Here is a 55987-nt window from a genome sequence, read left to right as displayed (position 1 = left end):
CGGGCCGGAAACGCCGATCATCTATATCGACCCGATCGACGGCACCACCAATTACGCCTGGGGCCTCCCGCATTTCGGCATGACGATCGCGATCGCCGAAGGCGGCAGGCTCGTCGCCGGCGTCGTCTATGACGCCATGCAGGACGAACTGTTCAGCGCCGAGATCGGCGGCGGCGCCTACCTCAACGGCGAACGCATCGGCTGCGCCGATGTCGGCGATATCGAGAACGTGCTCGTCGGCGCCGGCCTGCCGATCCCCGGCCAGGTCAAAGCGGTTGCGGAAGAAACCTATTTCGACGCCATCAAACGCCTGATGGCCAACACGGCAGGCGTGCGCCGCCTCGGCTCGGCGGCGCTGTCGATCGCCTATGTCGCCTGCGGCCGGCTGGACGGCTTTTTCGAGGACGGGCTTTCGATCCATGATTTCGGCGCCTCGGCACTGATGGTCGAAGAGGCGGGCGGCATCGTCAGCCGTTTTTCCGGCGCCGACGTCGACGGCCGGGGCGATATCCTGGCCGCCAGCAAGGCGCTGCATCCCTGGCTGCTGGAAGGTTTTCAGAGCAAGGCGTGAACCGGCGCATTCCGGCGGTTCAAACCCGCTGGAGCGCTTCGATCTCGGCTTTGCCGGCGGCCGGCATCGACTGATGGACGAGTTCGTTGTCGCGGAAGACGAAAAAGCTGGTGAGGCTCGGTTCGACCCTCATCCCGGCCCGGATTCGATTGTCCGGCGCCACCATCGCCTTCAGGCGCGTGCCGTCGGCAAGATCGACATCGACCATCTTATGGGTGCCGAAATCGACGATGCGATGGACCGTCGCCGCACCCGGCCGGTCCGAGGGATGGATCGTCAGCGCTTCCGGGCGCGCGGCCAGCGTCACCGGTCCGTCCTCGACGGGAACGGCAAGCGGGAAGAGCGGATGTTCGCAGACGCCGTTTCTGCTGCGGCTCTCAACAAAATTCATCGAGCCGATGAAACCGGCGACGAAGGCCGTCTGCGGTTGCCGGTAGATGGTGCTCGGCGGCGCGATCTGTTCGGTGCGTCCGTCGCGCATGACGACGATGCGGTCAGCGAGCGCCAAGGCCTCGTCCTGGCCGTGGGTGACGAAGAGCGTGGTAATGCCGAGGCGCTGCTGGATATCGCGCACCTCATCCCGCAGCCTCTCGCGTAAGTGCTGGTCGAGGCTGGCGAAGGGCTCGTCGAGCAGCAGGATCTTCGGCTCGAGCACCAGCGAGCGGGCAAGCGCGACGCGCTGCTGCTGCCCGCCTGAAAGTTGCGTCGTCATCCGCCTGGAGTACTCGGCAAGACCGACCAGCGTCAAAGCGTTCTCGACGCGTTCACGGATCTCCGCTTTCGGCAGCCGGCGGAGCTTCAGGCCGAAGGCGATGTTGTTGAAGACATCCATATGCGTCCAGAGCGCATGGCTCTGGAACACCATGCCGGTCGGGCGCCGCTCGGGCGGCAGCGTCGTCACATCTTTCGCATCGATGCGGATCATTCCGCCGCTCGGGCGCTCGAAGCCGCCGATCATCCTGAGCAGCGTCGACTTGCCGGAACCGGATGGGCCAAGCAGGCAGACGAGTTCGCCGTCGCCGACTTCGAGCGAGAAGTCGCGAACAGCAAAGCTGGTCCCGAACAGCTTCGAAACGCCCTCGATCGCCAGATGTGCCATTCTCAAAGCCTTGCTTGAATTGATGGACGGCAGCTCACGCGCCAAAACCTCTCGCAAAGGCGCCGGTGCCGACCACCCGGCGGGCAAACATCAGCGCGATGAAGGACGGCACCCACAGCATGACTGACAGTACGGCGCCGTATTGCACGACGATCTGGTTGTTGATGAAGCTGATCATCAGCACCGGCATGGTGCGGACCTGGGGCGCGCCGATCAGCCAGGCGCCTTCGGTTTCGTAGAAGGTGCCGACGAAGGTCAAGAGCAGGGCGGCTGATATCGTCGGGGCCGCCTGCGGCAGCGTGATCGACCAGAAGACGCGCAGCGGTGTGGCGCCGGCATCGCGGGCCGCCTCTTCCATGCGCCGGTCGACATTCTGGAAGGCTGCGACCGGGATCCAGACCATCAGCATCAGCGTGCCGACCAGCTGGATCAGCACGACGCCCCAGAAGGTGCTGATCAAGCCGAGCTGCAGAAAGATGCCGGCGATGGCGACGAGCAGGCCGAATTTCGGAAAGGCGTGCGATGCCAGGAACGACAGGAACAGGATGTTTCGGCCCGGAAAACGCATGCGGGCGAAGGCGTAAGCCGCGGGCAGGCAGATGACGGCGGACAGAAGGGTCACCGTCGTCGTCAGCCGCAGGCTGAGGAAGAGGGCCTCCCAGACATCCCCTCGTGCCAGCGTCTGGCCCCAGAAACGCAGACCGAATTGCTGCGGGATGACTGAGGGATAACGCCAGACCTCGGTGAAAGCCCATGTGCCGACGACAACAAGCGGCAGCGCGATGAACAGCGTCAGCAAGCACGCGAAGAGCAGGCCGATCCAGTCGAAGCGGAGGCCGATGCTCGCTCTCGCCGCCCTCATGGCTGCGCCTCGCGGCTGCGGGCGATCGACCGGATGTAGAAGATGCCGAAGACTAGGCAGAAGCCGAATGTGATGACCGCCTGGGTCATGGCATTCAGCGGGTCGTTCATATCGGCGAAGGTGCGCTGCATGAACGGCCCCATCATTTCAGGCGATGCCGAGCCGAGCACATAGGGCAGGGTGAAGGCGGAGAAGATGCCGAGCACCGCAAAGGAGGCCGTCACCAGCAGCGAATTGCCCATGCGCGGCAGGATGATCGAGAGGAAGACACGAAGCGGCCTTGCGCCGACGTCGCGGGCAGCCTCGATCGCGCTGTTCGAGACCGAGGAGAGCCCGGCCGTCAGCATCAGCACCGTCAGCGGAAGATTATCCCAAACGAGACCGATGACCGGTCCCCATGGCGTGAGGTAGGGCGTGCGCAGCTTGGGCAGGCCGACCGAATTCAGCAGCAGGTCGACGGTGCCGTTCGGCCCGATTGTCCGGATCAGCGCATAGGCGAGGATGATCGACGGCACGAACATCGGAAAGATTGCCAGGCCCTGCACATAAGCCGCAAGGCGCCCCTGCGAGAAGCGGAGATAAAGCGCGATCGGAAAGCCGATCGCCAGCAGCAGGATGCCGCAGATGGCGGTGGTCCAAAGCGTCAGCCAGAGGTTGCCGAGGCTGTAGCCGTCGGTGAAGAAGAAGCGGTAGGAGGCGAGCGAGAATTCCCTCGCTCCGTCAGGACCGCGAACGAGGATGGTGCCGACAACAGCCGAAAAGATCGGAAAGACGATCAGCCATGCAAGCAGGAAGACCGGCAGGGCGACGAGGAGGAGCCCGATCGAGCTCCCCCTGTCGATGGAGTGGTGACGGCTGGGAAACGCCGGCGCGATATCGGCGGTCATCAGGTGCGGCTGATGCCCGGAGCGACGTTGCGATACCAGCCGTCATTGATCGCCTTTTCCCAATCGCCGCTCGGGAAGGTCGGGATGGTCGATGGAATGACGTCGGCATATTTCTTGCGCAGATCGTCGGAGATATGATCCCAGGAGATCGCGGGGAAGCCGCCGATCTGGGTCATGATCGCTTCCTGCATTTCCTTCGTCAGCATGAAGGCGGCAAGCTTCAGCGCCGCATCCTTGTTGGCGCCGTTCGAGAACACGGTGATGCTGGAGAAACCGCCGCAAAGGGCGAGATCGCCAAGCTGCACCAGGCCGGTCGTCTCCGGCAGCACACCTTGGGCGATCGCCTGCAGCACCTGGTCCGACCAGACCGGAACCATGGTGACGACACCCTGGGCGAGCAGCTGGATCGACTGGGTGTTGCCCGATGTGTAAGCGCCCTTGTCGTAAAGCGAAGGGGCGAGATCGTTGAGGATCTTCCAGGCCGGCGTCAGCGCCTCGGTGGCGAAGTCAGCGGTGAAATTATCGACCTTGAATTTCTTCGGATCGCGACCGTTGACCTCGTGAATGGCACGGCGAACGAAGTTGCTGCCCGAACCGCCTTTGTCGGGTCTGTTGTAGATGAACTGGCCGGGATGGGCCTTGATCCAGGCGGTGAGTTGCTCCCAGCTCTTCGGCGCATCCTTCGGGTCGAGCTTGGTCGTGTCGTAGGCGAGCAACACCTGCGAGCCGCGATAGGGAAGCGAGTAGGGGGTATCGAAGGCCAGCGGATTGATATGGTCGTAGCCGTCGATATTCTCGGCGGAGAATTTGACCCAGAGGCCGGCATCGATGCCGCCGGACGGCAGGCGCGGATCGAACTGCTCGAACAGGTCGGCCTGCGGGTCGGTCTTCGTTTTCAGCGCTGCGAGCGCACGGTCGGCGATGGCACGCAGGCCGTTATTGTCGCCGGCATCAGTGACCTTCAGGGCAGTACCCGGATTCGCCTTTTCGAAGGCGGGGCGGATGATGTTGTTCCAGAGATCGACGATGTTGGCATCCGAACCGCTGTAGAGGTCGATCGTGCCGACGGCCGCCGATGCGAAACGCGGAAGAGCCAGAAGACCGGCAGCAGCCGACGATGTGATCAGAAATTCACGCCTGTTCATAACCCATCTCCATCAATGTCGAGGCGCTGCCTCCACGGGATTGTCCAGTCTTTGCTAGCGCCGGCGCGTAACATCGACATGACAGGATCAAGGGTGGTTGCCGGAAATTGCACAGCTGTGCTGATTTCCGCCGTATGGAAATCTTCGGCGGGAAACACTATCTCTCGGCAAACAAGGAGATATCCAATGACCGAAGAACGTGCAGTCCTCGCCGGCGGTTGCTTCTGGGGCATGCAGGACCTGATCCGCCGCTACAAGGGCGTGATTTCGACCCGCGTCGGCTATACCGGCGGCGATGTCGCCAATGCCACCTACCGCAACCACGGAACCCATGCCGAGGCGATCGAGATCATCTTCGATCCCTCAAGGATCAGCTATCGGGAAATCCTCGAATTCTTCTTCCAGATCCATGACCCGAGCACGCGCAACCGCCAGGGCAATGACGTCGGCTTGAGCTATCGCTCGGCAATCTTTTACGTCGGCCCCGAGCAGGAGCGCGTCGCCAAGGATACGATCGCCGATGTCGACGCCTCAGGCCTGTGGCCCGGTAAGGTCGTCACCGAAGTCGTGCCGGTCAGCGATTTCTGGGAGGCCGAGCCTGAGCACCAGGATTATCTGGAGCGGATTCCGAACGGCTATACCTGCCACTTCATCCGGCCCGGCTGGAAACTGCCGGTCCGCCAGAAGATCGCCTGAGCCGATCAGGCTTCTATCGCCGCACGGCTGGTCTCCAGAAGTGCGGCGACGAGGTTTGCCCGTGGCGAAGCGCGCGTCACGACGATGCCGACCGTACGTACGGCAGAGGCGCGGGGAAGCGGCAGCTTGACGATGTCGAGCCCGGCCGGCCATGGCGGCGCCCAATCTGGCACGATCGAGATCCCGAGACCGCGATTGACCATCACGGCGATCGCCTCCAGCGCATCGAGTTCATAACGCTCAACTGGTCTGATGCCGATCTCGCGCAGATATTCGTCGGCGATGTGGCCGCCCCACTGGTTGCGGTCGTAGCGGATGAAAGGCAAGGCCTTTAGCAGCTCAAGCGGATCTGAACCCTCACAGTCCCGCGGCGCGATCAGCACGAGCGGCTCCCTGCGCAGCGTGTTGAAGGTCAGCGTCTTCTGCATCGGAAATCGCGGCTCGATGATGAAGGCTGCGTCCAGCATGCCGTTCAGAACCTCGGTATAGAGGTCCATCGAAGCGCCCGGCTTGATAAAGATCTCGATCAGCGGGTAATCCTGGGCGAGACGGTGGAGAATGTCGGGAACGAGACCCGTCAGAGCCGTATTGATCGCCCCGATCCGCATCTCGCCGGAGATCGTCGCGGTGCCGGCCATCGCCTTCAGGTCGCGTGTATCGCGCACCAGATCTCTGCAGCGGTCGAGAATGGCAAAGCCGGCCTCCGTCGGCCGCATGACGCGGCCGGAGCGCATCAACAGCCGCGCTCCAAGCTCGGCTTCCAAGGCACGAATGCGCTGGGCAACGGCCGCGGGCGTGAGGTTCAGCCGCTGAGCGGCCTCCGCCAGCGAGTGCCGCTCGGCAACCATGAGCAAGGTCTCGAGAAAACGTGTGTCCATCGATAGTTTTTCTATCTCTTGAACGAAGAAGAAGCCATATTTTATTTACGATCCATTGCTCCGAAAGATGGCCCGACCATATGAGGAGATGAAATGGATTTCGGCCTGAAGGACAAGACGGCCCTGGTGCTTGGCGCCGGCGGCGGACTGGGCAGAGCGATTGCCGTCAATCTTGCGCGCGAAGGCGCCAGAATTGCCGCAGCGGATATCGATCTCGCCGCCGCTGAGAAGACCACAGCTGCGATCGAATCCGAAGGCGGCAAGGCGCTGGCACTACAATGGGATCTTTCCGATCTCGGTTCGATCGATGCGCATGTCGCTGCAATCAAACGGCAGTTCGGGCCGGTCGACATCCTCGTCAACAATACCGGCGGCCCGCCGCCGACCACCGTCTCCGGCCAGGACCCGACGGTCTGGAGCCAATATTTCCAGAGCATGGTGCTTTCTGTCATCGCCATTACCGATCGCGTGCTGCCTGAGATGCGGGCGCGCAAATGGGGGCGCATCGTCACCTCGACCTCGTCGGGCGTGGTCGCGCCGATCCCCAATCTCGGCATCTCCAACGCGCTGCGCCTGTCATTGGTCGGCTGGTCGAAAACGCTGGCGCGCGAGGTCGGGCGCGATGGCATCACCGTCAACATCGTCCTGCCGGGACGGATCGCCACCGGCCGCATCACCTTCCTCGATGAGCAGAAGGCCAAACGCGAAAACCGCTCCATCGATGACGTCGTCACCGAAAGCACCGGCAGCATTCCGCTCGGCCGCTATGGCCGGCCAGAAGAATATGGCAATGTTGTCACCTTCCTGGCAAGCGAGCCTGCCTCCTATCTCACCGGATCGGTGATCCGCGTCGATGGCGGCATGATCCAGAGCATCTGACAGAAAACCGAATTGGAACCGAATACCGATGGCCCTCAGCGCTGAAGCGATAGCAACCCTCAAGACCGTCTCGACGGCGACCCTGACGACCGTTCTTCTGAAGAAGGGCCTGCGGAACGTCTGGATCCGCGGCGCCGTTCCCCTGAAGCCTGGCCAGCCGCGCATCGTCGGCCCGGCTTTCACCCTGCGCTTCGTGCCGGCCCGCGAGGATCTGGCGACGCCGGCATCCTGGGCCTCGCCGATCTCGACCCGCGCCGCGATCGAGGCGATGCCGGAAGGCTGTGTCGCCGTCGTCGACGCGATGGGCGTCACCGATGCCGGCATCTTTGGCGATATCCTCTGCGCCCGCATGCAGAAGAGAGGCGTTGCAGCCCTCGTCACCGACGGCGTCATCCGCGACCTTGCCGGCGTGCTCGATACCAACCTGCCGGTCTGGTGCCGCGGCGTCGCAGCGCCCCCCTCGGTCGCCGGCCTCACTTTCGTCGCCTGGCAGCAGCCGATCGGCTGCGGCGGTGTGGCGGTCTTTCCGAATGATATCATCGTCGTCGACCAGGATGGCGCGGTGCTGATCCCGGCCGATCTGCTCGGCGCCGTGCTTGATGAAGCGCCGGAACAGGAGCGCATGGAAGCCTGGATCATGACCAGGATCGATGAAGGCGTGCCGTTGCCCGGCCTCTATCCGATGAACGCCGAAACCAAGGCGCTTTACGAGGCTTCGAAGAAGTAATCACTGAGGGGAGATTGCCGCGACCTGCCCCTCATCCGGCTACCGCCACCTTCTCCCCGCTCGCGGGGCGAAGGGGGATAGCCGCAACCTCTCGGTTCCTCGCTCACCTCTCGCGGGGCACGTCCCCTCGCCCCGCGAGCAGTGGCAGCCGCCGGCTCTAACCGACACCTCAATAGCGAGGCACGTAGTCCAGGCCACCATCGATCCGTGCCGGGCGCCCGTCCAGGAAAAGCTCGCCGATGCGGGGCGCCGAGCGGGCGATGACCTTGCCGCGGCGGATCACCGCCAGGCGGTTCGGCTTCAGCCGCAGTGCTTCCAGCGTGTCGCTCGCCTGGAGGATGACGAGATCGGCATTGCATCCCTTTTCGAGGCCATATCCATCAAGCCCCATCGTCTTCGCCGAATTGACGGTCAGCGCGTCGAAGATCCTCTTCTTATCGTCGATGCCGGCCATCTGCGCGACGTGGATCGCCATATGGCCGACCTCCAGCATGTCGCCCGATCCCATCGAATACCAGGGATCCATGACGCAATCGTGCCCGAAGGAGACATTGAGCCCGGCATCCATCAATTCCCGAACACGGGTCATGCCGCGGCGTTTCGGATAGGTGTCGTGCCGGCCCTGCAGCATGGTGTTGATCAGCGGATTGGGGATGACATTGATCTCGGCCTCCGCCATCAGCGGGATCAGCTTGGAGACGTAGTAATTGTCCATCGAATGCATCGAGGTCAGATGCGAGCCGGCGACACGCCTCTGCAGGCCGAAGCGGATGGTTTCCGCAGCCAGCGTCTCGATATGGCGCGAGAGCGGATCGTCGGTTTCGTCGCAATGCATATCGACCGGCAGGCCGCGATCGGCGGCGATGCGGCAGAGCGCCTCGACCGACGCCGTGCCTTCGCCCATCGTCCGTTCGAAATGCGGAATGCCGCCGACGATATCGACGCCCATGTCGAGGGCGCGGTTGAGCGCATCGATTGCGCCCGGCGAGCGGTAATAACCGTCCTGGGGAAAAGCGACCAGCTGCAGATCGATATAGGGCGCGACCTTCTCGCGAACCTCGATCATCGCCTCGACGGTCACCAACCTGGGATCGCTGGTATCGACATGGCTGCGGATGAAGAGTAGGCCCTGCGTGACCGCCAGATCGCAATAGCGCAGCGCGCGATCGACCAGTTCTTCCCTCGTCACGATCGGGCGCAGCTCCCCCCAGAGCGCGATGCCTTCGAGCAAGGTGCCGGAGACGTTCATCCGCGGCAGGCCGAGCGACAGCGTGGCGTCCATGTGGAAATGCGGATCGACGAAAGGTGGGCTGACCAGCCGGCCTGACGCGTCGATTTCTTCTCCCGCCTGCGCCTGGAGATTGCGCTCGACAGCGATGATCTTGCCGCCCTGGATGCCGATATCGATATTCTTTCGGCCATCGGCGAGATTTGCATTTCTGACGATCAGATCGAACATCGGAGCCTCATTGGATAGAAGTGGTTCAGCGTTCGCCGCGGCGATAGGGCTGCATCAGTGCCTGAGGGACGCGGGCGCGGCGGGCCATGACGGCAAGGGCGGCAATGGAAAGGATATAGGGCGTCATCAGGAAGAGCTGATAGGGCACGAGCCCGCTGAGTGCGGTTTGCAGCCGAAGCTGGAAGGCATCGAAGAAGGCAAAGAGCAGAGCACCGAACAGCGCGCGTCCCGGCCGCCACGAGGCGAAGACGACGAGCGCGATGCAGATCCAGCCACGCCCCTGCACCATGGTCGGGAAGAAGCTGTTGAATGCCGACAAAGTCAGGAAAGCGCCGCCCATGCCCATCAGCGCGCTTCCAGCAATCACCGCGCCGTAACGCACCTTCATCGGATTGACGCCCTGGGCTTCCGCCGCATGCGGGTTTTCGCCGGTCATGCGGATCGCAAGCCCGACGGGCGTGCGGAAGATGATGTAGGCCATCAGCAGAGCGATAACGATCGCAAGATAGGTCGGTGCCGTCTGCGTGAAGAAGGCCGGCCCGATGAAAGGCAGCGTCGAAAGACCGGTAATGGCGATCGGCTGGAATGGCACGATGGTGGGCGGCGTATTGGCAAGCGGCACGATCAGCCGGAAGACATAATAGCTGAAGCTGGAGGCAAACAGCGTGACGCCGAGACCGGAGACATGCTGGGAGAGGCCGAGCGTCACCGTCAGGCCCGCATGCAGCAGGCCGAAGACGCCGCCGGCCACTCCAGCGATCAGCAGGCCGGTCCAGAGGTCGGCGCCGTGATAGACGGAAAGCCAGCCGATCATCGCGCCGAAGGTCATGATGCCTTCGATGCCGAGATTGAGCACGCCGGCCCGTTCGCAGAGCAAGGCACCAAGCGTCCCGAAAATCAGCGGCGTGGCGATCCGCAGGATTGCCGCCCAGAGCCCCGCGGAACCGATGATGTCGAACAATTGCGTCATCGCCTGATCCTGTATTGGGTGAAGAACAATGCGATCAGCATCGTCAGCAGCGACAGGGCCACCGTGACATCGGCGATATAGGTCGGGATGCCGAGGCCCCGGCTCATGCCGTCGGCGCCCACGAACATGGTGGCGGTGAAAATGGCGGCGAAGACGACGCCCAGCGGATTGAGGTTGGCGAGCATGGCGACGACGATGCCGGCATAGCCGAAACCGGGCGACAGGTCGGTCGTCACATAGCCTTTGACGCCCATCACCTCGATCGATCCCGAAAGCCCCGCAAGCCCGCCGGAGAGACAGGCAACCTTCACCAGCGTCCTGCCGAGGGGGACGCCGGCAAAGACCGCGCCAGCGGGATTGAGGCCGGCGGCGCGGGACTGCATGCCGAATACGGTGCGGGACTGGACGAAATGGACGACGACAGCAAGGGCGATCGCGATCGCAAAGCCGATATGCAGGCGCGAGCGGGCGATCAGCTTCGGCAGCATGGCGTGATCGCTGACAGATTGCGACTGCGGCCAGCCGAAGGCAAGCGGATCCTTGAGAACGCCATCGATCAGCATCGAGACGAAGAGCACGGCGATGAAATTCAGGAGCAGGCTGGTGACGACCTCATCGACCGAGAAGCGCAGCCTGAGCCAGAGCGGGATCAGGATCAGCACCATGCCGGCAATGGCGCCGATCAGCAGCAGCAGCGGAATGAGAATGGGGGCGGGAAGATTGCCGAGCAGCTTCGAACTTGCCGCCGCAACGGCGATGGCACCGAGATAGAACTGGCCCTCGGCGCCGATATTCCAGAGCCGCGCCCGGAAGGCGACGGCGGCGGCAAGCCCGGTCAGCATCAGCGGCGTTGCCCGCGTCAGCGTTTCGGTCGCCGACAGGCGCGAGCCGAAGGCGCCGGTCAGGATGCGCCAATAGGCATCGAGCACGGGCGCGCCGGCGATTGATATCAGGATACCGGCCAGCGCCAGGGCTGCGATCACCGCGATCACAGGCGTGACGATCAGCAGGTGAAGCGGACGGTGTTCGCGGCGCTCAAATCGCATGGCCGGCCTCTGGGTTTTCCTGCCATTCGCCGGCCATCATCAACCCCAGCCTGCGAGCATCGGCGCTCTCGGCCTCGACGGGCGGTGACAGGCGGCCCCCGACGATCGCCTGGATGCGATCGGCAAGCGCGATCACCTCGTCGAGGTCCTCCGAGATCAGCAGCACGGCGCTACCCTGCCGGCGGGCCTCGAGCAGGCGGGCGTGGACAGCGGCCACTGCCCCTTCATCGAGGCCACGCGCGGGCTGCGCGGCGATCAGGATGCGCGGCCGCCGATGCAGGTTGCGGCCGAGAATGAGCTTTTGCATATTGCCGCCGGAGAGCAGCCGGGTGCGGATCGCTGGCTCGCCGCCGCGGACATCGAACCCGTCGATAATCTCCCTGGCGAAGGCCATGCCCGCCTTGCGGTTGACGAGACCACGGCGCGAAAAGGCCGGTGAGGCGATGCGCTCCAGCACGGCGTTTTCCCAAATTGCCATTTCCCCGATCACGCCCTCCTCATTGCGGTCCTCGGGAATGCGGCCGATGCCGGCGTCGACGACATCGGCGACACCGAGATTACCGATGGCTTCGCCAAACAGCAGAAGGTCGCCGGCGTTCCGCGTCAGCATCCCGGAGAGAAGATGTGCCAACGTCGCCTGGCCATTGCCCGAAACGCCGATGATGCCGAGGATCTCGCCCTGGTGCAGCCGGAAGCTGATCGATTTCAACCGATCGATGCCGCCGGCGCGCACCGTCACATCGGCCGCTTCGAGGGCAACGGCGCCGGGTGTCGACGCCTCGCGCACGGGCCGCGTCACGCGACGCCCGACCATCAGTTCGGCAAGTTCCGCCTTGCTGGTTTCCGACGCCTTGCGTTCGGCGACCATCTTGCCGCCGCGCAGGACGACGATGCGGTCGGCCGCAGCCATCACCTCGTCGAGCTTGTGCGAGATGAATATCAAGGACAGGCCTTGGCGAGCCATTTCCCTCAGCGTCGTGAACAGCCGTTCGGCCTCGATATTGGTCAGTACTGCGGTCGGCTCGTCGAGGATCAGGATGCGGGCGTCGTTATAGAGCGCCTTGAGGATCTCGACACGCTGCTGTTCGCCGACCGACAGGTCGCCAAGGCGCACGTCCGGATCGACCTTGAGGCCGAAGCGCTCGGAAATTGCCAGCAGTTTCTTCCGCGCCGCTGTTGTTCCCGAGCGCCAGGACCATAGTTTTTCCGTGCCGGTCATGACATTTTCGAGAACGGTCAGATTGGGCGCCAGCGAGAAATGCTGATGCACCATGCCGACGCCGGCGCGGATCGCCGCGCGCGGCTTGCCCTGCGGCACCTCCGTGCCTTCGATCAGAATGCGGCCGGCATCCGGCATGTAATGGCCGAAAAGGATGCTCATCAGCGTGGTCTTGCCCGCACCGTTCTCGCCGAGCAGCGCCACGACCTCACCCCTGGTAAGCGTCATGGAAATATCGTCATTGGCGAGATTGGTGCCAAAACGCTTGCTGACGCCGACAATCTCCAGCACCGGCCCGGTCATGACGGCAGTCCTGCGACGGGAAAACGGTGCTGCCACCGCCCCTCGGCCTCCAGGCGTGCGGCAAGCGACAGGAGACGCGGTTCGTGACCCATCGGCGCCATGATCTGCACCGGCAGCGGCAGGGCGTGCTCATCCTGTCCGAAAGGCAGCGTCAAAGCAGGAAAACCCGAAATATTGGCGAGGCAGGCAAGCGGCGCAAATGCCGTCATCCGCTCGAGATGCAGATCCGTGTCGGCATGATCGGACGGAAAGGAGCCGATCGCAAGAGGCGCGGAAGACAGCATCGGCATGAGGATGCAATCGATCCTGTCGAACAGCGTCCAGAGCTTATGGCTCACCAGGACGGCCTCGTTCAGCGTGTTCCACAGCGATGTGACCGCAAGCCCTCGTCCGCGCGCAGCAAAAGCCTGCGTCAGAGGCTCGGCCCTGCTTTCATCAAGAGCCGCCGCCTCGATGAGCGCCGCGAGATTGACGGAGATGATATCGGCAAAGGCGCGGCCGCTGGCGGCGACGCTCCATTCAAACTCGGCCCAGGCCAGCGGAACGATCTCGTGTCCGTCGCTTTCGAGCGCACGCGCCGCATCCTCGACGGCCGCGAGCCGATCCGCCTCGGTCGGATAGGCCGGACCGGTATCGGTCAAGAAGCCGATCCGCAAACGGCCGTTGTCGATATCGACAGGGTAGGGATCCGCAAAGGGACCTCGTGAATTGCCGCTCAGGCTACCGAATATCAGCGCCGTATCCCGCACCGACCGGCAGACCGCCAGTTCGCTCGCGATCCCGGCGAGGTGGTTGCCGAAGGATGGCCCACCCGGGATGGCGCCGCGCGTCGGCTTCATTCCGACGAGGCCGCAGCAGGCGGCGGGCACACGGATCGAACCGCCGGCATCGGTGGCATGCGCAATGGCGACGATCCCGGCGGCAACTGCTGCCGCCGCACCGCCGGAGGAGCCGCCAGCGGTCCGCGCCGGATCGAGCGGATTGCGACAGAGCGGCCCGATCGCCGGTTCGCTGGCGAGCGACAGGCCGAATTCCGGGCTCGTCGTCAGGCCGAACAGACAGAAGCCGGCATCGCGGAAACGGGAAGCGAGATCGGAATCCGCTGCGCCACCTTTTCTCTCGAGCAGGCAGGAACCGGCCGTCACCGGCAGCCCGGCGAAGGGGCCGCCAAGATCCTTCGCCAAGGTCGGCACACCGGCAAAGGCCCGCGTGGCAAAGCGATCAGGTTCGCTCCGCCGTTCTCTGTCACTGTCGTCCGCCGAAGCAAGACCCATCGCTGCATCGAGATAGGCGATGGCGCCGAGCGGCTCCTGCCGCGCAGCCGCATCGATGGAAGCCTGCATCGCCTCCGCAGCGCTCAGGCTGCCATGCCTGATCGCCGCCGCCAGATCCGTCGCATCACCTTGCATGAGCCGGATTACTTCGGCTCGTCCATCATCTTCGGAACTTCGAAGGTGCCGGCCTTGATCTCCGCCCGCTTGGCTTCCATCGCAGCCTCAGCCTCGGCGGGCGCCACGCCCTTCACGAAGACGATATCGCTGCCACCTTCCTTCATCAGGCCGTAGGACGTGTAGTTCCTGCCGACCGGCTTTCCGGCAGCGACATCCGCGATCGCAGCGTCCAGGATTGGGCGGAAGTACCACATGGCGTTGGCAAACACCGTATCGGGATAACGTGGCGTATAGTCGATCAGCGAGCCGACCGACTTGATGCCGCGCTCCTTGGCGGCATCGGCCGTGCCGATGCGCTCGCCGAACAGGATGTCGGCGCCGGCGTCGATCTGAGCAAGACCGGCTTCACGGGCCTTCGGCGGATCGAAGAAGGTGCCGATGAAGGAGACGAGGTGTTTTGCATCGGGATTGACCGCCTTGACGCCGGCTGCGAACGCATTGATCAGCATGTTGACCTCGGGGATCGGAATGGCGCCGACCGAACCGACGACATTCGACTTGGTCATCTTGCCCGCCAGCATGCCGGCGAGATAGGCGCCGTCATGGTTCCAGGTGCCGAAGACGCCGAAATTGTCGCCGGTCTGCTCGCCGCTCGAACCCAGCACGAAAGCGGTGTCAGGATAGTCAGCCGCGACCTGCCGGGCCTCTTTCTCCACCGCATAGGCCTCGCCGATGATCAGCTTATTGCCCTGTTCGGCATATTCGCGCATGGCGCGCGGATAATCGGTGCCGGAGACGCCTTCGGAGAAGACATATTCGATCACGCCTTCCTTGGCCGCGTCCTGCAAGGCCTTGTGCAGACAGGAGTTCCAGGCATTCTCGACCGGCGACGCATGAATGCCGGCAACCTTCAGCGGCGCAGCCGCCCTTGCCAGCGGGGCGAAGCTGCTGACGCCCAACGCAATGCCCGACGCGATCACTGTCCGGCGTGAAATCAGGATGTCTTTGGTCATCGATTGTTCCCCCTTTTTTACCATTTGGTTCAAAAATCATAGTAGCGCCTAAAAATGTGTCAAGCGGCGAACGGGCTTGAAAATCAGGCTGCACGGTCCATTGCGCCCGGTCTTCTTCAGCCGATTTTTCCAATCTCGTATAGCGTCACGGCTTGGATGAAAGGACGCGGCATGGCGCGCTACGCCGCCGGTTTCTGCTGCGGTCGAGGCTCGATTTCAAAAAGCGCTCTTTGCGCGTCAGCGCGACAGATCCTGGGCCGAATATACAGGGCGTTACGGCTTGGCGCGACGACATTGGCAGGCTATGCAAGGAGGATAGGGGTTGGGGAAACGGAAATGGGTGAAGAAGAGGACGCCTCGCGGCGACCGATCGCGAGCCGGTCGTCGTCCTGGGCGATCGGCTTGAGTGCGTGGCTGGCGCGCACCGGCGTCACGCCAAACAGCATTTCCCTTTTCTCGATCCTGTTTGCCGGCATCGGCGCGGCACTCATCCTGCTCACGGCACATCCGATCGCGATGGTCTGCGCCGCGATATCAGTGCAGTTGCGGCTCGTCTGCAATCTGCTGGACGGGATGGTCGCGATCGAAGGCGGCAAGAAAACCAAGAGCGGACCGATCTACAATGAATTCCCCGACCGGCTCGCCGATAGCCTGCTTCTTGTCGCGGCCGGCTATGGCTGCGGCCTTGCCTGGCTCGGCTGGCTGGGTGCGCTGCTCGCCGCGCTCACCGCCTATATCAGGGTCTTCGGCGGAGCGGTCGGTCTTCCCCAGGACTTCAGCGGCATCATGGCCAAGCAGCGCCGCATGGCAGTGTTGACGGCAGGCCTTCTCGCCCAGAGCTTGGAGACGTTGATATCGGCCAGCCGTTGGTCTCTGCTGCTTGCCTCCGCCATCATCGCGGCCGGCAGCCTCGTCACCTGCACCACGCGCACGATAAGACTTGCCCGCTCGCTGGAGAGATTATGATCGCGCTCATCCGTCGCCTTCTCGTGCTCATCGTCCGCATCCTGGTCGGCGCCCGAAGCGAGTGGCGGGGCTGTGCGCCCGACCCCCGCCGGCGCATCTATTTCGCCAATCACAACAGCCATGTCGATACCGTCGCTGTGATGGCCGCCCTGCCGTGGCCGGTGCGGCGGCTGACCCATCCGGTTGCGGCGCGCGACTATTGGGGAACGAGCGCCTTGCGCCGTTTCATCGCCGAAAAAGGCCTGCGCGCCGTCCTGATAGACCGCAAGCCTCTGCCCGACAGCAATCCGCTGGCGCCGGTCGAGCGCCTGCTCGAGGAGGGGCGCTCCGTCCTGATCTTCCCGGAAGGGACGAGAAGCGCCAACGATGAGATCGCCCCGTTCCGCAGCGGCATCTATCGCCTTGCCTGTCGTTTCCCCGACGTGGATCTCGTGCCGATCCATCTCGACAACCTCCAGCGCATCCTGCCGAAGGGAAGCTGGCTCATCGTCCCGATCACCTGCACGGCGCGGTTCGGCAAGCCGCTGCGGGTCGAACCGGGCGAGGAAAAGGGCGCGTTCCTGGCCCGCGCCCGGGCCGCTGTCATCGAGCTCGCCGATGGAGGGCCAGTCGCATGACCAGTCTTTTCTCCATCGTGCTTGCCGCGATCCTCGGCCTGCTGGCCGTCGCCTCGGCCATCGGCTTCATCCTTCAGCGGCGCGCAACCGAGCCCGGCTCCGTCGCTACCGTGCACAACCTCAACGCCCGTATCCGCTCCTGGTGGATCATGGTCGCGGTATTCGGCGGCGCGCTCCTGCTCGGCGATACGGCGACGGTCATCCTGTTCGCGTTCCTATCGTTCATGGCGCTTCGCGAGTTCTGGACGCTGACACCATCGCGGCGCGGCGATCATCTGGCACTGTTTCTGTCCTTCTTCGCGGTCCTGCCGCTTCACTACCTGTTGCTCGGGACGGCGTGGTACGGCCTCTTTGCGATCTTCATCCCTGTCTATGCCTTCCTGATCCTGCCGGCGGTGGCGACCCTGACGGGCGATGTCAACGAATTCCTGGCGCGCAGCGCCAGGGTGCAATGGGGCTTGATGCTGACGGTCTATTCGATCAGCCATGCCCCCGCACTGCTCATGCTGCAGACAGGCACGCCCTCGGCACTTCTTCTCGTCTATCTGGTCATCGTCGTGCAGCTCAGCGACGTCTTCCAGTATGTCTGGGGCAAGCTCCTGGGAAAACACCGCTTCTCGCCGAACATCAGCCCCTCGAAAACACTCGAAGGCCTGTTCGGCGGCGGCGCCTCGGCCATCCTCGTGGGAACGCTGCTCTATCGCCTGACGCCGTTCTCGCCGCTGCAGGCGGCGGCCATCAGCACGGTCATCGTCGTCGCGGGCTTCTTCGGCGGCTTCGTGCTCTCGGCGATCAAACGCGATCTCAACGCCAAGGATTGGGGCTATGTGATCGAGGGACATGGCGGCGTGCTCGACCGCCTGGATTCCATCACCTTCGCCGCGCCGCTGTTCTTCCACATCGTCCGCTACTGGTTCACCACCTGAGGCGAATATCCGAAGGCATCCGGCCGATCGTTTAGTCTAATGCCGGTTGATGTCTTCGAGGCTCTCGAACAGCCGGCGCTGAACATCCTGCTCCTGCCTGCCGATGGCGGTCATCAACTTGCCCATCGTTCCCCGCAGGCCGTGCAACTCGTCCACCAGCTCCATGACGATATCGACGCCGGCTTCGTTGACGCCCATGTTTCCCATGAGGTCCAGGATCAGCCGGGCACGGGCGACATCGGCGTCGCGAAACTGCCGTTGCCCGCCTGACGTCTCGGGGATCAGCCAGCCCTGTTCGATCCAGCGGTCGAGCTGGGCGACATCGATTTTCAGATAAAGACGGAATTCGAGATCATCCATGATCAGGTCTCCATGTTCTTCCTCGGATCGTGTGAATTTGCCGTCGCCCATTCCTTCACCAGGGACGTCAGCCGGTCGTCGGGATTGTCGGGCAGCACGATCTTCAAAGAGACATAGACGTCGCCGCACCCGCCGCCGCGTTTGGCAGCACCCTTGCCCTTGAGACGCAGGACCTTTCCCGTATTCGAGTGCGGGGGCAGTGTCAGGTTGACCGGTCCCGAAGGTGTCGGCGCCCGAACCTTGCCGCCGAGCACGGCTTCGCTGAGCGAAATCGGCAGTTCCAAGCGGATGTCGTCGCCGTCGCGGGTGAAGAAGCGATGAGGGCTCACGCGGATTTCGATGAGCGCATCGCCCGGCGGCCCGCCGCCGATGCCCGGCTCGCCCTTGCCGCGCAGCCGCAGGGTCTGGCCGTCGCGAGTTCCGGGCGGGATCTGCACATCGAGCTGCGGCCCGCCCGGCAGCTTGATCTCGGTCCTGGTGCCGTTGACGGCCTCGAGAAAGTCGACCTCCAACGAGAAGCGCCGGTCCTGGCCGGGACTGCGCATCCTGCCGCTGCCGGCGCGGCGCGAAAAGAAATTCGCAAAGGAATCGCCGGCACCGCCGAAATCGGCAAATCCGGAACTGTTGTGGTAAGGACTATCGGCACCGCTCGCCGAGGCATAGTCGCGATAGTAGCTGCGCTGCGCCCGTTCGGCGCCTGTCATGTCGATCTCGCCGCGATCGAAGCGGCCGCGTTTTTCCTCATCGCTCAAGATCTCGTAGGCGGTCGAAATTTCCTTGAACCGTTCCTCGGCGTGTCTGTCGCCGGGGTTGAGGTCGGGGTGCAGTTTCTTGGCAAGTTTACGGAAGGCGCTTTGAATATCCTTTGGCGACGCGTCCCGTTTCACGCCCAGAAGCTCATAGGGATCCTGGCTCATGCATATCTCCGGTCAAGGCAGTCGATACTGCCGGTTGGCTTGGGAAAGATATAGGTTCTCAGGCCGCCGCCGGGGAGGGGAGGCGGCGGAAGGTCAGAGCGGCGCCGTGTCTTCCGCCTGGGGTGCTGCGTCTTTGTCGGCGTGATCGGGTCGCCGGTCGATGAGAACCGAGCATCCGGCGTGACGTACGACCTTCTCGACGATCGAGGAAAAGACATAATCGGTGATATCGCTCACATGCGATGACAGCAGGATGAGATCGGCCGACGTCTCCCTGGCGATTGCGACGAGCGCGGAGGCGGCGACGCCGATACGGACCTCGATCCTCGCCGGAACCCCGAGTTCCTTGCAGAGGGCTGCCAGTTTCTTTTCGGCGTCGACGATGGCGGTCGTTTCGAATACCTCGGGAAGCTCCGTCAGGTGACGATGCGGGATATTCTCGATGACGTGCGTGACGACTATGCTTCCGCCCTCGTCCACAAGTGCTGCAGCCCGGCGCAGAAGACGGTTTGCCGTTTGCCGGGAACCCATGCCGATCCCGCAGATGATCGTCCGATACATTGAATTCAATATCCCCGAATACGAAGGGTCGTACCGATTGTACCCGCCGTCGCCCGTCCACGCTTTGACCGATATCAAGCAGAAATGCCGTGACTTCGCAACGCCGGCGCGCAGGAAGCAGCCATCTCAGGAAAGCCTCGAGGCGGATCGTCGCAGTTGACGGCATGGCCGTCGGCAATAGCTTTAACGGGACGTCGTCAATCCTCGAGGTTCAGATGCCGAATATTGCAATTATTGGATCGGGCGCGATGGGAAGCGCTGTCGCCAGACGGCTGATCGATCATGGCGCCACGGTGCTGACCAATCTCGACGGCAGGAGCGAGCGGACGATTACGCGGGCAAAGGCGGCCGGTATGGTGCCGGTTGGCCGCCAGGAACTGGCGAAGGCCGAGCTGATCCTGTCGATCGTTCCGCCGGCGGAAGCGATCAACGTCGCCCAACTCGTCGCGGACATATCGTCCATGATGCCGGCGCCGCCGCCCTTCGTCGACCTCAATGCGATTGCGCCGAAAACCATGCAGGCTTTGGCGGCACGCTTCGAAGGCAGCGGCGTCGAGGTGCTCGATGGTGCGATTATCGGCGGGCCGCCGGTCCCCGGCAAATCAGGTCCGACCATTTACGTCAGTGGCGATAGCGCGGAGCGGAGCAGGCTGCTCGAAAATCACGGCTTGCGGGTCCGCCGGCTCGATGGGCCGCTCGGCGCGGCCTCGGCGCTGAAGATGTGTTATGCCGGCATCAACAAGGGAATTATCGGCCTCGGCACCGCCATGCTGCTTGCGGCATCGCGGTCAGGTGCCGCCCAAAGCTTGAAGGCCGAACTCTCCGAAAGCCTTCCGGACGTCGACCGCAAACTGTCGAAATCCATTCCCGACATGTACCCGAAAGCCTATCGATGGGTCGCCGAAATGCAGGAGATTGCCGATTTTCTTGGAGAAGATGATCCGGCCGCGACCATCTTCCGCGGCATGGCGGAGGTCTTCTCCAAGATGGCTGATGACGTGGAGGGCAGCCGTGTGCTCGTCGGCCAGTTGGACGAGATCCTCGCGGAAACCGGCGGCTAACCGTGATGGTCCAACAATCGTGGCGGCAACCGAATATGGGGATAGAGCATAGGCTTAGCTAACACTCTGACGATTGCGTGAAACCGCGCCGACACCTGTGACAAAACCTCATCGCCTCTGCTATGTCAGGAAAAATGCGGCAACCCCAACCTGCGCCGCACTCTGTCTGACCAATCCCAGGAGTTTGAAAGATGAGCGGTTCTCCCGATTATACACCCCCGAAGGTCTGGACCTGGAACAAGGCAAATGGCGGCCAATTCGCCAGCATCAACCGTCCGATATCAGGACCGACGCATGACAAGGAGCTTCCGATCGGCCGCCATCCGCTGCAGCTCTATTCGCTCGGCACCCCGAACGGCCAGAAGGTCACGATCATGCTCGAGGAACTGCTGGCGCTTGGCCATAGTGGCGCCGAATATGATGCCTGGCTGATCAAGATCGGCGATGGCGACCAGTTCGGAAGCGGCTTCGTCGCGGTCAATCCCAATTCCAAGATCCCGGCGCTGATGGATCGCAGCGGTCCGAAGCCGATCCGTGTCTTCGAGTCCGGCGCTATCCTGACCTATCTCGCAGAAAAGTTCGGCGCCTTCCTGCCGACCGGGCCGGCCGCTCGCGCCGAATGCCTGTCCTGGCTGTTCTGGCAGATGGGAAGCGCGCCTTATCTCGGCGGCGGTTTCGGCCATTTCTACGCCTATGCGCCAACGAAGATCGAATATGCGATCGACCGCTTCGCCATGGAGGTGAAGCGTCAGCTCGACGTGCTCGATCGCCGCCTTGCCGAAAGCGAGTATCTGGCAGGCAACGACTATACGATTGCCGATATTGCCGTCTGGCCCTGGTACGGCGGATTGGTGAAGGGCTGGACCTACGGCGCGGCCGAGTTTCTGCAGGTCGAGGACTACAAGAACGTGCTGCGCTGGGCAGACGCCATTCACAACAGGCCGGCCGTACAGCGCGGCCGGATGGTCAACCGCCTCTCCGGCGAGCCCGCAAGCCAGTTGCACGAACGCCACGACGCCAGCGATTTCGACACCAGGACGCAGGACAAGCTCGCGGCCGCCGCCGAGTAAGCAGGCCGTATCAGTCACTTGCCGCTGCAATCAATGAGGCTCCGCCGCCATGAGGGCGGCGGAGCATTTGCATGCTGCCCGAACTCAGTTCTTGACCGTATCTTCGAGGAAGAAACGGCCGAGCGGGTTCTGGTAGAAGTTCTCGATATTCTTGCGCGAGACGTTGATATAGGGGCTGTAATAGAGGTCGATCCAGTTGACGTCGTCTTTGGCCATCTTCTGCAGATCGACATACATCTGTTCTCGCTTCTTCGGGTCGAGCTCGAGACGCGCCTTGGCGACCAGTTCCTTCACCGCCTCGTTCTTGTAATTGGTCGAGTAGTTGTTGTTGGAATCGTGGCCGAGGACGAAGGTGGTCTTCTGGTCCGGATCGAGAATGTCGTTGGTCCAGTAGTTGACCGAGACGTCGTAGTCGCCGGCAACGATCATGTCCCATTCCTGGCTCGGATCGACCTTCTGCAGATTGGCGGTGATGCCGGCCTTCTGCAGCTGCTGCTGGACCAGCACGGCCGTCTGTTCGTCGACTTCATCGCCGGCGCGCACCAGATAGTTCAGCGTCAGGTCGGAAGCGCCGGCAGCCGCCAGCAACTCCTTTGCCTTCGCCGGATCATAAGGCCGCTGCAGATTGTCGGCATAGTAATAGAGCGCGCCCTTCGGAATGTAGGAATTGGCGACCGTGCCCTGGCCGAAGGTGACGGTATCGACGATCGCCTTCTTGTCGATCGCAAGGTCCAGCGCCTGGCGGACTTCCTTCTTGCCGAGCGCGCCATGCGCGTGGTTGATCAGAAGATGATCCTCGCGGGTCGAGGCGTCGATATCGACATTGAGCTTCGGATCCTTCTTCAGCTCCTCGACGCGGGAGAAGGGCACGAAGAGCGCCGCATCCAGTTCGCCCGCCTGGACGTTCAGCATGCGGGTATTGTCGTCGGGCACCGAGATCCACTCGACCCCGTCGAGCTTGACGCGGTCGGCCTGCCAGAAGTTCGGGTTCTTCTTGAGGATAACGCGATCGCCGCGCCGCCATTCGTCGATCACGAAGGCGCCGGATGCGATCGGTTTCTCGCCATAGGCATCGGCGCCGAGCGTCTCCATGCCCTTCTTGGAGATAACCGAGGCATTCGGCAGCGCCAGCGTCGAGAGGAACGGCGCCGACGGGTTCTTGAGCTTGATCGTCAGCGTGCGCGCGTCGGTCGCCACCGCCGTGTCGATCACCTTGTAGGAATCGCTCCAGAGCGAGGCAGGGTCGTCGCGAATGCGCAGCAGGCTGTAGGCGGCATCTTCCGCCGTCAGCGGCGAACCGTCGGAGAATTTCGTGTCACGGATCTTCAAAGTGTAGGTCAGCCCGTCATCCGAAGTGGCCCAGCTTTCGGCAAGGCCCGGCTCCAGTTTCGTGCCTGTCTTGTCGACGCGGATCAGCACGTCGTAGACGTTGGAGAATACCCAGTTGTCGATGTTCTGCGCTGTTTTGATCGGATCGAATGTCGTCGAATCCTCGCGGCGGCCGATGGTGAGCACACCGGCGGCCTCGGCATAGCTTGCGCTGAGCGTCAGGCCGGCGAGCAGGGCTGCGAGCCCGATTGATTTCCACCTGTTTGTCATGAATTCGTTCCCTTCGTTGTTATGGCATGCGTTTGATGGACTGGATCGGTATCGATTGCGGATCGTCCTTGTCACCAGCGCCTTGCAGCAGCGGCTTGTCAGGATCGATGTCGGGAATGGCGGCGATCAGCGCCGCCGTATAAGGATGCTTCGGCCGCGCGAAGACCTCTTCCGAGCGGCCTTCCTCGACGATCTCACCGCGATACATCACGACGACGCGTTCGCAGAGATTGCGGACGATCGCGAGATCATGGGCGATGAACATCAGCGTGAGGTTCATCTTCGCGGTGAGCTCGCGAAAGAGTTCGATGATCTGTGCCTGGATGGTGACGTCGAGGGCGGCGACGCATTCGTCGGCGATAACAAGCTTCGGATCGACGGCGAGCGCGCGAGCGATGCCGGCGCGCTGGCATTGGCCGCCGCTCATGCTGCGCGGCTTGCGGCGGGCAAATTCGCGTTCGAGGCCGACGAGATCGAGCAGCTCGTCGATCCGCGCCGGGATATCTGATTTGGCGACCTTGCCCTGAACCTTCAGCACCTCAGCCAGCATCTGCCCGATGGTCAGCCGCGGATTGAGCGCATTATAGGGATCCTGGAAGACCATCGCCGTCTCGCGCCTGAGCTTTGCCAGGCCGGCGCTTTTCTGCAGCGCCAGATCGACGCCGTCGAAGGTGACGTGGCCTTGGGAAAGCGGCGTGAGACCGAGCACGGCGCGGGCAAGCGTGCTCTTGCCGCTGCCGGATTCGCCAACGATGCCGACCGTCTCGCCCGGCATGATCTGCAGGCTGACGCCGGCAACGGCGCTCACCGTCTTGGCGCCGCCCTTGAGCAAGGCGCCGCCGGCTCTGAAACGCACGTGGAGATCGTCGATTTCGAGCAAGGGTCTCGCCGGCTGGCCGGCCTCGGCAATTGCGGGCAGCGGCGCTGCTGTCTCGCCCGGCAGGGAAGGGTGGCTGTCGATCAGATTGATCGTATAGGGATGCTGCGGCCGCGCCAGGATCGTCCGCTTCGGCCCCTCCTCGATCAGCCTGCCGCCGCGCAGCACGGCGATGCGGTCGCAGGTCTGGGCAACGATGCCGAGATCGTGGGTGATCAGAATGATCGACAGGCCGCGCCGGTCGCGAATGTCGATCAACAGCCGCAGGATCTGCGCCTGGATGGTCACATCGAGCGCCGTCGTCGGCTCGTCGGCGATCAGGATCTTCGGATTGCAGGACAGCGCCACGCCGATCATCGCCCGCTGCCGCATGCCGCCGGAAAATTCGTGCGGATAGCTGTCGTACTGGCGCGCGGGATCGGGGAAACCGACCTGGGCCAGGATGTCCGTTGCCGCCGCGCGAGCCTCGCGCGCGCCGAGGCCCTGATGATAGCGGATGCCCTCGGCGATCTGGTCGCCGATCCGCATCACCGGGTCCAGATGGCTGGTCGGGTTCTGGAAGATCATGCCGATCTCGCCGCCGCGCACCTTCAGCATCTCGCCATCGTCGATCCGCATGAGATCGCGCCCTTCGAGCAGCACGGAACCGCTTTCGATCTTCAACAGCGACGAGGGCAACAGGCGCACCAGCGAACGGCAGAACAGGCTCTTGCCCGAGCCGCTTTCACCGACGAGGCCGAGGATCTCGCCTTTGCCGAGATCGAGCGAGACGGCATCGAGCAGCGTGCGCGGGCCGGTATCGACATGCGCCCTGACGGTGAGATCGCGGACGGACAGCACGGAGCCGCTCATTCATGCACCCCCAGCAGTTCGCCGAGCGCATCGCCCAGCATGCTGAAGCCGAAGGCGAGGCAGACGATGGAGAGGCCGGGAAACAAAGTGATCCACCATGCGGTGGTGATAAAGCTCTGTCCTTCCGCGACCATGACGCCCCATTCGGCAATCGGCGGCTGGACGCCGAGGCCGAGATAGCTGACGGCAGCGCCGCTGAGCAGCACCAGCGTCGCATCGGACATCGAAAAGACGATCGAGCCGGCGATCGCGTTCGGCAGCAGGTGGCGGAACATGATGCGCGGGCGGCTGAAGCCGAGGCTGACGGCAGCAACGGCATAGTCGCTGCCTTTCAGCACCAGCATCTGCGCCCGGATCAGCCGCGCATAGGAGACCCAGCCGACCAGCGCCATGGCGATATAAAAGCTGCCGAGGCCCGGGCCGAGGATCGCGATGATCGACAGCATCAGCACCAGGAAGGGAAAGGCGAGGATGATATCGACAAGACGCATGAACAGCGCATCGACGATCCCGCCGAAGAAGCCGGCGATCGTGCCCACGGTGGTGCCGATCAGGAAGGGAAAGATGACGCCGATCAGCGCCATCTGCAGGTCGAGGCGCGCACCCCAGATGACGCGGGAGAGGATATCGCGGCCGAAATTGTCGGTGCCGAAGGGATGCAATAGGGAAGGCGCCTGCAGCCGCACCTCGGCATTCTGCATGATCGGGTCGTAGGGCGCGATCACCGGCGCGCCGATCGCCAGCAGAACGAAGAACAGCAGCAGGCCGGCACCGACGGCAAGCATCAGTCTCCGGCCGAAGAACCGGCGCCAGCCGAGGGATGCGGGAGCAATCGCCTCGATGCTCATAGCCTCACCCTCGGATCGACGGCGACGGTGACGATGTCGGCGATGAAGTTGATGAGCACGGTGGCGCAGGCAAAGACCATAGCGACGCCCTGGACCACCATGTAATCGCGCGAGAAGATCGCCCTGACGAGCAGCTGCCCCATGCCGGGCAGCGCAAAGACGCTCTCGACCACCACCGTGCCGCCGATCAGCCAGCCGATGTTGACGGCAAGCAGATTGATCGTCGGCACCAGCGAATTCGGCAGCACGTGCCGCCAGAAGACGATGCCTTCGGGCATGCCGCGCGCGCGCGCCGCCGTCGCGACATCCGATTTCAGCTGCTCGATCATCGCCGCCCGCAGGCTGCGCGTCAGCACGGTGGAGAGCGACAGCGCAACCGTCAGGCTCGGCAGCACCAGATGCGACAGCTTTTCGCCGATCGTTGCGCCGTAGCCGGAAACCGGCAGCACGCCGAGTTCGACGCTGAAGAGGATGATCAGCATCAGCCCCAGCCAGAAGGGCGGAAAGCCGATGCCGAAGGTCGAGACGATGCGCACCGCATGGTCCGGCGCCCGGCCGGCATTGCGTGCGGCGATCGCCGCCATCGGCACCGCGATCAGCACCGACAGCACGACGCTGGAGACGACGAGCGCAAGCGTCGGCTCGATGCGGGTCGCGATCAGCTTCAGTACGTCGATCTTGTAGAGGATCGACTTGCCCATCTCGCCATTGGCGAGGTTCTTGAGGAAATAGACATATTGCAGCCACATCGGCTGATCGAGGCCGTACTGGGCGCGGATGCTGGCAAGCGCCGCCGGTGTCGCACGCGTGCCGAGGATGTTGCGCGCCGGATCGCCGGGGATCAGACGGACCAGAATGAAGGTGATGATGCTGATGCCGAAAATGACCGGCAGAAACTGCAGCGGTCGCGTCAGAACGAATTTATAGCGATGCATGACGGCGGCCGCCCCTCTGTCTTCGTCCGATTTGAGCCGCGTTTGTTTGCATCAGGCTGCCTTGTGCCGGTCGAGAAAATCGAGAAGCGCCGGATAATAATCCTGCGGGTTCTCATAGAAGGGCATATGGCTGGCATTGGCAAATACCTTGAGTTCGGCATTCGGCAGCGCGAGCTTCATCCTCAGCGCACAGGCGGGCGTCAGCTCGTCATGCTCTCCCGTCGTAATGAACACCGGCAGCGTCAGCCGCGGCAGATCGGGGATGCGGTTCCAGTCCTTGAGGTTGCCGATATAGAGAAATTCGTTCGGTCCCTGCATCGTCTCGTAGGGCGCCATGTTCCAATCGTCGAGCGAGCGGCGCACCGGCGCCGGCCATTCCGGCAGACGGCAGACATGGCGGTAGTTGAGGATGGTGACAGCAGCGAGATATTCCGGGTGATCGTAGGTGCCCTGCGCCTCGTGCTTCTGCATCATCGACACGGTTTCGGGACCGAGCGCTGCGCGCAGCCGTTCCAGTTCCGAAATCAGATGCGGCATGTCGGCGACGGTATCCTCGAGAATCAGCGTCTTGAGGTTTTCGGGATAGGTCAGCGCATATTCGATCGCCAGCCACCCGCCCCAGGAGTGACCGAGCATGTGGACCTTGCCTAGCCCCAACGCCTTGCGCACCGTCTCCGTCTCCTCGACATAACGGCCGATCGTCCAGAGCGAGAGGTCGTCCGGCCGGTCGGAGGCGCCGGTGCCGAGCTGGTCGAAGGCGACGACGCGATAACCCTTATCGACGAGACAGGAATGCGCCTCACGCAGGTAATCGCACGGCAGGCCCGGCCCGCCGTTCAGGCAGAAAACCGTCTCGCTGCCGGCTCCGAAGCTGTAGGCAACGACGCGATAGCCATCGACATCGATCTCGAATCGCTCGTCTGGCTGCGTTTCACGCCACATTGATCGCTCCGGCAGAAGGTTTCACTTGCTCAATATTTGGGCGTGGTTAATTTTTTACCGTAAATCGCGTTCCGTGCCAGCTATAACAAGTGATAGGGTGGGACGCCACGCCGAAACCGGAGCAGCCCATGCTTGACGACATCGGAACGATCAGACGACAGTTTACAGCGCATGAAACGCTGGACGGCCGGATCGACCAGGCCTTCGAGGCGATGAAGCAGATCGGCTTCGAGGCGCTGATCTACGATTATACGCCGGTGCCCTACGATCTCGACGGCGCGATCATGCTACCGTCACTGCTGAAGCTCAGGAACATTTCCGACGACATGCACGACTATTGGTTCGACCGCGGCTATTTCCGCATCGATCCGGTCCAGCAGGTGGCGCTGCGCAGCACGGCGCCGTTCTTCTGGAACTACGACACCAATGCCGACACGCTGATCAGGCGCTTCATCAGCGACGACACCGCGCCGGTGGCGCGCTATCTGAACGAACGCGACATGTCGACCGGCGTCACTGTGCCGGTCCATATGCCGGGCGGCGACTATGCGACGGTCACCGGCATCCGCTTCGGGGGGAATAGCGATTTCGAACGGCATGCGCTGCGCTATATCGCCGACTTCAACCTGCTGGCCCACGTCTTCCACGAGACGGCTTATTCACTTTTCGACAAGAAGGCGCGCAGCGTCGGCACGGTCCGCCTGACCGAGCGGGAACGCGAGTGTCTGCGCCATTCCGCGGAAGGTTATTCCGCCAAGGAAATCTCCCGTATCATCGGCCGTTCGGTGCCGACCGTCGTGATGCATCTCAACGCCGCGGCAAAGAAACTCGGTGCGCGCAACCGCACCCAGGCCGTGGTGCGCGCCACCCATTACCGCCTGCTGGAGGACCGCCCGGCCGATCATGGGTCACCCTATAACTTGTGATAGCTGCCTTCGCCGCTGCCGCCGCGTTATTGGTTTTCGACATGCCAAGAGATGGAGACGCCAGTGGCCGAAATCGTGACCAACGAAACCTATTTGCCCTTTCGCGACTATCGCACCTGGTATCGCGTCACCGGTTCGCTGGAAAGCAGCAAGCTGCCGCTCGTCGTTGCCCATGGCGGACCCGGCTGCACGCATGATTATGTCGATTCGTTCAAGGATATCGCCACCCTCGACGGCCGCCCGGTCATCCATTACGACCAGCTCGGCAACGGCAATTCCACCCGCCTTCCGGAAAAGGGCCCGGATTTCTGGACGGTCGGGCTATTTCTCGAAGAGTTGGACGCGCTGCTTTCCCATCTCGGCATTCGGGATCGTTATGCTTTCCTCGGCCAGTCCTGGGGCGGCATGCTCGGTGCCGAACATGCGGTGCGCCGGCCGCAAGGCCTGAAGGCGCTTGTCATCGCTAACTCGCCGGCCAACATGCACACCTGGGTTTCGGAGGCAAACCGACTGAGGCAGGAACTGCCGAAGGAGGTGCAGGACACGCTGTCGAAACATGAGCTGGCGGGAAGTCTCACCGATCCGGACTATATCGCCGCCTCGCGCGTCTTCTATGACCGCCATGTCTGCCGCGTGGTGCCGTGGCCGCCTGAAGTGGCGCGCACTTTCGCGATCATGGACGAGGACAATACCGTCTACCGCAACATGAACGGCCCGACCGAATTTCATGTCATCGGCACGATGAAGGACTGGACGATCGAAAACAGGCTCGACCGCATCGAAGCCCCGACGCTGCTGATCTCGGGAAAATACGACGAGGCGACGCCTTTGGTGGTCAGGCCCTATCTCGAACGTGTTCCCGGCTGCGAATGGGTGCTCTTCGAAAATTCCAGCCACATGCCGCATGTCGAGGAAAAGCAGCTTTGCCTGGCGACCGTTTCGACTTTCCTGTCACGGCACGATTGAGAACGCAGCCAATCCGCTTCTTCCGCGGAAATGACGCTTGGGATAGTCTCCGTCCCATTCGAGAGCGAATGGAACGGACCAATGAACGATCATCCGCAGACAGGAAGCGCGACCATCCTTGCAACGAGCAGGGGGCGTGGCTGGCGCGGCCTGGAGGCCGAGCTGTTGCGCATTCCGCCCGGCCGCACGCATATTGCAGGGACGCCCTATCATCGCCTCGGAATCCATGTCGGCCGACCGGTGCGGGCGCAATGCCGCTGTGACGGGCGGGAGCATCGCCGGCTGCAGAAACATGGCGATATCGATGTGGTGCCAGCCGGCCTGGATGGCGCCTGGGAAGACGACGGCGAATGCATGATCCTGCGGCTGAAGATCAGCAAGGATCTTTTCGATCAGGCTGCCATCGACCTCGGACGCGATCCCGCGGAGGCGATGGCGCCGAAATTTCAGCTCCGCGATCCGCGGCTCGAGGCAATCGCCTGGGCCTTGAAAGCGGAGCTCGAAGCGGACGTGCCGTCCGACCATCTCTATGCCGATACGCTGGCGACAGCCTTGGCGCTCCGTCTGGTCGAAGCCGGCAGCGGCAGTTCTCGCCCGGCGGATGCCGGTAGAGCGCTCTTGCCCCGCCAGAAGCGGATACTTGCCGACTACATCGAGGACAACCTCGACGCGCCGCTTTCGCTTGCCGAACTTGCCGGTCTTGCCGGGCTCAGCCTATCGCATCTGAAGACGCAATTTCGAAACAGTTTCGGCATGCCGCCGCATCAATATGTGATGCACCGCCGGATCTCGCGCGCCGAGGCACTGATCCGGAACTCTGGCCTGCCGCTGAGCCAGATCGCGCTGGAAGCAGGCTTCGCGCATCAAAGCCATATGGCAAACAGCATGAAGCGGCTGCTCGGCATCAGCCCGGGCACCATCGCCCGCCTGGTCAATTGACGAAAAATGGCCGATCCTGCAACGGATCGGCCGAATGCGCAGGCCAGATCCGCGACATCAAGGCATCCTCTTTCGATAGCGAATAAGCGAAGGAGAGATCATGTTTGTCATCTTCGGCGCCACCGGCAAGGTCGGCAAGGCAACGGTAACAAGTCTTTCGGCCGAGGGCGCTCCCGTCAGGGCGGTGCTCCGTGATCCCGCCAAGGCTGCACCACTTGCAGCACTCGGATGCGAGATCGCCATTGTCGAGATCGGCGATGCCGATGCCATGGCCGGCGCGATGAGGAATGCGACGGCCGTCCAGCTCATCTGCCCAATCGACCCGCATGCTGCCGATGCCAGCCGCCAGATGCTGCGATCGATCGAGCGGATGGCGGAAGCGATCGATGCCGCCCGGCCGCCGCGCGTCCTGGCGATCTCGGATTACGGAGCACATCTGACGATCGATACCGGCATTACCAGCCTGTTCCGTGCGATGGAGGAACGGTTCCGGCAGTGCGCTACCAGGATGGTCTTTCTGCGTTCAGCCGAACATATGGAAAACTGGGCACGCTACCTGAAGATCGCCGGCGAGACCGGCATACTGCCCAGCATGCACCAGCCGCTGTCGCGGCCTTTCCCGACCGTCTCCGCTGCCGATATCGGCGACATGGCCGCCGACCTTCTGCTGGCCGGCGAGGATCACGGACCTTCGCCGCGGATCGTCCATGGCGAGGGGCCGCGTGAATACACGGCGCTCGAGATCGCTGCGGCCTTGGGGCGATTGTTGACCCAGGACGTCGTCGCACGCGAACTGCCGCGCGCCGATTGGCCGGCAACACTGATGCGTGCAGGGCTTTCGGCCAGCTATGCCGATCTGATCGTCAGGCTCGCCGATGTCCACAATAAAGGCCTGATCGGCGTGGAAGCCGGCGTCGGCGAAATCCGCCGCGGCCGCACGGAACTTTCCGCTGCCCTTGGACCATTTCGTCCTGATGCTCAGCGGGTTGTGTCGTGAGGGACTCGATCACGTCAGGCGTGGAGAGGAGTCTTGCCAGGGATGATAGGTTCCGATGACCTCTATCGGCCGACCAGCCATTTCTTCGCAACGCGGCATGCCATCGTATAGGCCGGATCGAAGACGTTGCCGACATCATAACGGACGACCTGGCCGAGCAGATGGCTGGCGGCCGTCCTGTCCAGGCCGTAATCCGACGCCAGCCAGGTCAGCATTTCGCTGGTCGCATGCTGGAGCGCCTGGTCGAGGGGCCGGGCGTTGCCGATGGTGAAGATGTCTTCGGCGGTTTCCCCGCGCGGCCAGACCAGGCCGGCCTGCTTTTCCACCGTCAGCCGCACCGTGACTTCGAAGGTCGTCTCGACGCCGGTGCCGACGATCTCGCCATCCCCCTGCACGGCATGGCAGTCGCCGAGAAAGAACAGAGCGCCGGGAGCGGCTACGGGCAAGCGGACCGTGGTGCCCGGACCGAACAGCCGATAGTCCATGTTGCCGCCATATTCGCCGCTGGTCGCGGTCGAGATCGCCTGGCCGAGGCTGGGCGCCACGCCGAAACAGCCGATCATCGGGGCGAGCGGCAGGACGAAATTTTCGAGGCCTGAGACGGGCTCGGAAAGCCGGGCGGTCAAGGCCTCACGGTCGATCGTCCAGATGGCGATATCGCGCGGCGGAAGGTCGCGAACCGCTTCGGGATCGACGACATTGGCGGCAACGACGCTGCCGGTAAAACCCGTATTCCTGGTCGGGATCATGCTGATGATCTCGACCTTCAGCGCATCTCCGGGTTCGGCCCCTTCGACGAAGATCGGGCCGTTCATCGGATTGCCGCCAGGTGCCTGCTTGATGCCATCCTTGTCATGCCCGGCAGCGTCGAGCGTCTCGGTGATGACGGTATCGCCGTCGGCGATATGGAGTGCCGGCGGAAGAGAGCCGATAACATTGTGAAAGCTCGTCGGAATGAAGCGGTGCGTGGTCATGAAATACGGCTCTCGCTCGTTTCGAATGTCATGAGCCTGCGGCTGAACTGCCCGGCGGAGAGAGTTTGAGACTAGATCAGAGATTGCCTGCAATGCCAATATCCGCAGCATCGCCCGAATAAGGGTCGTTTGCGAGAGGGTTGGATCCTACGCTAAGGCTTCGGCCATCCGATATGTCGACCCGAAGGGGGAATTCAGGGATTACGGAAAACGTCCTCGGCTTAGCGTAGGATTCCAACCCTTGCGACGTAGTAATGGATTTTAGGAGATTTGCGATGATTCTGCCAGAATTCGCGGCTGACTGAACGCGGCCACGGCCGAGCAGACGCCGGCGACTTGCAATGCCGCGCCGATCGCTTCCGCAGAGGAAGGCAACCGGCTCTCAAACATAAATCCATAGGCGAGGCCAAACACCGTTTCAGCAACGATCAGCTGAGCCGAGAGTGCCAACGGCAGGCTACGAGAAGCGACCACCCAACACCACGTCGCGAACCACGAACCGGCCAGCTCCATGATCAACGCCCATCCAATAAAACGGAAGAACTCGAAAGTAGGGGCCATTTCCAACAGTTGGAAAGAGGTCAGGGGCAAAAGCAGAAAGCTGCCAATCGCCGCGCCTATGCCTTGCAGCCCCGTCCATTGTAGTCCGTCCGGTGCGTCGGTCGCTCGCATCACCACTGCATTTACCAGCCCGTAGACGATCCAGATTGCCAGAGCTGCCAGGCTGGCAAGGGTGCCGAGCACAATCGACGTCGTATTGGAAACGTCGGCCGCGCTGATCGTCGCAACATTCACGATCGCCACGCCGATCCCGATCAGCACCAAGGGCAGGGCAAGTGCCTGCCACGGCGCGGAACTATCCCGAATATTGGCAATGATTGCGAGGAAAACGGGCATCGTGCCAATGATAACCGGCGGGAGCGCCGCTCCCGCAAGCTGCACGGCGAAAGCCGCGCTGACGAAATAGCCCACATATCCAGCACCACCGAGAAGCAGGCCGATGAGGAGCCGGGACGGTGCAATTCCGGTGGGCCGAAATCGTCGATCGACCATCAGGAGCAGGCAGGCCAAACCGAAGATACCATAGCGGGCAACGGTCAAATCCCATGCCGTGAACGGCACGACGGCACGTGGTGCAACGAAAGTCAGTCCCCACAATGCGCAAGTGGTTAGGCCCGCAATGATCCCAAGCAGCATAATTTTCTCCCGATATGTGGAGCCATCATGCAATGTGATCTGGCTATTTTATATGGAAGGAGATGGGAAAATCGGTTATCTTCATCGCCATGTCGAAGGCAAAAGCACCTCAAAACCTTCAATCTGGAAACTCAACGCTTGACCAGACGGACGCGCGCATACTTGCCGCGCTCGATTCCGATGCCCGCTTGTCGATAAGTGAGCTTGCCCGCCTCGTCGGCATGTCCGCGCCGAGTGTGTCGGAGCGGGTTCGCCGTTTGGAAACCACCGGCGTCATCCGGGGTTTCACCGTCGACGTGGATACGCGCGCAATCGGCTACCAGATACGGGCGATGGTGCGGATCAGGCCACTCCCCGGCAAGCTGCACTTGGTCGAGAAGCTCATTCAGGAGCGGCCGGAGTTTGTCGAATGCGACAAGATCACCGGCGACGACCCCTTCCTCGCCCGCCTGGCCGTCCATTCGATCGAACAGATGGACGATGTTCTTGAAGCCCTCTCCGAACATGCCGTCACCAGCACCGCCGTCATCAAGGGAACCTCCGTCAAACGGCGCTTGCCGCCTCTGTAGCGAAGGTCCGGCAGCGCGTACCCCTGGCGGCCTTACCTATACTGAGGTGATCGACCTGATCGCCGGCCTCGGCAGGCGGGCTGGGATCGCAGGGTTTGATCTCACCGGGCTTTATCCTCCCGCTGACATTGGCGGCTTGTCAGCCCTGACCGCCGCGCGCGCCTTCTCGTCAACGTGACCGGCGCCATCGTCCGACAAGTTTGCAATCCGGAGAAGATAATCAGCCTCGACCAACGTCGAGGCCGATGAAATCAGCGTTCAGAATTTGAAACTGGTGCCGACCGTGACCTTTTGCTGATTGACCTCGAAATCGCCGAGTGCCGAGCCGAAATCCTTGCGTCCGAAGTCGTCATAACGATATTCGGCGCGCATCACGATATTGTCGGTCAGAGCCTGCTCCACACCGCCGCCGGCCGTCCAGCCGATCAGAATGTCGTCCTTCTTGGCAATGCCGGGCACGTCGACTTCTCCACCGGCCGCGGCCAAACCGCCGGTTCCGTAGATCAGTGTGCGGTCCAAGGCATATCCGACGCGGCCACGCGCCGAGCCATCCCATTTCAGGGCAACGTCGCTTCCATCTTTCCAGTTGTAGTTGAAGTCGTTCTCGATACCGAAGACGAAAGGGCCATGCTGGAAATTATAGCCGCCATAGATGCCGGTGGACCCGCTATCGAGATCCTGCTCGGAACCGTTGAGATAGTTCGCATGGCTCGCGGTGTATCCGCCCTGAAGCCCAAGATAAAATCCCGACCAGTCGAAGGCCGACTGGTTCTGTCCCTGTGGGATGTAAGCAGGATCTTGAACCACGGCATCGGCGGCAAAGGCCGGCACCGCCGAGAAAGCCATGGCGGTCAGCGCGATTATCTTTGTGTACATTAAAGTGCCTCGTCATTTCGATTATTGGAGAAGGCGTCAGCAAACCGGCAAGTCGGCTGGGACCGATGCATTATGCTGCGGCTCGGTGTTGCTGTTTGCGTTTTATTGTTGAGATATGTTGTGGCGCCTTAGGCGTCCTGGACACGTCGCGTGCGCCAAGGTCGCGCGGCTTCAAGACGGGTCAGTGGAAGTGTCCGTGGCGAACCAGCGCCAGCGCAGATTCACCATCTAAATCAGTAAGCGTTCCACATAGGATTGGCGTGAGCAGATTCCTGTCGCCCGGCGGAATTCGTAACAACGCGAGCGTTCAGAGACGGTAACGAACGCAGCAAGCCGGGGACGTTCCAAATTTAATCCAGTGTACGGATGCCTAGTGATCCAAGAAGCAGTTCATGCTGATCGCGGCTGACGACCATGGAATCAAATGATCGAATGGAGGAAATGTCAAACCCTTCAATAGAAGCGTATGCGAGCGTCACTCCGTCCAGCGAGGAGCCGGTGAGATCCGCGTTAACTAGGTTTGAGCCGCGAAAACTAACATAGTTAAGCTGGCTGCCCGACAGATCGCATTCGCGCATATCGCAGGTTTCAAACTGGCTCTCTTCGTAGTCGCCCTTGGCGAACATCGTCAGGTGCATCTTGCAATTGATGAAAACAACGCCGCCCTTTATGACCCGGCGCGCCGTCTGGCGATGGACCGCGCAGCCGAACTTCATCTGGACTGCGTTGCAATCTGTAAGGGCAAGCCGATAGGCCGATCCCTTTGAAAAGGTACTGTGCGCGAGATCGGATGTGTCGAACTTGGCGTAGGAAAGGTCACAGCGATTCCAATGCGTGGCCGATCCACCTTCTGGATCATAAAATGAACACTTGGCGAAAACAGCTTCCCTGAAACTGCAATCGGTGAAATGGCAGCCGATGAAACGGGAGTCGTGAATTTGGGCAAGGTCAAAATTGCAATCCGTGAAGCGGCATCGATGAAATTGCACCTCACGCAGCCGATACTCTGACATGTCATCGTTTTTAAAGCTCATGTCGGTCACGACTGTCGTTCGTTGGCACGCTTCCTCCAGCGACATCATCACCTCGCTTCTCCTTGGATGTTGAAGACATTATTCGAGTTATGCGCCATAGGACCCCGCAATCCGACGGAAGGCAGCCGATGTGTCAATTTCACCAGTGTGACTTTCATTGTTTGCTGGGAGGACCAGAGAAAAAGCACATTCTCCGTCGGCTGCTACTAAGGTTCTTTTTTGCGTACCGGAGGCAATTGGTCGAAAACGCCACCTCTATGTAAGCAAGAATGCCTTTGGTTGACGAGGTGGCGCAGGGTTTCGACTTCCTGGTCGATCACGAGCTCGGCGAGCTTTTCGCGCCGGTCGATCCGTAGCACGGCAGCGATCGCATTCAGCTCCTCGGCGCGGCTGCTTTGCGCCAAAAGCGGGCATGCGCGCCTGTCTCAATAGGGAGCGGAGGCAAAAAGCCTCAATCAATCCTGCACCGCCTCATCAATTTGATATGGCCACTCATTCGATTCCGGCAAACGACAGCTTGACTGCCCTCTCTTAACGGACTTTCAAACCCATTTCCGCCAAGAGATCCCCCGCCTGACTTCTGGAGATTGTCGCCCCTTTAAACTTTCGAGCATCGTGCAGCCTGAGGCCTCCGAGATCGGCTCCCCTAAGATCCGCGCCCTCGAACCGCGCATCGACCAGATGCGCGTCCCGAAAGCTGCAGTCGTCGAAGACGGCATCTCGAAAATCGCACCTTGAAAGGTCCGCTGAACTGAAATCGACTTTGACGATGATCATTTTTCGAAAGGAAACGGCCGGAAGTTGGGCCGCTATGAGCAGGGTCTCCGTGAAGGAAACGCCCATGAATTTTATGCGCACCATACGAGCGCCCGTTAATTTGCAGCCGGAAAATTCCGCTTCATTCAACCTCGCTTCAGTAAAGTTCGCGTTGTTGAAATCGCATTTGCTGAACACAACGTCGTCTAGGTGCGCTCCCACGAAATTGGCAAATGGGCCACGGGAGCCCTCGAATCGTGCACCTTCGAGATCCGTGGCCTGAAAATTCACTTTGCTAAGCCGACAGTTTTCGAAACGCCATTGTGCCATCCTAAGACCCGACAGGTCAGCCTCTTGGAGATCGCAGTCCTTAATCACCACCGGCGCTCCCGCCGCTAGGAGCTTCGTGACAAACTCACGATCCACCATACGACTTTCAACCAACGCAACGTCTACACTCATTTTCCTACTTTCCATGGGAGCAGATTGGGAGGAGGGCGCTGCTGCACTACTCCACGAGACACAAGCCTGGAGGACGTCAGTAGCTGTTCAACCAATCGAACATCGCCTCACCCTGCTTGCGCAAGTCGACGGACATCCCGACCATAATTTCATCCTTGTCCTCGGCCAACTGAGTGAGGGCTTCCATCGCGAAATCATCCGGGGACATCATGTATTGATTGACCGCTTCGGCGCTGCGGTGCCACCAAGGTCCGTATCCACGATCCGTGGAATCATCTCGACGACGCGGATGCTCGTAGCTTCAACTGGTGACCCAGCGAGAGCATGAAGGAATGGATGGCCGCCTTTGCCTTCGCCAGCGCACTCTCTTGTCGCCCGCAAATAATCACTCGGTTTCCGCGCACGGCGAGTTGTCTGACGAGAGCGAAATCGATGCCGGTCCCGCCGCCAGTGGCGAGGATAGTGTTGTTGTTCAGATCCATTGTCGAACGTCCTTCCGTGTTGACAAGAAGGTGCGCCGGCGAAAATCGGGTTCCAGCGGCACACCTTCAAAACCGGCAAGTCCGGCTTGAGGTGTCGCGGATACCCAACAGGGAGAGTTGACGCCCGGCATTGGGCGGCGGCCGGGCTACCATCCGACCTGCACTCTTTCGACGTGAGTGCGTGTAGCAGACGTCTCGGGGGGCTGCAACTCGCTATTCGACGGACCACCGCGACATGGTCAGGGCGGTCCTCGAAGGAATTGCAATGTTGACTGTCGGCCTTGTTGGTCGAAACGGAGTCGCGATTCGTGCTCTTAGGTCGAGTCCGCGCAAGTTCCATAACATACATTACGCCAAACATGTGTGTAGCCGGGTACATTCTATTTCCAAGCGCGACATGCCAGAAAAAACAATGGCTTCCCTTTGGAGATTTTGGAATGTCTCGATGCTATTTGCAACTGACCCTCGCCGATCGGCATCGCCTCCACCAGCTCGTCGAACGCAAGGTGCCGGTCAATGAGATGGCGCGCCAGCTCGGCCGGCACCGCTCGACGATCTATCGCGAGATCAGGCGCAATACATTCCATGATCGCGAGCTTCCCGAATATAGCGGCTACTTCTCGACGGTTGCCGACGACATCGCCAAGGATCGGCGGCGGCGCCTGAGGAAGCTCAGACGGCATCCGCAATTGCGCGAACTGGTCATCGACAGATTACAGGCCGCCTGGTCGCCGGAACAGATCGCCGGCCGTCTGCTGACGGACGGCCTCAGCCTCGTTCGGATCTGCGCCGAGACGATCTATCGCTTCGTCTACGGCAAGGAAGACTATGGCTTGGGCCTCTATCGCTACTTGCCCGAGGCGCGTCGTAAACGCCGGCCTCGTAGCTCCAGGAAACCACGCGATGGCGTGTTTCCTGGAGCTACGAGAATATCGCAACGGCCTGATTTTATTGGTGACCGGTCGCAATTCGGTCATTGGGAGGGCGACCTGCTGATCTTCCGACGTGATATGGGCAATGCCAACGTAACCTCATTGGTCGAGCGCAAAGCCGCTACACCGTGATGATCAAAAACCAGAGCCGGCACTCACGGCCGATCATGGACAAGATCATCGAAGCATTCTCTTCCTTGCCGGCGTTCGCACGCCAGAGCTTCACCTTCGATCGCGGCACCGAGTTTGCCGGATTCAGGGCTTTGGAAGATGGTATCGGCGCACGCAGCTGGTTCTGCGATCCCAGCGCACCGTGGCAGAAAGGCGCGGTCGAAAACACCAACAAGCGCATCCGCCGCTTTATGCCAGGCGACACCGACCTTGCAGCCGTATCGCAACCCGACCTGATCCAGCTCGCCCGCCATCTCAACGACCAGCCGAGAAAGTGCCTCGGCTACAGAACGCCCGCCGAAGTCTTCCTCGCTCATTTGCAAGACGGCGCCTGATCCCCTACCCTCAAAATTGGCATGATGCGCTTGGGTTAGATTCTCCACCGCAAAGTTGAAGTGTCCTGATCCTGCAAAGTTGGAATGTCACTCTCCTCACGTTTTGATGACGTGGGAGATTGCGGATGGGACTGATAGCGATGAGCGAACGTGATCTGCAGCGGATCGAGGTTTTGTCGAAGGTGATCGCCGGCCGCATGACGCTGGTGTCGGCGGCGCATGTGCTTGATCTGAGCGAGCGCCAGGTGCGCCGTCTGCTGGAGCGGATCCGAACTGACGGTGCGGCGTCGATCCGGCACAAGGCGATCGGCCGGCCGTCGAACAACCGGATTAGCGACGGTGTTCGCGATTACGCGGTGACGCTGGTTCGCGAACGCTATGCGGATTTTGGGCCGACGCTAGCGGCCGAGAAGCTTGCCGAGCGCGATGGATTGCGTGTGTCGCGCGAGACGTTGCGCAGCTGGATGACGGAGGCCGGACTTTGGCTGTCGCGCAAGCAGCGCCGGACGTTTCATCAGCCGCGGTTGCGTCGCGAAGCCTATGGCGAGCTGGTGCAGATCGACGGCTCCGAGCATCGCTGGTTTGAAGATCGCGGACCGCCGTGCTCGCTCTTGGTGTTTGTCGATGATGCGACGGGCAGATTGATGCAGTTGCGCTTTGTACGATCGGAGAGCACGTTCACCTATTTCGACGCGCTCGAACTTTACTTGAAGGAGCATGGCGCTCCGATCGCCTTTTATTCCGACAAGCATACGGTGTTCCGGGTGGCGAAGAAGGACGCCAAGGGTGGCCAGGGCATGACCCAGTTCGGCCGTGCACTATCGGAACTAAATATCGAGATTCTTTGCGTAAATTCGAGTCAGGCCAAGGGTCGTGTGGAACGGATGAACCGGACGCTGCAGGATCGGCTGGTGAAGGAATTACGGCTGGCTCAGATCTGCGACATGGAGGCGGGCAACGCGTTTTTGCCTGGCTTCATGGACGACTTCAATGCCCGGTTTGCGATTGTCCCTGCCCGGTCCGACGACCTGCACCGGCCGATGAACCGCCCGATCGACTGCAAGAGATCCTGTGCAAACGCGAGCAGCGTTATGTCGGATCACAGTTGACGTTTTCGTTCGAGCGCAAGCGGATCATGCTGGAGGAGACCGAGGTGACGCGCGGATTGGCGGGCCGCTATGTCGAGACCTATGCCTATGCGGATGGCCGATTGGATGTGCGGTGGAAGGGGTATTCCCCAGGAGGGATCGATTGTTTATCAGAGTCAAACCCTGCTTTGCTGAAACAGACCATCGACCAGTTGCAGCTTTGATCGAGCCGCAAAATTATACTCCAGTGCAATTTATCAACATCGAATAAGTTGCTCAAGAGGGAAAGAGCTGAGACTTCGCCGCGACCGGCTTCATTGCAGGCGTGAGAAACAGAAGCTTTCAGGCAGCCGGTCCGATGATCGTCGAAATTGGCGCGAGAAGCGAGGAGGCTTCGGTCGAGAGACGTGGTCGATTTGGGAGCCGTAAGCCGACCGTTGGCTTTCGTTTCATCAGTCCGAAAAGCTGCCGTCAGAACAAGTGCTTCACGTCGTCGTCCGTGACGAAATCGACGCACACCCCTCCCCGGAAGCGGTTGCTTTGCGGTGCCTCGATCACGATCTTGAAGGAGGTGCCGTTCGGGTTCGCGAACGATTGTCCGAGACTGCTCTCCTTGGGTCGTCAGTTGCAGCCGCGGTCGGCGATCATCTGAAGCAGTCCGGTCATTGATGGCTCCCAGACGCCAGAGGTTCCGCCTCGGCCTCCACGATAAACCGCGCCCGCTCGTACAACTCGTCGAAGGTGACGACCTCTGGGCGGATCAGGTTCCGTCGAAACAGCTCGAAGCTCCGGAAGCGACGCTCATTGACGCCGTGCTCACCCTGGAACTCGGTCAGCCTGCCACAGATGACGAACGAACGAGGTTCGGTGGTGAACAGGGTCTCACCTGTCAGCTCGCCGTCGGCATCCGTAATCGCCTCCTGAGCGCGCCAACCTTCTAGTGCGGCCGACACGGTGCCCTGCACCTGTGCTACGGCTCCAGACAGGTCGCGGGAAGGCTGCCAGATCCCCGGACGATAGGTGTCGGCCGAAACCAGCGGCGAGTCATGGCGCTTTATCTCCACGAAGCAGGCCGTCGAGATCAGCGCGCGGGACCTCAGCAACGCATCGACGCGCTTGCCAGGTCCGGAGATCGAGAAACCCTTAACCACCTGCTCGAGCTTGCGATTGGCGAATGGCCCGAAATGGATAAGCGACAGGCCGCTGCCAAAAATCCAGGGGTTGGCCTCGAAGAACTGCTGCCACACGTCCTCCGGGCCTTTCGGATGCCGCTCGAGCACGGAGAGGAAGTGGTCTCTGTCGTTCAGGAGGCGTTCGAACTCTCGGAGCTGGCGTTTCCGGTACCCGAGGGCGACCACATCTTCGGACGTAATCTCGTTCCTGGCGAGCGCCGCCAGAAGCTCCTGATTGTCGGCGACGATCCTGCGCATCTGGTCGGGCCGCAGCAAGACCTGCTCGAGATCCGCGTCGGTGATGTTGACCTTGCCCGCGTCCGGAAAGTGGATCTGCTTCAGATTCGTCAGGAACTTAAGGAGCGTGGCGATCTCGTCCGGCATAAATGTGAAGTGCTCGCGCGCCAGCCCGGACCCGGTGAACTTCTGAAGCGTGACCGTCTGGAATGCGCGGTCGTCCTCCATGAAGGTCGCCTTGATGTGAACCCGGCCGCCCGGCGAATGCCTCAGAGTAACCTCGTCCTTCACGTCGCAGAAGGCGTAGCCCGGCCCCCCGTCGATGTACTTGTTGCCGATGCGCAGCCGCATGCCCTTGAAGTCCGTGACTGAGGGTCCGACGTAGGTCTTATCCGTCCGGCTGCGCTGGTAGATTGTCAGCTCATCTGCTTCGTCCATCGGTGGTTCCTTTCCCAGTGGACCAGTCTACCATGAGTTTACAGGATGCCGTTGGGTCAGGAGCCGCTTTCCCCAAGCATGAGCGCCGCAGGCGTTTCTCGAGTTCTTCGCGCCGAGTCCCGAACCCGGGCGACCATACGAGGCCCCGTCGAGACCGCATGCCAATCAAAAAACGTCGGTTTCCGGCTCGCCGCTAGCGATTGTGAACGGCCAAAAGGGGAGCGCCAAGCGGAAGCGATTTCCGCCATCGGCCCTAAGCGGACGTCTTAATTCAACTGCCCCCACCTGAGAAGCTATCTATGTCTTCCCGAGTGAGGTTAGAATAGTGATTCCCCACTTCGCCACCGAACTTTTCGAGCTTCAGGCCAAATGAACGGCAGAATGTGGCGTACTCGTTCTCATCGCTAGCTCGGGAAACTGGACGAGATAGACTTGGAATCGCGGTGAAACTAGTCTCACTCGAAACAAAGCCGAAACCCGCCCTCGCGCGATAAAGGAAATAAGCGGTCTCGCATGCCCACACACGCTGCGCTGTGTATGCCCTTTCGATTTGATCCTGAACTGACATGGCCGATATAACGCTTCGGTGATATTCATACAGAGCACTGACGTTAGATGAAGCCAGATCGCCCCTGTCATAGAGAGCGATAAAAAGGACTTCGTTGCCTAACTGAAAGAACAACGTCCCGGATTGTATATTGTGGACGAAATCGAAAGATGAAATCGGTGTGAGGGCTTTAAATCGAAGCACAGTGCCGAAAGGATCAGGAGAAATTTCCCCTTCTTGGGACCAAATTTTGTAGAGGCGCTGAAACAGCCAGATTTCGGAGCCGAAATCCCCAACCTCCCAGAAGAAAGGGGGATGTTGGCGAGCGGATATCCACTTTGAGGGACGCATTACGGTGGATCAAACCGACATGGACCTTGAAGGCCCAAAGATAAATTTCCTGTAACGTAGCGGTACCGCGAGACAGCCTCTCTTCAGTTTTACCGAATCGAGCGTTGTGTTCTTTCGCTGCTGGGACTACGGCATTCTTATAGGAGATGGTGGTTCCATTCGGTATATTGTATGTTTCTTTGTCTAGCCCGCATCGCTTTTGCATCCAGCGCGGCAGGACGTGCTCCTCTGTAGAAATTTCTTCTCCACTAAACATGCATTTCATCGCTTGCCCCTGTTTTTTTGGTGTTGATCCTCCTTACAAAGACAAGTGACGCGCAATACAACCAGTGATTGCATCCTTTTCGCCCGCATTCCCATCCGAGCGGTCGTACACGCAACTTGGCTACGTCTGCTGTTGGCGCACAGGCGACGTGGCGCTGCGGCGGAGCTATTTCCGCTCTCGGGTGCGCGCGATGAAGATCTCTACGACCGAATTGGCGGCGCGAAGCTGCCTCTCCATGGCTCATCTTCTATCTCCGCTTTAAGACGGAAGCAGTCGTGGCACCGTTGTATCTGATTGCGGGAAATACGGGTTGGCCCGTTCCCACATACGCTGAACCGCTCATTATCCGAATCACTGGTGCCCACAAACACGCAATTACTCGAAGCGTGATTCACGAATTCACCGATCGGGCGTTGGAGGCAATCACCGAAGCACTCGAGCGCTGATAACCCAAGTCGCCGATTCGCTTAAACCAGCATTCGCGCAATGACTGGTTCGCCCAGAGCCGCCTTCACTTATTGCGCCGAAAGCGCAGACGCCGATCCACCTATACACCTATTCGCTGATTGGCCTGCACCCGATGACGGCTTCGCACAGTCGCCCGTTGACCCGCTCGCTCAAACGCCACTCGACGAAATGAGAGGCACTCATTTCGCATTGCTAATCAAGTGAACTGCTCATCTGCTTAAGGGTTTCCCGCGGTAGTCAGCAGCCTTTCAGAGGATTTCTGGAATCCACACAGCACGAACACCGCCCGTGTTCCGACGGCGTTCGCTTTGACACCAAGCCTCGGAAATTCCACACCGGAAGCACACTGCGGCGATCGCCCCTCGGGCGAAACGGCAATTGGTATACCAATAGCCTATCCTGCCATCTCTAACCAAAACGGTCTGACCATCGCGCCCGCGGCGCCAATGCTGTTGCGAGTGGTCAGACCGTTTTGGTTAGAGATGCTGAAGCGAGCCGTCGTCGTGAGGTGTCGAGATGTCCGTGACCAGAGGGAACGGGCATCGATGACATTCGAACGATGAGACGGCGAGCGCACCGCAGGAGAGGGCGTGCACCTGGAGCGGATGCCCGAAGCATGAGGGCGCAGCGGAAGGTGCACGCCCTCTCCGTCTTGTTTGAGGAAGTCGCGGCAGCGTCCGTCTACCGGCCCGAAAGGCCGGACGGGTCTCGACCCGCACCACAGGAAGAGGGGAGTTTGAGGGGAGAGGCGGGCAAGTCTCTTCCCTCAAGACTGCACGCTGGCTCGATGCCAGCAAGCGGTCAAGCCACCGGGAGAGACGAGAGACGGCAGAGCCGCCTCTCGTCTCATCAGCTCAATCGTAGACGACGCGCGCAGCGCTGATGGCGACACCTGTCTCCCGCGCAATATCGCGGATGACCGCAGCAAGGGGACCGAGTTCCGCTTCAACGGTTCTCGGATAGCAGACTTCGATGCCGTCGCAGTCTGCCGACAGTGCATTGTGCCACTCGCCGCCGTTTACCCGGTACTCGTAGGTGAAGTAATCGATCTCCAGCTCATCGAGGAGCACGATCGTTCGGCAGGCGAAAATCTCCTCCTCACCTTGAAGCTGGCACGATATCGTCCCCTCCTGATCATCGCCGGCAACCAACTCCCGCTGCAGATCCAGGATGTGGCGCGTCGAGTGGATCGCTCCATCGAGACCGGCCAGCAGCCGGTCATGCAGCGTCTTTAGCAATTCATCCTCGCAACCGACACGATCGGCGAGAACCAACAACCTGTAGCCTGCGAGAACCGCATACTGCTTCACGTAATCCCACTCATTTGACATATCAGAGTCTCCTTTCGTATCTGACGGAAGGAGACCGCACCGTAGCCGCGAGGGGTCAGGGATCGCATCGCGACCGCCAGAGGCGGCAAGCGGAGGAACCGATTTTTGTCGTGGCGCGTCAGCGGCGCGACGGAAAAATTGGAGGGGCCGCGCAGTCCTTGACGCCGGAGAGGCGGGTGTAAACTGGGCAGTCAGAGAGAGATAGACCACGGCGCCAAAGGCGCCGTGTCCGTTTGCCGAGCGCAGCCGGCCCTGCAACTTTTCCACCCGGCTGACCGCCAGACAATCGCGCTGGCGGTGCGGCAGCTGCGAGAGGGGCGTCACCCGGATGGGCGGAGACCGCTCGCGGGCTCCGTGAGCGCCAGCGAATAGCACCGTCCGCCGCAGGCGGCTCGCCCGGGACCATACTGCCGGTCCGACAAAGCATCACCGTCTTGAATCAATCGAGGCCGACCGATTCAAATCTCTCGTTGGACGCGGAGTCCGCTCTCAGCGATCCTGCCGCTATGATCGCCCAGCCCTACCAGCTCTATGTTGAGCGCACAGACCCCACGAAAAACATGGCTCGCTACTATGCCATGTCGATCGAGCCCACCCTGTTCGGCGAAGCATGCCTCACCCGCCGGTGGGGGCGCATCGGCGCTGGCGGTCAGAAGCTGGTGCATCATTTCAGGCGGGAGGAGGAAGCGGTCACGCTCTTCCTCGAGCTTCTGAGAAAGAAACGCTCGCGCGGATACAGACCAAGACTGCATTCGCGGCAAGGACCCCTCGCCTGACCGGCGACGAACTTTTCCGAACCGCCATCCCTTCTGCCGATCACTGAGGGCGAAGCGAAGCTTCGAGCCTGACCGACGGTCGATCCGGCGGTCAGGCTTGGCGACATGGCAAAAGCCTCCCTCAGAAGGGAGGCTCGGCGCTGACGCGGCCTTCTTCCTCCGCCATGAAGACTTCTCGTTCGGCCAGCGCCAGTTCGAGTTCCCCCGCGATCTGGAGGCGCTCGTCCGGGTGTGCGTTCCGCAGCTCGGCCTTGAGTTCCACGATGGTCCGGTCCAGTTCGTTCGTCATGTCGTCGTCTCCTTGACTTTTGTGAGACGACGCGCGCAGTCATGGCGGGATGGAGGGGTCAAGGATCGCGATAGCGACCGGCGGAGCCGGCGGGTGGGGGAACCGATTTTGTCGGAGCGGAGGGAACCGGAGTGGAGACAAAATTGGGGGAACCGCTCGTCCTTGAGGCCTTCATCCCGCCATGGCATCCTCGGGCGGACTGAGCAGACATTTCCTCTCCGTATGGCACCAGAGGAGCCGGAGTCGGGCTCGAGGCCCGGCTCCGACTCGGTCGTCTCAGGACTCGTCGCAGCCGTAGCGGCCAACGAGATCCAGCAACACATCGCCATGACACGGCAGCGGCGCGCAGAAGCAGACGAGGTTCTTGCCGCTAACTTCCCGAGCGCGGCCATCAGTTCCGGTTGCCGCTCGATCCAAACGCGGTACTTTGTGATCACATCCGCGCGCGAACCGTCGCGTCCGATGACGAACGGATTCCCCCATTTGCTCGGACGCCCGATATAGACCTGAGTCTCGGTCGAGCGCTTTCCAGCCTGGCGCACGTTGAGTACCTTGCTCATGCAGCGTTTCTCCATCGTTTCGATGACGAGAGACCCCACCGAGTGGCGGGGCCTCCCGGCCCGGATCATGCGGCGTCGCGGTTCGGGCGGTTCCAGACGAGAACGTAGTCGCCGTCCGTTTCCGCCGGCCACAGCGTCGCGTTGATCGGGGCATTGAAGCTCGGATCGTCGAGCTTGAGGGAGATGTAGGGCTCGCCGTTTCCGGAGATCGCTTTCCAGCCGGCTCCGATTTCGGCGCCGTTGGCGACGGCCCGAAAGTCCGGAGCGTCGCGGGAGACGCGCTCGATGGCGTGCAGCCGCACCTTCGTCGAAACCGTAAGGGTGCGAACGCTGCCCTGGATGACGTTGCCGTTGGTGGTGAATTCGCCGATGACTGCCATGATTAGGTTCCTTTCCGCTTTGCTCGGGTCGCGCCATTGCGACCTCGATGGCGGTGTTAGGACGGTGGCGATCGGCGCCGCACCCGAAGGGCTGGAACGCCAGTGGAAGGCGGCTGGACAGGGCTATTTTGCTTCGCGATGCAAAGGCGGGCGCCGCCCGCCGGCGGAAAATAGTCCGGGCCAGCCGTTGCGGTCAGCCGATCGAGACGCAGTCGTCCTCCGGCCACACCCGGTTCATCGAGGTCTGCGATGGTGCGCAGCTATTCAGAAGGGAAAAGGAACCGTTCGGTGCCTGAGCATCGGCATCTTTCCGCCAGCGACGGCAATTCATCGGGGACGCGGCTCTGATTCACATCGCGACAGCCTTGCGCGCCCTGCCCCGTCCCGTCAGCGCCCCTCGTGCGACGCTGCGCTATTCCAGTCGTCTCTCGCGCCGGACCGGCCGCAGCTTGGCCGTCTCCTCGGGCCTACGCCAAGCCGCCTCGATCAAGTCTGGCGTTCGTACGTGCTCCGCATCCACCGGCTCCCGTCGCCCGAAATGCCGAAGACCGCCTCATCAGGCACCGACTCTGCGACACCTTTGTCCGGCCTCCGCTTTCGCTGCAAGGCGCGGTCAGGCCCGCATCACTATCGGGTGCGATCAATACGGCCCGCATGGGCTGCGAGGACCGGCCGCAATGCCTGGCGAATGTCTTCGAGGAAACGCGGACCGAACCGACCGCGCGGCGACTGCGCCGTGTCGAAAAACCATGACCGCTCGGCGATGTCGTAGTTGTATTCGCTGACGGTGATCCAGCCGCGCTTGAAGACCGAGAGGCCGGCTCGACGCAGCTCGAGGTCGGGGATCTCAAGCACGGTCTGGTCGGAGCGCGGCGGCGTACCGGAGATCGGCAGGATAACGAGATGGGTGATGTTCTGGCGAGGATCGGGAACCGTCAGAGCCAGGCAGACCGGCCGGTCCTTCTCGCCATGCTCGCGTCCCTCCGCCGCCTGCCAGCGCCAGAGATAGGGATAGCTGACGATGGTTCCGTTCGGGAAGCGATCAGTCGTCATGATCGCCGGCCTGATATTCCGCCGATTGCCGGTCGAGTTCGCCGAGCAGCAGGTCGGCCAGTTCCGGCGGCGTTTCGCCGGCGGCGTAGACACGGCGGGGATCCTCGTTGCCCTTCAGGCGCTCGAACAGTTCAGTGGAGAGCACGACCAGCGATTCCCGACCATGCTTGGTGAGCGTGATCGGCGCGTGCCGCGCCTCGTCGTGATAGCGTCCGAAGTGACGGATGAATTCCGCCGTGGTTACGGTCTTGGTGTCCATGACAGGCTCCATAACAAGTTTTCTGCATTATACAGAAAATGCAGAAAACCACAATCGATGCACGCGCGAAGTCTGCAGAGAAAGCGGGGAGTCATGGCCCCTGCCCTTTAACACCTTCCGCCCGCTGACTTTCAACGCGGGGTTTCTCCGGCTCTCGGTCGGGCTACACGATGGAGATGACCGGCGTAGACGCTGACCGCCTTCCAATAGGCTGCCATCGGCGCCTTGTTCTGCCGCCAGCTCTTCTCGGCGCGCTCGCGAGGAGCGACAGCTCGCGTAGCAGAGCGGAAAGCGCCTGCCGCGCTTCCGGCGGCAGCGCTTTTATGTGCTGCGCCGCCGGCAATGCAAGGAGAGGGTTACTCACCTCGGCCTTTGAGGATCTGTGACGATCAGACACCGCACATCCCCTCGCATTCGTTCGGCCATAGATCGAGCTGGCCGTGGTCGGCGGCCGTCGACAGGTCCGCATATTCAAGGGGCACACAGGACCGATGGAGGAACAGCTCGCCGCGGATGCCCCGGATACCGGTGCGCAGCCGCCGGTCGATCTCGACCGCGGCGGTCCAGGCAACGGGATCGTGGTCGCGCATGTGGCGCCAGCGGCCGTTGTCATGGAAGGGGCAGCCGATGCAAGCCGACCCGGGCGGCTGGGGATAGCCGTGGTGGCGCAGCCAGGCGAGGCAATCCCTTCGGCTCATCCGCTTCTCGATCAGCGGAAAGCGCTTGACCTGCCAGGGCTCGAAGCTCGGCTTGGCCCGGATGATCTCATCCGTCGAGATGCCGATCCACTGTTCGACGACGGCGTGGTCCGGCGAGCGCTTCCGCGTCAGCCCGGCCAGGTCCCGGACTTTCCGCCTTATCGGAACGATCTTGAAATCCGTCGTGCATTGCCTTCGGATCATGCCGATCGAGACCATCTCGGTCGAGGTCCGGCGGGTGCCGATCACGGTGGTTTCCCCCTCCTCGTCCTCATCAACGACCGGCACCTCGCAACGGTCTTAACGAAGGCGGGGATAGAGGCACAGCGCTTGCCATCGGCGGCGGCGGCAAGCTCGTCGCGGATGTTGCCCGCTGAGACGATGTGGACGGGAAAGGGCAGAACGTTGCCGCACATCAGCCATGCGAGATGGTCGTAGACGGCGCGAGGCTCCCGGCCGGTATCGGCGAAAATCGCGCAATCCGGCATGGGGGCGATGTCACGTTGTCTGCAGCTTAACGGTTGAGGGATAATGGGGCGAGGATGAGCTCGACGACGATCAATTACAAAAACCACCGCTTTCCACCGCAGATCATCGCCCATGCGGTGTGGCTGTACTTCCGGTTTCCGTTGAGCCTGCGGCTGGTCGAGGAAATGCTGTTGGAGCGTGGCATTGTCGTGTCCTACGAAACGATACGGCGATGGGGCTGCAAATTCGCCGCGGCTTACGCGAAGCAGTTGCGCAGAAAGAAGCCGTCGCGAAAGGATATCTGGCATCTGGACGAGGTCGTGATTTCCATCGGCGGCCGCAAACATTGGCTTTGGCGTGCCGTTGACCATGACGGGTACGTTCTTGACGAGATCGTCCAGGCGCGGCGCGATACCAAAGCTGCCAAGAGATTGCTGGTCAGGCTGCTGAAGAAGCAAGGCTTGGCGCCGAAGCGGATCGTCACCGACAAGCTGCGCTCATATGGAGCGGCAAGACGCGACGTGATGTCGGCTGTCGAGCATCGCTCGCACAAGGGGCTGAACAATCGCGCGGAGAATTCTCACGTGCCACTTCGAAAACGAGAACGAATGATGCAGGGATTTCGATCTGCCGGCGGCTTGCAGCGTTTCATCTCGGTCTTTTCAGCAATCAGAAATCTTTTCGTCCCGCCGCACCAGAAACGCTCAGCCCTCGCCACCCACATTAATCGCATCCGCGCAATAGCGCAGTGGAAAGCCGTGACCGGCGCAACTGCGTAAGTTCATCGGCAAACGCCTTGTCGGGGATTAAGCGAACAACGTGACATCGCCCGGATCAATGCTCAGTTGGCGCAGGTGGTACGATTCCGGTCTAGCAACAGGAAACATGGCGTTCCAGACGCTGGTCGCTTCAAACGGCCAGCTGAATTCGGGATTAAAGCGGCTATCCGGCGTATCACGGTTTCTACAAGCAACTGTCCGTCGTCCAGTTTCAAGTTGACGCTGTTGGCACGCAAGAGTGCCAGCACCACGCCTGCGCGATCGGCATCCTGAGTCACTGACTGCACAAGCCGGCCGGCGGTAGGTCCGATCCTTGAAGAATATTCCTTTGGCGGCGGCCTGCAATTGATCGTGCTCAGCACTCGCAATTTGTGAGCATTGCAGACATCGCGAGATCGTCGCGCGCACGTTGACAAGGGGTTCGCTGAGCGGAATGAAGTCCATCTCGGCCGGCCCGTGCGCTTGTGCGACATCCGCATCGTTTTCCAGTGCGCCACTCGCAAAAGCGTCATAGATTTCACTGAGGCCGACCATCGAGACACCTCTTTGAAACTGGTCCGACGGGAACAAATGTCAATTTTCCGAGCGATTACTCGTACTATAGACGCGTAAACTCTGATCCTGTACCGGACTCCTGCAGATGGAACGGAACCCATGTGAGAAGACGCGAGCCCGGGAAGTGCCTGCCGCCATCTCATATCTCGCCTTCTTGCTCTTCATCTCCTCGGCTAGATCGCTGAATGACGGCTTCGCGCGCTCTGCGGTCATTCCACGCAAGTGTGTTCACAAACTCTTCGCCTCTGTGCTGTAAGTCGGACGAACGTTGCTTTGGAGGCCACCAGCCATGATCTCGCGCTGCCCCTTTTGCCACCCCAACCGTTCTGCCAAAGACGCTGCTTTGCTGGAAAACCGCAGTACGTATTTCCTTCGCAGCCTTGATCCAGTGCTGCAATGCGCGGGGATGATCATTCCCTTTCGACACGTCTCGGCACCCTTCGACTTAACTCAGGACGAGTGGCTCGAAACATTCGACCTCCTCAGCAGAGCAAAGCTGCTCCTCGATGAGGAGGGACCGCAAGGTTACAATATCGGATGGAACATCGGACAGGCTGCTGGGCAGACCGTTCCCCATGTCCATCTTCACGTCATCGGACGGTTTTCAGACGAGCCTTTCGCAGGACAAGGAATACGCCATCACTTCAAACATGAAGACAATCGCAGAAGGTCCCAAAGATAAGTCCTCGTGTCCGCAAAGGCTCAGACTCGGAATCACGATCCGGCTCGAGAGATTAATAATTCCGACAGCGCCTCGAAAGCGATGGTGCTTTCGCGCGAGGCAGAGAACGCCCGCCCGCGTCAGATCATCAAGGAATTACAGAGTCACCGCTTTGGTCGAGGGGCAGAGACGCTTCCCGGAGCAGCTTCTGCTTCGGCTTGAAGAGGCCGAGCAACGAGACTTCGGCGCTGGAGGAAAAGGAACAAGCCACCACTGCCCTTCGCAAAAGACGAGGTCACCGCCGGTTATCGCTGCCGCTGAGCGCGGCTGAAGCACGGGAAACCTGTTTCAGCGCTGTTTTGTACTAGATGTTTAGTCCCGGCATTTGATGGGTTGGATCGAGTCTGAATCGTTCGGGCTCTTTTGTCCATTGTTTGCAAATGAATTCGTAGGGCGTGAGACCTTTGAGGGTCTTGAGGCGACGGCCGAAATTGTAGGCAGCGACGAAGTCAGCCAGGTGCTGACGAAGCTGATCATAGCTCTCGTAGTAATAGCGTTTGACGGTTGCATCCTTGATCGTCCGGTTCATTCGCTCGACCTGGCCATTGGTCCAGGGATGTTTCGGCTGGGTGGTCCGGTGTTCGATATCGTTCTTGGCGCAGGTATATTCGAAAGCATGAGCCCGGAATATTTCGCCATTTGCGATCGCTTCCTTGATAAGCGGAACAGCTGAGCCGCCCGCACCTGGCGTGGTGAACTGGATGCCATTGTCGGTGAGAACAGTGTGGATTTTGTACGGAACGGCTGTGATCGTAAGCGTCCGGTGAGGGCCGCCTTGTTGATGGCCGAACTGTGCATGGCCTGATCTCTCCATCATCACCTTCAGAATTCGCTCTGACGATTGGAGAAAGCAGGAACAAGCCTTATGAAGGCGTACGAGCGTTTTTCTTGTGGCGATATGGGAGCGAGCAATGACCTATAAAACTGGCTCCATTGCAACGATCTGTCCACGATGCGGCAAACCCGCCCTACAATCCCCAAGCAAGGGAATTTGGTGCGCTCACTGCAAGAACGGATCAAGCAGATAGGCAACGGCGCTTGTTCATTATGGGGCGCTCTCTCAGCTTTGCGACCGGGTGCAGGCCGCAGGCTATGCCGCTTGGGCGTCGATGGCGTGCAGTGTCCAGTTCCATGGAAGCAGTTGCTCCAGCCTTCCGATCGGTGTGTCGGCGATGCGGGCGAGGACGTCGGCAAGCCAAGCCTGCGGATCGATATCGTTGAGCTTGGCGCTTTATGCCGACCGTCGAACTATGCCGAGTGTCTCTTCTATTGTTTGCAGCAAACCGTGCGTTCCCGGCCAGTTCGGCGGGTCGCTGTTTGTTTGGCACTCGGCATAGTTCTCATGCTCAGAGGGCGTTCAGGAATTCCAGAACCCGGTCGCTTGGTCGAAATCGCTCGGCCTTGGCGCGTTCGTACGGCTTCAGCTTTGCGAGTGCAGATTCCTTCAGTTCGAGATGTGCATGAAGATAGGTCAACGTCGTTTCCATCGCTTCGTGGCCCAACCACAGGGCAATTACGGAGCAGTCGACGCCCGCCTGCAGCAACTCCATGGCAGCGGAGTGCCGCAAGACATGGGGCGAGACCCGCTTTGAGCGAAGGGAGATGCAGTGCTCACGTGCTTTGGCGACATATTTGTTCAGCAGCGCCTGCACGCCGTCCGCGCTGAGCCTGCCACCGTGCATATTCGGAAAGAGAGCCGTTGCGCCCCGCTTCCCTGGCTCCCTGAGCCACCGCTGGAGGGCTTGCTGTGCAACCTTCGTGAGCGGCGTACTTCGCTCTTTGCGGCCCTTGCCAACGCATTGCACATGCGCACCGCGGCCGAGCACTACCGAGTCTCGGTCGAGGTCGATGATCTCCGAGACCCGCAGCCCCGTTTGCGCGGCCAGCAATAGCAGAGTGTAATCGCGGCGTCCTAGCCACGTGTTTCGATCCGTACAGTCCAGGATCGCTTCAATCTCGGGCCTGGTTAGGAACTGAAGCTGCCGCTTGTCGCATCGCTTGCTGGGGATCGCGAGCACACGCTGAATGTGGGCGCTGTGTGCCGGCTCCTCAAACGCCGCATATCGGAAGAAAGAGCGGATGGCTGTGAGGCGGAGATTCCGGGTTCGCACCGAGGCGGATCTCTGCGTCTCAAGATCCTCCAGGAATGCGCCGATGAAAGGAGCGTCCAAATCCCGCAGCGTCAACTGGGATGGGGATCTCCCAATGCGCGTCTGTGCGAAAGCAAACAGGAGCCTGAAGGTGTCGCGATAGGAGGCGATGGTATTGGAACTTACACCTCGATGCTTCATAAGCCGATCCGTAAACCACCGCTCGATTAGCACGGGCAGGTCGTTCGTGTGTCTCATGACCGGACCTCCCAACGCTTATCCAATCGCCGTACGGCATGGTTCATCAGTTCCGGCGTGGCCGACAGATACCAATAGGTGTCGCGAACATTGGCATGGCCGAGGAAGGTTGAGAGAACGGGCAGCTCGCGTTCCACATCTTCGCCGGCGCGATGCCAGTTGATCAGGGTCTGGACGGCGAAACGGTGACGAAGATCATGAATCCGTGGGCCATCTCGATTCCCCTCCTGTCGTAATCCGATTTGCCGGGATAGTCGCCAAAACACGCGATGCACGTATTGATGCAGCAATCTGCCGCCTTGTTCGGCGACGAAGAAATAGGGACTGCGCGGCGTACCAAGGTGTGCATCGCGTCGGGCGGCGTAGCCCGAAAGGACAGCAATTGTCGTGGCATGCAGCGGGACCAGCCGTGACTTGCCAAACTTTGTCTCTCGGATGGTGAGGACGCCCTGGTCGAGATCGACATCGGCCCGGAGCAGGCTGAGCGCTTCGGAATGGCGCAGTCCGGCCACTGCTATCAGCCCGAACAGGCAGTGATATGTCCAGCGCCGCAGAGCGTTGGCCGGCGGCAACGACAGTGCCGCCGCCAAAAGTGTCTGAATCTCGATCTCGCTATAGATGTAGGGCTTTGTCCGCCGTGCCGGCGCCACAGCGTGGCTCGGTGGCACTTCCGTCAAAGGATCGAAATGAGTCAGGTGCTGGGCAAAGCAGCGCACATCAGCCAGGCGGATGGACCAGCTTGGCTGCCGGCCCATCGAGGTGACCCACTCCATTGCCAGATCATTCGTGATGGTCTCGGCGCCGCGGGATTCCATGAAAGCGACGAACTCCGACAATCGTTTTGCCGGACCGTCATATTTGTATCCCAGCCCTTGGCGCATGCCGATGTAGCGCTCAAACGCGGTGCGAAGCCGGCTCATTGGACACCTCCCGGCCAGGGTAGGCTCAGTTCACGCAGCTTCTCAATATCGAGCTTGGCATAGATTCTTGTACTGTCGATGCTTCGATGGCGGAGCAGTTGGCCGATCTCGGCAAAGCTGGCGCCCGATCGCAAAAGGTCAGTCGCAAGGCTGTGGCGGAAAAGATGGGCGCCGTGATGCGCATAGCCTTCAATGTCGGCCTGTTCGAGTGCTTGCTTAGCGATCCACGTGATGGCGCTGCCAGATGTAAAACCCACGTGCGGGGCGAGTGTTCGTAGGAAAAGTCGTCGACATGCCGAGGCTGGACGCCCATGTCGGATATAAGCGACGATCGCTGCTCCGACGTCGTGACGCAGCGGCATAGTCGCTTGGCGTCGTCCCTTTCCGTGTACGAGGATCGTGCCCGACTGCCAGTCGATATCGTCAAGATTGAGGTTGGAAACTTCGCTGGCGCGCAAACCGAGCTTGGCGAGGATCATCAGAACCGCATAGTCCCGACGACCCATTGCCGTCGTCCGATCACAGGCATCGAGAACCTTTTGCACCTTCTCCGGCGGCAGGAATGTTGGAAGGCCGGCAAGTCGCCAGCGGCGGATGGACGGCACACAGCCAGCAAGCGGCATCGAGATGAAACCCTTCAGATGCAAATAGCGCAGGAAGGCACGCACAACCCCGCACATGGCTTTGCCACTGTCGGCGGAACCGTCGAGCGCATGTCGCTCGACATAACCGATCACGGTCTGCGGGGTGAGCGCTGCAAACCCGTCTACGCCTAAAGGACACACCTCCCGGAGAAATCGAAGCGACAGAAGCTTGTGGCTCCCCACAGTCGCGGCGGCGAGCCCTCTCTCAGTCGAGAGATATTGCCCGAATACATCGACGATCTTCTCGTGCTCACTGCGCGGAATCGGAAGTGCGGCTGGTATTAAGCCTTTCTCCCGTAACGCCAAAAGCAAGCGGCGGAGCGCCGATCGATCGCCCGAGTCGGGCTT

52 protein-coding genes and 8 pseudogenes (1 of these 60 cut by a window edge) are annotated in these 55987 nt (G+C 61.2%); 20 read left to right on the top strand and 40 right to left on the bottom strand.

Annotated features, from left to right (window positions below; translation table 11 throughout):
- Positions 1–571, top strand: partial view of an inositol monophosphatase family protein gene (locus CO667_RS10935; RefSeq protein ID WP_097618392.1) — the 3' portion only. Its footprint begins 263 nt before the window's first position; only the last 571 of its 834 coding nucleotides appear in the window; the start codon falls outside the window, past its left edge; the stop codon is at positions 569–571.
- A 19-nt stretch (positions 572–590) separates the two neighbouring features.
- Here the strand turns inward: CO667_RS10935 and CO667_RS10930 are convergent, their stop codons facing one another.
- The 4 genes from CO667_RS10930 to CO667_RS10915 are packed head-to-tail and all read right to left on the bottom strand — an operon-like array spanning position 591 to position 4564.
- On the bottom strand, positions 591–1670 hold the full coding sequence (locus tag CO667_RS10930; RefSeq protein WP_097618562.1) for an ABC transporter ATP-binding protein: 1080 nt from the start codon (positions 1668–1670) through the stop codon (positions 591–593).
- A 34-nt stretch (positions 1671–1704) separates the two neighbouring features.
- Positions 1705–2532, bottom strand: a complete 828-nt coding sequence (locus tag CO667_RS10925) for an ABC transporter permease subunit (RefSeq protein ID WP_097618391.1) — start codon at positions 2530–2532, stop codon at positions 1705–1707.
- A complete protein-coding gene (locus CO667_RS10920; RefSeq protein WP_097618390.1) occupies positions 2529–3419 on the bottom strand; it encodes an ABC transporter permease subunit in 891 nt (296 codons plus the stop codon). The genes CO667_RS10925 and CO667_RS10920 overlap by 4 nt, the downstream gene beginning before the upstream one ends.
- Positions 3419–4564 carry an extracellular solute-binding protein gene (locus CO667_RS10915; RefSeq protein ID WP_097618389.1) on the bottom strand — a complete coding sequence of 382 codons (1146 nt, stop codon included), beginning with the start codon at positions 4562–4564 and terminating at the stop codon, positions 3419–3421. The genes CO667_RS10920 and CO667_RS10915 overlap by 1 nt, the downstream gene beginning before the upstream one ends.
- 186 nt (positions 4565–4750) lie before the next feature.
- Between CO667_RS10915 and msrA the strand changes: the two genes are divergently transcribed.
- Entirely contained in the window at positions 4751–5260 is a 510-nt protein-coding gene (gene msrA, locus CO667_RS10910) for a peptide-methionine (S)-S-oxide reductase MsrA (RefSeq protein ID WP_097618388.1), read from the top strand.
- A gap of 5 nt (positions 5261–5265) precedes the next feature.
- On the opposite strand, the gene CO667_RS10905 is transcribed toward msrA, so the two are convergent.
- Positions 5266–6138 carry a LysR family transcriptional regulator gene (locus CO667_RS10905; protein WP_097618387.1) on the bottom strand — a complete coding sequence of 291 codons (873 nt, stop codon included), beginning with the start codon at positions 6136–6138 and terminating at the stop codon, positions 5266–5268.
- Positions 6139–6231: 93 nt separating this feature from the next.
- On the opposite strand from CO667_RS10905, the gene CO667_RS10900 reads away from it, so the two are divergent.
- Positions 6232–7017, top strand: a complete 786-nt coding sequence (locus CO667_RS10900) for an SDR family oxidoreductase (protein ID WP_097618386.1) — start codon at positions 6232–6234, stop codon at positions 7015–7017.
- Positions 7018–7045: 28 nt separating this feature from the next.
- Complete coding sequence (locus tag CO667_RS10895) at positions 7046–7744, top strand: ribonuclease activity regulator RraA (RefSeq protein WP_097618385.1); 699 nt, start codon at positions 7046–7048, stop codon at positions 7742–7744.
- A 169-nt stretch (positions 7745–7913) separates the two neighbouring features.
- On the opposite strand, the gene CO667_RS10890 is transcribed toward CO667_RS10895, so the two are convergent.
- From CO667_RS10890 to CO667_RS10865, 6 genes are read right to left on the bottom strand one after another with little or no spacing between them, the layout of a single operon-like run.
- Positions 7914–9203: an amidohydrolase family protein gene (locus tag CO667_RS10890; RefSeq protein ID WP_097618384.1), complete on the bottom strand. Its 1290-nt coding sequence runs from the start codon at positions 9201–9203 to the stop codon at positions 7914–7916.
- A gap of 25 nt (positions 9204–9228) precedes the next feature.
- On the bottom strand, positions 9229–10173 hold the full coding sequence (locus CO667_RS10885) for an ABC transporter permease (protein ID WP_097618383.1): 945 nt from the start codon (positions 10171–10173) through the stop codon (positions 9229–9231).
- The gene (locus tag CO667_RS10880) at positions 10170–11219 is read right to left on the bottom strand and encodes an ABC transporter permease (protein WP_097618382.1); all 1050 of its coding nucleotides are present in this window, start codon (positions 11217–11219) and stop codon (positions 10170–10172) included. Before CO667_RS10880 ends, CO667_RS10885 begins: the two co-directional genes overlap by 4 nt.
- On the bottom strand, positions 11209–12741 hold the full coding sequence (locus CO667_RS10875; RefSeq protein WP_097618381.1) for an ABC transporter ATP-binding protein: 1533 nt from the start codon (positions 12739–12741) through the stop codon (positions 11209–11211). The genes CO667_RS10880 and CO667_RS10875 overlap by 11 nt, the downstream gene beginning before the upstream one ends.
- Positions 12738–14150, bottom strand: coding sequence for an amidase (locus CO667_RS10870; RefSeq protein ID WP_097618380.1), 1413 nt, complete (start codon positions 14148–14150; stop codon positions 12738–12740). The genes CO667_RS10875 and CO667_RS10870 overlap by 4 nt, the downstream gene beginning before the upstream one ends.
- A gap of 8 nt (positions 14151–14158) precedes the next feature.
- Entirely contained in the window at positions 14159–15145 is a 987-nt protein-coding gene (locus tag CO667_RS10865; protein ID WP_097618379.1) for a BMP family protein, read from the bottom strand.
- Positions 15146–15481: 336 nt separating this feature from the next.
- Here CO667_RS10865 and CO667_RS10860 point away from each other — a divergent pair, with 336 nt between their 5' ends.
- Genes CO667_RS10860 through CO667_RS10850 form a run of 3 tightly spaced genes read left to right on the top strand, consistent with a single transcriptional unit; the run spans position 15482 to position 17654 of the window.
- The gene (locus CO667_RS10860) at positions 15482–16111 is read left to right on the top strand and encodes a CDP-alcohol phosphatidyltransferase family protein (RefSeq protein ID WP_097618378.1); all 630 of its coding nucleotides are present in this window, start codon (positions 15482–15484) and stop codon (positions 16109–16111) included.
- Positions 16108–16728 (top strand): lysophospholipid acyltransferase family protein, encoded by a 621-nt coding sequence (locus CO667_RS10855; RefSeq protein WP_097618377.1) that lies wholly within the window; start codon positions 16108–16110, stop codon positions 16726–16728. Before CO667_RS10860 ends, CO667_RS10855 begins: the two co-directional genes overlap by 4 nt.
- On the top strand, positions 16725–17654 hold the full coding sequence (locus CO667_RS10850; protein ID WP_097618376.1) for a phosphatidate cytidylyltransferase: 930 nt from the start codon (positions 16725–16727) through the stop codon (positions 17652–17654). Before CO667_RS10855 ends, CO667_RS10850 begins: the two co-directional genes overlap by 4 nt.
- Before the next feature lie 36 nt (positions 17655–17690).
- On the opposite strand, the gene CO667_RS10845 is transcribed toward CO667_RS10850, so the two are convergent.
- The 3 genes from CO667_RS10845 to CO667_RS10835 form a co-directional block, all read right to left on the bottom strand.
- Positions 17691–18014 carry a chaperone modulator CbpM gene (locus CO667_RS10845; protein ID WP_097618375.1) on the bottom strand — a complete coding sequence of 108 codons (324 nt, stop codon included), beginning with the start codon at positions 18012–18014 and terminating at the stop codon, positions 17691–17693.
- Between the two features lie 2 nt (positions 18015–18016).
- Complete coding sequence (locus CO667_RS10840) at positions 18017–18931, bottom strand: DnaJ C-terminal domain-containing protein (protein ID WP_097618374.1); 915 nt, start codon at positions 18929–18931, stop codon at positions 18017–18019.
- A gap of 93 nt (positions 18932–19024) precedes the next feature.
- A complete protein-coding gene (locus CO667_RS10835) occupies positions 19025–19492 on the bottom strand; it encodes a universal stress protein (RefSeq protein ID WP_097618373.1) in 468 nt (155 codons plus the stop codon).
- Between the two features lie 164 nt (positions 19493–19656).
- Here CO667_RS10835 and CO667_RS10830 point away from each other — a divergent pair, with 164 nt between their 5' ends.
- Together CO667_RS10830 and yghU are read left to right on the top strand one after the other, a co-directional pair.
- Positions 19657–20553 carry an NAD(P)-dependent oxidoreductase gene (locus tag CO667_RS10830; protein WP_097618372.1) on the top strand — a complete coding sequence of 299 codons (897 nt, stop codon included), beginning with the start codon at positions 19657–19659 and terminating at the stop codon, positions 20551–20553.
- Positions 20554–20744: 191 nt separating this feature from the next.
- Complete coding sequence (gene yghU / locus CO667_RS10825; RefSeq protein WP_097618371.1) at positions 20745–21623, top strand: glutathione-dependent disulfide-bond oxidoreductase; 879 nt, start codon at positions 20745–20747, stop codon at positions 21621–21623.
- Positions 21624–21707: 84 nt separating this feature from the next.
- On the opposite strand, the gene CO667_RS10820 is transcribed toward yghU, so the two are convergent.
- From CO667_RS10820 to CO667_RS10800, 5 genes are read right to left on the bottom strand one after another with little or no spacing between them, the layout of a single operon-like run.
- On the bottom strand, positions 21708–23222 hold the full coding sequence (locus tag CO667_RS10820; protein WP_097618370.1) for an ABC transporter substrate-binding protein: 1515 nt from the start codon (positions 23220–23222) through the stop codon (positions 21708–21710).
- Between the two features lie 19 nt (positions 23223–23241).
- A complete protein-coding gene (locus tag CO667_RS10815; RefSeq protein ID WP_097618369.1) occupies positions 23242–24951 on the bottom strand; it encodes an ABC transporter ATP-binding protein in 1710 nt (569 codons plus the stop codon).
- Positions 24948–25799, bottom strand: a complete 852-nt coding sequence (locus tag CO667_RS10810; RefSeq protein ID WP_097618368.1) for an ABC transporter permease — start codon at positions 25797–25799, stop codon at positions 24948–24950. The genes CO667_RS10815 and CO667_RS10810 overlap by 4 nt, the downstream gene beginning before the upstream one ends.
- Positions 25796–26734, bottom strand: coding sequence for an ABC transporter permease (locus CO667_RS10805; protein ID WP_097618367.1), 939 nt, complete (start codon positions 26732–26734; stop codon positions 25796–25798). Before CO667_RS10805 ends, CO667_RS10810 begins: the two co-directional genes overlap by 4 nt.
- Before the next feature lie 51 nt (positions 26735–26785).
- Entirely contained in the window at positions 26786–27676 is an 891-nt protein-coding gene (locus CO667_RS10800; RefSeq protein ID WP_097618366.1) for a proline iminopeptidase-family hydrolase, read from the bottom strand.
- A gap of 128 nt (positions 27677–27804) precedes the next feature.
- On the opposite strand from CO667_RS10800, the gene CO667_RS10795 reads away from it, so the two are divergent.
- The 4 genes from CO667_RS10795 (at position 27805) to CO667_RS10780 (ending at position 31504) form a co-directional block, all read left to right on the top strand.
- On the top strand, positions 27805–28602 hold the full coding sequence (locus CO667_RS10795; RefSeq protein ID WP_097618365.1) for a LuxR family transcriptional regulator: 798 nt from the start codon (positions 27805–27807) through the stop codon (positions 28600–28602).
- A 63-nt stretch (positions 28603–28665) separates the two neighbouring features.
- Positions 28666–29568, top strand: a complete 903-nt coding sequence (locus CO667_RS10790; protein ID WP_097618364.1) for a proline iminopeptidase-family hydrolase — start codon at positions 28666–28668, stop codon at positions 29566–29568.
- Positions 29569–29649: 81 nt separating this feature from the next.
- A complete protein-coding gene (locus tag CO667_RS10785; protein WP_097618363.1) occupies positions 29650–30507 on the top strand; it encodes an AraC family transcriptional regulator in 858 nt (285 codons plus the stop codon).
- A gap of 100 nt (positions 30508–30607) precedes the next feature.
- Complete coding sequence (locus CO667_RS10780; RefSeq protein ID WP_097618362.1) at positions 30608–31504, top strand: NAD(P)H-binding protein; 897 nt, start codon at positions 30608–30610, stop codon at positions 31502–31504.
- A gap of 62 nt (positions 31505–31566) precedes the next feature.
- On the opposite strand, the gene CO667_RS10775 is transcribed toward CO667_RS10780, so the two are convergent.
- Both CO667_RS10775 and CO667_RS10770 read right to left on the bottom strand, forming a co-directional pair.
- Positions 31567–32478, bottom strand: coding sequence for an acetamidase/formamidase family protein (locus CO667_RS10775; protein WP_097618361.1), 912 nt, complete (start codon positions 32476–32478; stop codon positions 31567–31569).
- 261 nt (positions 32479–32739) lie between these two features.
- Positions 32740–33675 (bottom strand): DMT family transporter, encoded by a 936-nt coding sequence (locus CO667_RS10770; protein ID WP_097618360.1) that lies wholly within the window; start codon positions 33673–33675, stop codon positions 32740–32742.
- Between the two features lie 89 nt (positions 33676–33764).
- Between CO667_RS10770 and CO667_RS10765 the strand changes: the two genes are divergently transcribed.
- Both CO667_RS10765 and CO667_RS10760 read left to right on the top strand, forming a co-directional pair.
- Positions 33765–34244 (top strand): Lrp/AsnC family transcriptional regulator, encoded by a 480-nt coding sequence (locus tag CO667_RS10765; protein ID WP_097618561.1) that lies wholly within the window; start codon positions 33765–33767, stop codon positions 34242–34244.
- A gap of 13 nt (positions 34245–34257) precedes the next feature.
- Positions 34258–34493: pseudogene (locus CO667_RS10760) on the top strand (arginase family protein); the annotation flags it as partial.
- A 9-nt stretch (positions 34494–34502) separates the two neighbouring features.
- Here the strand turns inward: CO667_RS10760 and CO667_RS10755 are convergent.
- The 5 genes and pseudogenes from CO667_RS10755 to CO667_RS35805 all read right to left on the bottom strand — a co-directional run bounded on the left by CO667_RS10755 (position 34503) and on the right by CO667_RS35805 (position 37854).
- Positions 34503–35120 carry an outer membrane protein gene (locus CO667_RS10755; protein WP_097618359.1) on the bottom strand — a complete coding sequence of 206 codons (618 nt, stop codon included), beginning with the start codon at positions 35118–35120 and terminating at the stop codon, positions 34503–34505.
- A 350-nt stretch (positions 35121–35470) separates the two neighbouring features.
- A complete protein-coding gene (locus CO667_RS10750) occupies positions 35471–36202 on the bottom strand; it encodes a pentapeptide repeat-containing protein (RefSeq protein WP_097618358.1) in 732 nt (243 codons plus the stop codon).
- Between the two features lie 227 nt (positions 36203–36429).
- Positions 36430–36558: pseudogene (locus CO667_RS35810) on the bottom strand (integrase); the annotation flags it as partial.
- Between the two features lie 127 nt (positions 36559–36685).
- The gene (locus CO667_RS10740) at positions 36686–37372 is read right to left on the bottom strand and encodes a pentapeptide repeat-containing protein (protein ID WP_179874112.1); all 687 of its coding nucleotides are present in this window, start codon (positions 37370–37372) and stop codon (positions 36686–36688) included.
- A gap of 272 nt (positions 37373–37644) precedes the next feature.
- Complete coding sequence (locus tag CO667_RS35805; RefSeq protein ID WP_245433110.1) at positions 37645–37854, bottom strand: SDR family NAD(P)-dependent oxidoreductase; 210 nt, start codon at positions 37852–37854, stop codon at positions 37645–37647.
- A gap of 437 nt (positions 37855–38291) precedes the next feature.
- On the opposite strand from CO667_RS35805, the pseudogene CO667_RS10730 reads away from it, so the two are divergent.
- Both CO667_RS10730 and CO667_RS10725 read left to right on the top strand, forming a co-directional pair.
- Positions 38292–39292, top strand: a pseudogene (locus tag CO667_RS10730) (IS30 family transposase).
- A 125-nt stretch (positions 39293–39417) separates the two neighbouring features.
- Positions 39418–40529, top strand: a pseudogene (locus CO667_RS10725) (ISNCY family transposase); the annotation flags it as partial.
- Between the two features lie 513 nt (positions 40530–41042).
- On the opposite strand, the gene CO667_RS10715 reads toward CO667_RS10725, so the two are convergent.
- A complete protein-coding gene (locus tag CO667_RS10715) occupies positions 41043–42227 on the bottom strand; it encodes a Shedu immune nuclease family protein (RefSeq protein ID WP_097618355.1) in 1185 nt (394 codons plus the stop codon).
- Positions 42228–44712: 2485 nt separating this feature from the next.
- A complete protein-coding gene (locus tag CO667_RS10705) occupies positions 44713–45189 on the bottom strand; it encodes a hypothetical protein (RefSeq protein WP_097618353.1) in 477 nt (158 codons plus the stop codon).
- Positions 45190–45623: 434 nt separating this feature from the next.
- Here CO667_RS10705 and CO667_RS10700 point away from each other — a divergent pair, with 434 nt between their 5' ends.
- Positions 45624–45965: a WGR domain-containing protein gene (locus CO667_RS10700; protein ID WP_097618352.1), complete on the top strand. Its 342-nt coding sequence runs from the start codon at positions 45624–45626 to the stop codon at positions 45963–45965.
- 121 nt (positions 45966–46086) lie between these two features.
- Here CO667_RS10700 and CO667_RS35345 read toward each other — a convergent pair whose 3' ends face one another.
- From CO667_RS35345 to CO667_RS10670, 6 genes and pseudogenes are all read right to left on the bottom strand, one after another.
- Positions 46087–46254 carry a hypothetical protein gene (locus tag CO667_RS35345; RefSeq protein ID WP_179874111.1) on the bottom strand — a complete coding sequence of 56 codons (168 nt, stop codon included), beginning with the start codon at positions 46252–46254 and terminating at the stop codon, positions 46087–46089.
- A gap of 276 nt (positions 46255–46530) precedes the next feature.
- Positions 46531–46737: a DUF4326 domain-containing protein gene (locus CO667_RS36350; protein ID WP_348627810.1), complete on the bottom strand. Its 207-nt coding sequence runs from the start codon at positions 46735–46737 to the stop codon at positions 46531–46533.
- A gap of 142 nt (positions 46738–46879) precedes the next feature.
- Positions 46880–47194, bottom strand: coding sequence for a DUF736 family protein (locus tag CO667_RS10690; RefSeq protein WP_097618351.1), 315 nt, complete (start codon positions 47192–47194; stop codon positions 46880–46882).
- A 627-nt stretch (positions 47195–47821) separates the two neighbouring features.
- Positions 47822–48247, bottom strand: a complete 426-nt coding sequence (locus CO667_RS10685; RefSeq protein ID WP_097618350.1) for a hypothetical protein — start codon at positions 48245–48247, stop codon at positions 47822–47824.
- Positions 48237–48506 (bottom strand): type II toxin-antitoxin system Phd/YefM family antitoxin, encoded by a 270-nt coding sequence (locus CO667_RS10680; protein WP_097618349.1) that lies wholly within the window; start codon positions 48504–48506, stop codon positions 48237–48239. Before CO667_RS10680 ends, CO667_RS10685 begins: the two co-directional genes overlap by 11 nt.
- A 389-nt stretch (positions 48507–48895) precedes the next feature.
- A pseudogene (locus CO667_RS10670) lies at positions 48896–49692 on the bottom strand (hypothetical protein).
- Between the two features lie 43 nt (positions 49693–49735).
- Here CO667_RS10670 and CO667_RS10665 point away from each other — a divergent pair.
- Positions 49736–50451 (top strand): annotated as a pseudogene (locus tag CO667_RS10665) (IS6 family transposase).
- A 27-nt stretch (positions 50452–50478) separates the two neighbouring features.
- Here the strand turns inward: CO667_RS10665 and CO667_RS10660 are convergent.
- Positions 50479–50985, bottom strand: a complete 507-nt coding sequence (locus tag CO667_RS10660; RefSeq protein ID WP_143540710.1) for a TfuA-like protein — start codon at positions 50983–50985, stop codon at positions 50479–50481.
- A 310-nt stretch (positions 50986–51295) separates the two neighbouring features.
- Between CO667_RS10660 and CO667_RS10655 the strand changes: the two genes are divergently transcribed.
- Positions 51296–51688: an HIT domain-containing protein gene (locus CO667_RS10655; RefSeq protein WP_097618347.1), complete on the top strand. Its 393-nt coding sequence runs from the start codon at positions 51296–51298 to the stop codon at positions 51686–51688.
- A 343-nt stretch (positions 51689–52031) separates the two neighbouring features.
- Here CO667_RS10655 and CO667_RS10645 read toward each other — a convergent pair.
- From CO667_RS10645 to CO667_RS10625, 5 genes and pseudogenes are all read right to left on the bottom strand, one after another.
- A pseudogene (locus CO667_RS10645) lies at positions 52032–52478 on the bottom strand (integrase core domain-containing protein); the annotation flags it as partial.
- A gap of 339 nt (positions 52479–52817) precedes the next feature.
- A pseudogene (locus CO667_RS10640) lies at positions 52818–52955 on the bottom strand (transposase domain-containing protein); the annotation flags it as partial.
- Between the two features lie 118 nt (positions 52956–53073).
- Positions 53074–54075: a tyrosine-type recombinase/integrase gene (locus tag CO667_RS10635; RefSeq protein ID WP_097618346.1), complete on the bottom strand. Its 1002-nt coding sequence runs from the start codon at positions 54073–54075 to the stop codon at positions 53074–53076.
- Positions 54072–54995 (bottom strand): tyrosine-type recombinase/integrase, encoded by a 924-nt coding sequence (locus CO667_RS10630; RefSeq protein ID WP_097618345.1) that lies wholly within the window; start codon positions 54993–54995, stop codon positions 54072–54074. The genes CO667_RS10635 and CO667_RS10630 overlap by 4 nt, the downstream gene beginning before the upstream one ends.
- Positions 54992–55987 (bottom strand): site-specific integrase (locus CO667_RS10625; protein ID WP_097618344.1); only part of this gene is annotated, 996 nt, incomplete at its 5' end. The genes CO667_RS10630 and CO667_RS10625, both read right to left, overlap by 4 nt.

Source organism: Rhizobium sp. L43 (assembly GCF_002531725.1).
Lineage (GTDB): Bacteria > Pseudomonadota > Alphaproteobacteria > Rhizobiales > Rhizobiaceae > Rhizobium.
This window is presented reverse-complemented; position numbering and strand designations above follow the sequence as displayed.

Bases quoted from the DNA above. Each gene is read 5' to 3' on its own strand.
- CO667_RS10885 (WP_097618383.1), bottom strand. From the start codon at position 10,173: ATGACGCAATTGTTCGACATCATCGGTTCCGCGGGGCTCTGGGCGGCA.
- CO667_RS36350 (WP_348627810.1), bottom strand. From the start codon at position 46,737: ATGGGGGAATCCGTTCGTCATCGGACGCGACGGTTCGCGCGCGGATGT.
- CO667_RS10890 (WP_097618384.1), bottom strand. From the start codon at position 9,203: ATGTTCGATCTGATCGTCAGAAATGCAAATCTCGCCGATGGCCGAAAG.
- CO667_RS10750 (WP_097618358.1), bottom strand. From the start codon at position 36,202: ATGATGTCGCTGGAGGAAGCGTGCCAACGAACGACAGTCGTGACCGAC.
- CO667_RS10920 (WP_097618390.1), bottom strand. From the start codon at position 3,419: ATGACCGCCGATATCGCGCCGGCGTTTCCCAGCCGTCACCACTCCATC.
- CO667_RS10685 (WP_097618350.1), bottom strand. From the start codon at position 48,247: ATGACGACTGATCGCTTCCCGAACGGAACCATCGTCAGCTATCCCTAT.
- CO667_RS10840 (WP_097618374.1), bottom strand. From the start codon at position 18,931: ATGAGCCAGGATCCCTATGAGCTTCTGGGCGTGAAACGGGACGCGTCG.
- CO667_RS10800 (WP_097618366.1), bottom strand. From the start codon at position 27,676: ATGTGGCGTGAAACGCAGCCAGACGAGCGATTCGAGATCGATGTCGAT.
- CO667_RS10715 (WP_097618355.1), bottom strand. From the start codon at position 42,227: ATGGACGAAGCAGATGAGCTGACAATCTACCAGCGCAGCCGGACGGAT.
- CO667_RS10785 (WP_097618363.1), top strand. From the start codon at position 29,650: ATGAACGATCATCCGCAGACAGGAAGCGCGACCATCCTTGCAACGAGC.
- CO667_RS10880 (WP_097618382.1), bottom strand. From the start codon at position 11,219: ATGCGATTTGAGCGCCGCGAACACCGTCCGCTTCACCTGCTGATCGTC.
- CO667_RS10855 (WP_097618377.1), top strand. From the start codon at position 16,108: ATGATCGCGCTCATCCGTCGCCTTCTCGTGCTCATCGTCCGCATCCTG.
- msrA (WP_097618388.1), top strand. From the start codon at position 4,751: ATGACCGAAGAACGTGCAGTCCTCGCCGGCGGTTGCTTCTGGGGCATG.
- yghU (WP_097618371.1), top strand. From the start codon at position 20,745: ATGAGCGGTTCTCCCGATTATACACCCCCGAAGGTCTGGACCTGGAAC.
- CO667_RS10690 (WP_097618351.1), bottom strand. From the start codon at position 47,194: ATGGCAGTCATCGGCGAATTCACCACCAACGGCAACGTCATCCAGGGC.
- CO667_RS10655 (WP_097618347.1), top strand. From the start codon at position 51,296: ATGATCTCGCGCTGCCCCTTTTGCCACCCCAACCGTTCTGCCAAAGAC.
- CO667_RS10865 (WP_097618379.1), bottom strand. From the start codon at position 15,145: ATGACCAAAGACATCCTGATTTCACGCCGGACAGTGATCGCGTCGGGC.
- CO667_RS10780 (WP_097618362.1), top strand. From the start codon at position 30,608: ATGTTTGTCATCTTCGGCGCCACCGGCAAGGTCGGCAAGGCAACGGTA.
- CO667_RS10635 (WP_097618346.1), bottom strand. From the start codon at position 54,075: ATGAGACACACGAACGACCTGCCCGTGCTAATCGAGCGGTGGTTTACG.
- CO667_RS10810 (WP_097618368.1), bottom strand. From the start codon at position 25,799: ATGAGCATCGAGGCGATTGCTCCCGCATCCCTCGGCTGGCGCCGGTTC.
- CO667_RS10870 (WP_097618380.1), bottom strand. From the start codon at position 14,150: ATGCAAGGTGATGCGACGGATCTGGCGGCGGCGATCAGGCATGGCAGC.
- CO667_RS10925 (WP_097618391.1), bottom strand. From the start codon at position 2,532: ATGAGGGCGGCGAGAGCGAGCATCGGCCTCCGCTTCGACTGGATCGGC.
- CO667_RS10815 (WP_097618369.1), bottom strand. From the start codon at position 24,951: ATGAGCGGCTCCGTGCTGTCCGTCCGCGATCTCACCGTCAGGGCGCAT.
- CO667_RS10705 (WP_097618353.1), bottom strand. From the start codon at position 45,189: ATGTCAAATGAGTGGGATTACGTGAAGCAGTATGCGGTTCTCGCAGGC.
- CO667_RS10930 (WP_097618562.1), bottom strand. From the start codon at position 1,670: ATGGCACATCTGGCGATCGAGGGCGTTTCGAAGCTGTTCGGGACCAGC.
- CO667_RS10835 (WP_097618373.1), bottom strand. From the start codon at position 19,492: ATGTATCGGACGATCATCTGCGGGATCGGCATGGGTTCCCGGCAAACG.
- CO667_RS10915 (WP_097618389.1), bottom strand. From the start codon at position 4,564: ATGAACAGGCGTGAATTTCTGATCACATCGTCGGCTGCTGCCGGTCTT.
- CO667_RS10895 (WP_097618385.1), top strand. From the start codon at position 7,046: ATGGCCCTCAGCGCTGAAGCGATAGCAACCCTCAAGACCGTCTCGACG.
- CO667_RS10875 (WP_097618381.1), bottom strand. From the start codon at position 12,741: ATGACCGGGCCGGTGCTGGAGATTGTCGGCGTCAGCAAGCGTTTTGGC.
- CO667_RS10630 (WP_097618345.1), bottom strand. From the start codon at position 54,995: ATGAGCCGGCTTCGCACCGCGTTTGAGCGCTACATCGGCATGCGCCAA.
- CO667_RS10905 (WP_097618387.1), bottom strand. From the start codon at position 6,138: ATGGACACACGTTTTCTCGAGACCTTGCTCATGGTTGCCGAGCGGCAC.
- CO667_RS10830 (WP_097618372.1), top strand. From the start codon at position 19,657: ATGGCCGTCGGCAATAGCTTTAACGGGACGTCGTCAATCCTCGAGGTT.
- CO667_RS10660 (WP_143540710.1), bottom strand. From the start codon at position 50,985: ATGGTCGGCCTCAGTGAAATCTATGACGCTTTTGCGAGTGGCGCACTG.
- CO667_RS10740 (WP_179874112.1), bottom strand. From the start codon at position 37,372: ATGAGTGTAGACGTTGCGTTGGTTGAAAGTCGTATGGTGGATCGTGAG.
- CO667_RS10680 (WP_097618349.1), bottom strand. From the start codon at position 48,506: ATGGACACCAAGACCGTAACCACGGCGGAATTCATCCGTCACTTCGGA.
- CO667_RS10755 (WP_097618359.1), bottom strand. From the start codon at position 35,120: ATGTACACAAAGATAATCGCGCTGACCGCCATGGCTTTCTCGGCGGTG.
- CO667_RS10860 (WP_097618378.1), top strand. From the start codon at position 15,482: ATGGGTGAAGAAGAGGACGCCTCGCGGCGACCGATCGCGAGCCGGTCG.
- CO667_RS10805 (WP_097618367.1), bottom strand. From the start codon at position 26,734: ATGCATCGCTATAAATTCGTTCTGACGCGACCGCTGCAGTTTCTGCCG.
- CO667_RS10775 (WP_097618361.1), bottom strand. From the start codon at position 32,478: ATGACCACGCACCGCTTCATTCCGACGAGCTTTCACAATGTTATCGGC.
- CO667_RS35345 (WP_179874111.1), bottom strand. From the start codon at position 46,254: ATGACGAACGAACTGGACCGGACCATCGTGGAACTCAAGGCCGAGCTG.
- CO667_RS10820 (WP_097618370.1), bottom strand. From the start codon at position 23,222: ATGACAAACAGGTGGAAATCAATCGGGCTCGCAGCCCTGCTCGCCGGC.
- CO667_RS10795 (WP_097618365.1), top strand. From the start codon at position 27,805: ATGCTTGACGACATCGGAACGATCAGACGACAGTTTACAGCGCATGAA.
- CO667_RS10770 (WP_097618360.1), bottom strand. From the start codon at position 33,675: ATGCTGCTTGGGATCATTGCGGGCCTAACCACTTGCGCATTGTGGGGA.
- CO667_RS10765 (WP_097618561.1), top strand. From the start codon at position 33,765: ATGTCGAAGGCAAAAGCACCTCAAAACCTTCAATCTGGAAACTCAACG.
- CO667_RS35805 (WP_245433110.1), bottom strand. From the start codon at position 37,854: ATGGATCTGAACAACAACACTATCCTCGCCACTGGCGGCGGGACCGGC.
- CO667_RS10845 (WP_097618375.1), bottom strand. From the start codon at position 18,014: ATGGATGATCTCGAATTCCGTCTTTATCTGAAAATCGATGTCGCCCAG.
- CO667_RS10850 (WP_097618376.1), top strand. From the start codon at position 16,725: ATGACCAGTCTTTTCTCCATCGTGCTTGCCGCGATCCTCGGCCTGCTG.
- CO667_RS10900 (WP_097618386.1), top strand. From the start codon at position 6,232: ATGGATTTCGGCCTGAAGGACAAGACGGCCCTGGTGCTTGGCGCCGGC.